Genomic DNA, 43,536 nt, shown 5'->3' with positions numbered 1-43,536 from the left:
CGGGAATAGGGATTGAAGAGCTGCTTGACGCTATAGTTGAGAGAATTCCAGCACCTCAGGGGGACCCTGAGGCTCCAGCCAAAGCTTTGATTTACGACAGCTGGTTTGACAATTATCTTGGGGCCGTGTGTCTTGTAAGAGTATTTGACGGGAGCATCAGGAAAAACCAGGAAGTGCTTGTTATGGGTACTGGTAAAAAGCATAAAGTTTTAGACCTTTACTATCCGCATCCGATTAAAAAGCTAAAAACCGACGAAATCAAAACGGGTGAAATCGGCGTTGTGGTAATGGGACTTAAAAACGTGGCGGATATCAGGGTAGGTGATACGATTACCGATGCCAAAAATCCGGCAAAAGAGCCTGCCGATGAATTTGAAGAGGCCAAAAGCTTCGTGTTTGCAGGGATTTATCCGATTGATACGGATAAATACGACGATTTAAGGGATGCACTTGAAAAACTCAAACTTAACGATGCGTCAATTACGTTTGAGCCTGAAACATCTCAGGCATTAGGATTCGGATTCAGGGTAGGTTTTTTAGGTATGCTTCATATGGAGGTTGTAAAAGAGAGGCTTGAGAGGGAATTTGGAATTGAGCTGATTGCAACCGCTCCGAGCGTTACGTATAAAGTTAAACTGACAGACGGCGAAGAGATAGAAATAAGTAATCCAAGCGAACTTCCCCCTCCTAATAAAATAGATAAAATTTACGAGCCTTATGTTAAAGCCACAATTTTGACCCCTAATGAATTTGTGGGGAATCTGATTCAGTTTTTAAACGAAAAAAGGGGTATTCAGAGCAAAATGGATTATCTAAGCCCTGAGAGGGTGCTTTTAGAATATGAAATACCTCTTAATGAAATAGTTACCGATTTTTATGACAAACTCAAAACTCTTACAAAAGGTTATGCGAGTTTTGATTACGAGCCTATCGGTTACAGGGAAGGCGATCTTGTAAAAATGGATATTAGGGTTGCGGGTGAGCCTGTGGATGCTCTTAGTGTAATCGTTCCAAAAGACAAAGCCGAAAGAAGGGGACGTGAGCTTATCAAGGTGATGAAAGAGTTAATTCCAAGACAGTTGTTTGAAGTAGCGATTCAGGCAAGTATAGGAAATAAAATAATCGCGCGTGAAACGGTAAAAGCTCTCAGAAAAGACGTAACGGCTAAATGTTACGGAGGGGATATAAGCAGGAAAAGAAAACTTCTTGAAAAACAGAAAAAAGGTAAAAAAAGAATGAAAGCCATAGGAAAGGTAAACATTCCTCAAGAAGCGTTTTTGAGCGTTTTAAAGATTGACTGATGTATATTGTTTACATTGCAGCCGCAATTATTACGATTATCGGACTTAAATTTCTTTCCCCTTTTTTAATCTATTTGATTTTATCGCTTTTTTTAACGATGCTGGTTTATCCTTTGGTTACTTTTTTGGAAAAAAGAGGGATTCCTTTAATTGTAGGATATATATTTTCCGCACTGCTTGTTGTTTTGGGATTTGGAATTATGTTTATGGTTATAAATTCTTCTTTAAAAGAGTTTTTGCAAAATGCCTCTTTTTATCAGGAGAAATTTTTAGGGCTTATAGGTGAAATTAACGGGTTTTTAAAAAATTACGGCTTAAAAATAGATTCCGATATCTTAAGCGGCGGTGAAATGATTGTATTGGCAAAAACGTTTTTGGCAAAGGCCGGGAATGTTTTAAAAGGGTTTTTAATCGTATTTATAGGTGTTTCTTTTATGATATTTGAAGCCCGTAATTTTAATAAAAAACTCTCTTTAGTTTTTGCAAACAAACAAATGTTTGAAACGTTTTTTAAAAACACTCAAAAATATTTTATTATAAAAACATTTACTTCTTTTTTAACCGGGTTTTTAGTAACGTTGATGCTTTTATATTTTAAAGTGCCTTATGCATGGCTTTTGGGGATTTTGGCTTTTATTTTCAATTTTATTCCGGTTGTCGGTTCTATTATTGCAGCAATTCCCGGGGTTTTGATCGCATTTGTAACATACGATGTAAGCGTTTTTATTTATGTGAGTATCGGTTATCTTATTATAAACAACGTAGTTTCAAACGTATTAGAACCTAAACTTATGGGTGAAGGGCTGGGACTTTCGCCTGCAGTTGTGTTTTTTTCATTGCTTTTGTGGGGATGGGTTTTTGGTGTTGTAGGAACGTTTTTGGCGGTTCCTTTAACAATGACGCTTAAATTGGCTCTTATGAGCAATGAAAAAACAAAATGGCTTGGTATTTTGCTTTCTAAATAATTTGGAAATTAAGCCCCGCAGGCTGCGGGACCTCCTTTCCAGTATTTTTGCTCTAGTTCTAGGAATTTTTGTTTTTCTTCTTCGCTCATTATTCTTTCATCATATTCAAAATCAAGTCCCATGCTTTTTAAAGGCATTGCGACAGAATTTATAATCTGCTCTCTTATCGGAATATTAGCAAAAGGCCATACAAATGTAGCTTTAACGGTGTTATCTTCAAAATCGATATCCTGTAAAATGCCTAAATTTACCAGGCTTGTGGCGATTGCGGGATGCTGTACGCTTTCGATTGTCTGAATGACTTTAAAAAAATCCATATAATCTCCTTTTATATATTTATAGAATAAGGTAAAGTTTTTATATATTCTTCCATAAATTTCCAATCCGGTTCATTGTTTTTTACAGGAAGTGCAATTTTTTCATTTTTCAATCTTTTAATTCTTACTTGTCTTCCATATCCGTATCTTATCGAAATTTTTCTCAAAAGAGTTGCAATAAAAATCAAATTATATTTGTTTATTAAATTTTTATACTTGTTTTTAGGAATTAAAGAATGAATATTATCATCACTAAAATATTCGTAGCCGTGAAAAAAAACATTTGCCAGCATATCAATGGTGATATTATTTTTAAATAATTTTTTTTCGTTTTTGAATGTTTCATAATCTATAAATTCCGCTATACCGTTATTTAAGGAGGTGGATGTGATAAAAGGTATATTTCCTTTTTTTCTTGAAGTTTTTACTAATCTTTCCCCTTTTTTAAATTCAAAAAATTGTATTAAATCAAAATATTGAAAGTCTTTTTTTAAAGGTATTTTTTTTGTAATTAAACTTTTTGGGGAAATTGATTTGATTTTTTTTAATAAAAACAGATTTCCTACGTAATCGTAAATAAAATTATTAAATTCCTGTTCGCTTATATTAAAATCTATATTTATATAAGCTTCTGCGAGCCATTCATCTTTATGACTTATTTCCTTTTTTATACTGACACCTATTTTTTCATCTTTGTTTCTGTACAAATTTATATATGTGTTTTTTAAAAAGTTCCATTTGTTATAAAAATCAATTCTCCCTTTGTTTTTTACTTTTATAAAGCCGTCGTTTTTAAAATAACCGAAAAATGTTTTATAACCTTTCGGATGAGGCTCTTTTGCTTTTATAACCATTACGCAGGTATTTACGCTGACTTGTGAATTATAAAAAAGTTCATCCGGCATTGAAAATACCGCTTCAAGCGTGTGTTTTTTTAATAATTTTTCTTTTAATAAAAGTTTCTCTTTTTTTTCTTCTATTACACTACTCATAGGAATGATAACAACTCCAATTCCTCCTTTTTCTATCATTTCAAGTCCGTTCAATACAAACTCCAATTCTTCTTTATCGTTTTTTTTATCGGTTTTATACGGAGGATTTAATAATAATGTGTTAGGTTTTAACGGTTTTATTTTTTCTTTAATTTCTTGATTGAAACAACTTCCTTTAAATAATTGACTTCTGCCGTCTCCGTGAATATACATATTTGATGCAAGAATAGTAAAAATGCTGTCTTGATATTCTATACCGATAATTTGTTTTTCTTTAATATGTTGTTCTTTTTCTTTTTCTCCTGCAGCATCAATTATCATTTTTTTCATAGCGCTTATTAAAAATCCGCCGGTTCCTGCACAGATATCTAATACTATACTTTCTTTATTAATATTAGCAATTTCACAAAAAAAATCGGTTATATGAGGAGGTGTTAAAACAATTCCTAATGATTTGTCCGCATTTGCATATCTTAGAAATTCTATGTAAAATTGTCCTAAGGTATCAAAATATTTATATGTTTTTATAAAGGCATTTACATTATTATCTATTTCATTTATTAAATCTTTTAGAATATGTTTTTCTTTAGATAATCGTGTGTGGGTTTTTAAAAATAAAAAAGAGGTTAATATATCATTTAAATACTGATTGTTTTTTATTTTTAATTTGCTTTCTACAGCGTTTAATAAACTCTCAATTAATTTTTTCGGTTCTTCTTCATATTGATAAGAACTGTAAAAAGCTTTGTCGTTTAAAGCTATTAAAATAGCACTTATTAAAAGGGCTCTTTTATTTTCTTCCACTTTATATGAATGTAATTTTGTATTTAATTCTTTAGAGTAAGATAAAAGCTTTTGAAAATCCTGATTGAATTTTCTTTCGTCTTTTTTATAACCTTCTTCATATTCATCAGGGGATAATAATTTATTATCAAAAACTTCGTAAACTTTTGTAGTGTTTTTTAACTGTAAAAAATGGCTGATTTCTAAGTTGTTTTCTTCTTCTCCGCTAACGGCTATTGCTAAAACATCATATTCTTTACTTAAAAATGATGCGTATAAAAGTGCACCGTCAACCGCATATTCCGCATATTTGTCTAAACTTTTACTTTTATGTTTTGTAATATCGGCTTTACATTCTATAACTATTAGAAAATTAGGATTGTTTTTATAAGTTATAATAAATTCGGGATATCCTTTTCCGTTTCCTTTTTTTGAAGCATTTTTTAATAATTTGTCTATTTTTTTATTATCGGATTGTTGTTCTTCCATAATTATATTGTGAAATTTTTGAAAATGTTTTCTTATAATATTTTCGGTTTTTCTTTCATTGGGCATCTAAATGACCTTTTTTGTAAGATTATATCAAAAAATTTTAAATTATCTCTAAACTACTTAATTATCAGATTAAAAGGAGAAAGAGGAAAAATATTATTTGAAAATTTTTCAGAGTTTAATTTCCCTGACTCCGTAGTTTTCAACCACGTAATCGATGTCTTTGTCTCCTCTTCCCGAAAGGTTTACCAGGATGGTGTCGTTCGGTTTTTCTTTTGCGAGCTTCATGGCGTAAGCCACGGCGTGAGCGCTTTCAAGCGCCGGAATTATACCCTCATACTGGCTTAATGCAAAGAATGCGTCGATTGTTTCCTCATCGGTAATTGCGGCTATGTTTAATCTTCCTGTTTCTTTAAGATAGGCCTGTTCAGGTCCCACACCCGGATAATCAAGTCCGCTGGCGATTGAATGAACGGGAGCCGGTTCGCCGTTTTCGTCTTTTAGCATAACGGTATTGAATCCGTGAATAACGCCTTCGTCACCGTACATGAGCGTTGCGGCATGTTCTCCGAGTTTAGTTCCTTTTCCTAAAGGCTCGACCGCATAAAGTTCCACTTCGTCGTCAATAAACCCGCTGAAAATTCCCATGGCGTTGCTTCCGCCGCCTACACACGCCACCACATTATCGGGCAGGAATCCCACCATTTCCATAAACTGCTCTTTTGCTTCAAACCCCACAACGCTTTGAAAATCCCTTACCATCATAGGAAACGGATGAGGTCCCACAACGCTTCCGATTGCGTAAAGTGCGGTGTCTATCTGTTTTACATAGCTTTCAAACGCACTGTCGACGGCTTCTTTTAGTGTTTTAAGCCCGTGAGTGGCCGGAATTACCTCGGCTCCGAGGATTTTCATTCTTACAACGTTCGGATGTTCCTTTTCAATATCCACTTCACCCATATGTATTTCGCACTCAAGTCCGAAATAAGCCGCAGCGGTGGCAAGGGCCACTCCGTGCTGTCCGGCTCCCGTTTCGGCAATAAGTTTCTTTTTGCCCATATATTTCGCAAGCAGGGCTTCAGCCATACAGTGGTTTAGTTTGTGTGCGCCCATGTGGTTTAAATCTTCCCTTTTCAGATATATCTGTGCCCCTCCTAAAGCTTCGGAGAGTCTTTTTGCATGATAAACGGGAGTGGGGCGCCCCTGGTAGTGTTTTCTAATTCTTTTAAGTTCGCTTAAAAAATCGTGCGAACGTCTGAGTTTCATATAAGCTTTTGTAATTCTTTCAAATTCCTCTTTTAAAACGTCCGGAATGTAAGCGCCTCCGAATCTTCCGAAAAAACCTTCACTGTCCGGAAATTTTTGCAAATGTGATTTTTTCATTTTCTCTCCTTTTTTTTTAAATTTTAGCATAACAATTGATATAATAAAGAAAAAAAGGTGAAAAGTGGAGGAATATTTTTTAAATTTTTTAGAGGAAACGGATGAGAATAAAAATGTTTTTATAGGCAGGCGGGAAAAATTAAATGAAATTGAAAAAGCTTTTTATGACGGTGAAAATGTTATAAACGTTTATGGAGTGGGGGGAATAGGCAAAACCACTTTTTTAAGCGAGCTTAAAAATATTTTCGAATCGAAGGGGGTGAACGTTTTTAAATATGATTTAAGCAATTTTATCGGCGTTGAAAAATTTTATGAGGATATTTACGTTAAGCTTTATGAGAAAGGTGTAAAAGCCTATTATTTTTTTATGGTGTTTTATATTTACTGGCAGAAAAAACATCCGAACGAATCTTTCAGCGATTACAGGGAGAATAAAAGCGTCGCCAATAACATTTTGAGTTTCCTTACACAGGATTTGGGAATTATTGTAAACACTTTTTTACCTGTGGATATAACTAATCTAAACAAAGTTTTCAGAAATTTTAAAAATTTTGCCCTGAGGGCAGGTTTGAACAAAGAAGCGCTGGAATTTATCGAAAACCTTCAAAACAAGGAAGCGTACGAAATAGAGCGTTATCTTCCCATTTTTTTAGGAATGGATCTGGAAAGAAACGGTAAAACGGTTTTTTTGTTCGATACGTATGAAAGGCTTTTTGAAAAAAGCGTTACCAAAAACACGGACGCCCAAGACTGGATTAAAAACTTTATTTCATTTGTCGGCAAAGTCGCTTTTATAGTCGTTTCGGGCAGGGAAAGAATCGATTTTCAAAACGAATGCAAATATATACATCTGGAGGATTTAAGCGAAGAGGAAAGTGAAAAACTTGTAAAAAAGCTCGGTGTCAAGGAAGAGGGTATCGTTAAAAAAATAGTGTTCGCCTCAAAGGGGCACCCTTTTTATATTGCCCTTGCCGTTGATATGTATAAAAAAAACAGGGAAAGTTTTGATACCGAAATTATAAAAAAAGAACGGATATTCAACCGGTTTATACAAAGTCTGACCGAAAACGACATTCAAAAGCTTGAAATACTTTCCGTTGCGAGAATTTTTGATGTGGGTATGTTTAAGTACATATACGGAAAGAACTATTCGGATATTATTTTTCGGGAGCTTCTTTCGTTTTCGTTTTTTGCACGCAGCGGAGAATTCTTTTATATGCACGAGCTTATGAGGGAAAGTTTTATTTTGAGAATGTCGCCCGAGAGGAAAAAAGAACTGCACCGGTATATGTTCGAGTATTTTTACCGTAAGGGAAGAGAAAACCTGGACAGGCTGTGTATGAAGGAGGCGGTTTATCATCTGACGGGTTTTGCCGGATTCGATGATGTAAAAAAATGGTATGAAAGCATAAGTGAAGATTTCGAAAGAAAAGGCGAATATGAGTTTTTAATAGATCTTTTTAAGGAAGGCTTTTTAATGTGCGCGGACAATAAAGCCTATTTTTTAATAAAAGAGGCTCTTGTCGGACTGGAAATCAAAAATTACAAAATACTTAATTATGTTATTTCCATGCTCCCTTTTGTAAAGATGGATTCCGAATACTTAGGGGCTTATTATTATCTCAGAAGAAAGCAGGAATATCTTTTTCATAAAAAGCTTCCTTTTAAAAAAAGAAAAGATTTTTTTGACTATCTGAGAAACAAATATAAAAATCTCGAACTTAAGATTAAAGATCCAGATATAAAGACGCTTTTTTTAATAGATAATGCGAAGTTTCATTCGAAATACGAAAACGGGCACCAGTACGCCAAAACGATTCTTTTAAAAGCTTTGAAAATAGTAAAAAGCGAATTTCTGAAAGTAAAAATTCTGGACAATCTTGCAAAAATCGAATTGAAAATGAACAATAACGATAAAGCCCTGGAAATTGCGTTAAACTCCCTTGAAATAAAACGCTCTTTGTTTGAAAACGGCCATATACAGTTTGCAATCAGTTATGAATTGCTTTCCCGTATTTATCAGTATATAGACGCTTCTAAAATGATGGATAACCTTTTGCTTTCCATAAGCGTTTACCGTAAATATTACAATAAATGGCATTCGAAAATAAAAAACCTTTATATACGCTTTGTTTTGGAAGTTGACGAGGACTTCGTGTTGAAAAACGGGCTGGAAACGGATCTGTATTATCTTATGCTTCTTAACAGGTTCGTTCAGAAAAATTTCCCTGCGGACGATATACTTTCCGTTATTGAAAAGTTAAGAAAAGCGAGCGAGGAAAAAAACAGAACGGATACCGAAATTCTTAAACTTTTGATTTCGAATTCGAAAAGCAATCCGGAATATAAAATAATCGCAGAAAATTTAATTGAAACCGTTTTAAGCGAATATGAGAGCGCTTATGAAAAAAGAAACATATATTTCGGTCTTTATCAGGCGTTTGCGAAAATAAAGAATCTTGAAGAAGCTGAGAAATATATTTTGAAGGTGGAGGATATATCCGAAAACTCCCTTGAAGGGCTGTATGTTTCTGCGATTGTAGAAATTATAAGGTTTTATAAATATGAAAAAAAAGATTATCTCAAAACAAAAGCCTATTACGAAAAACTTGTCGGATTTCAAAAAGGTTACAGGAAGGTGATTACGCTTTTAAAATACTGTTCTTTTGTAAAAGAGGAAGATTTGAAACTCGAACTTTTGCAAAAAGCGTATGATGAGGTTAAAAAAGGGGGAGATATTTACCAGATTAATGAAGTTTTGGAAGGTTTTGCCGAATTTTATAAGAAAAAAAATGTAAAAGATAAAAAGATTTTGGATATTTATATTCAGATGGCTGATAATTTCGAAAAAATAGGGGATTATGTAAGGGTTGACAAAGTTTACGGTATGATAGCCGAATATTATTATCAAAAAAAAGAATACGCAAAGGTTTTGGAATATTACGACAGCCAAATCGAAATCAGAAAACGTTTTAACGACGTTAATAAACTTGTCAAAGGGTACAGGTTTAAGGCGGATTTGTATCTTGAATCGGGAAATGATGAAAATGCAGTGAAATATTATGAAAAGGCCTTGGAACTCGTGGAAGAAACCGAAGTCGAAGTTTTTACGAACATAAGTCTCATACTCGTGAAGCTTTATAAAAAATTGGGACTGGAAGAAAAAGCGGCTTCTCTTTTGGAGGAGAGAATTAAAAGGGCTGAAAGTTACGGGGATGAAAAATATATGTTTTTTGCTTATGAGCTCAAACTTCAAAACGAGTTTAAAAAAGAACCGTTAAAAACTCTTGGTCTTTTTAAGACTTATCTTAACTCTTTAAACTTATTCAGATATAAAAAAGATCTTATAATAAAATATTTGAAGGATATAGGAAAAATCGATGAAAATTATGCGAATGATCTGATGTTTTTTCTTTATGAAAATTTTTTGTTATCAAGGGATTTTAACAGAGCTGAAAAAAGTTTTTATAACCTTAAAAAATATTTTAAAAAGTATCCGGCTGAAAAATACAGAACGAATTTTAAAAATATTGCAAAAAAATTTCTTAACGCTTCTAAATATGAAACAACAATTCGTCTTATAAGAGATTATCAAAAAATATTTAACGAAAGTTTTTTGGATGATCCTCTGTTTTGCGAACTACCAAAGAATAAAATTTACGCGATTTTTTACGAGCTTAAAAAGGCTTCGATGTTTGACGAAGCGTTAAGAGCAGGCAAAATTATATACGAATTTTTTAATGAAAACGGAAATAAAAAAGACTTAAAATCCATAGAGCTGTTTTATAAGGAACACGGACTGAATGTTACGGGAAAAGAAAAAGAGTTAAAAAAATTATTTAAGATTTAGATATTCTTTAATTTTTTCAACTTTGTCGAGTTTTTCCCATGAAAACTCTTCCCTGCCGAAATGTCCGTATGCGGCCGTGTTTTTGTAAATAGGTCTTAATAAATCAAGTGAATCGATAATGCCTTTAGGTGTAAGGTTGAATATCTTTCTTACCGCTTCTTCTATTTTTCTCTCATCCACTTTGGCAGTTCCGTGAGAATCGACATAAATGCTTACGGGTTCGACCACGCCGATGGCGTATGCAATTTGAACGGTTATTTTATCCGCCGCACCGGCCGCTACGAGGTTTTTGGCCACCCATCTTGCCGCATAAGCTCCGCTTCTGTCAACTTTAGTGGGGTCTTTCCCGCTGAACGCCCCTCCGCCGTGAGGAGCGGCGCCGCCGTACGTGTCAACTATGATTTTTCTTCCCGTAAGCCCGGCATCTCCCTGGGGTCCGCCGATGACGAATTTACCTGTTGGGTTTATGAAATATTCCACGTTTTTACTGAGCATATTCGCCGGAATTACTTTTTTGATAACTTCTTCAATTACCGCTTCTTTGATTTCCGAATAGTTTATATCAGGCTCATGCTGTGTTGAAACCACCACTTTTTCAACGCTTACAGGCTTTCCGTCAACGTATTTTACGCTCACCTGCGCTTTTCCGTCGGGTCTGAGCCACGGAATGATGGCTTCTTTTCTTGCTACAGATAGTCTTTTGGTGAGTTTGTGCGCAAGCATAATGGGAAGAGGCATAAGCTCGGGCGTTTCCGTGCATGCGTATCCGAACATCATACCCTGATCCCCGGCACCTATTTCCTCTCCTCTTTCTACACCCTGTCTGATATCGGGGCTTTGTTCTCCTATTCCGTTTAGCACTCCGGCGGTTCTGTAATCAAATCCGTATCTTGCGTCCGTGTATCCGATTTCCCTTACCACTTCTCTTGCAATTTCCTGCATAGGGGCGTAAGTGGTTGTTTTAAGTTCACCCGCAATTACACAAAATCCGTTGCTGAGAAGTGTTTCACACGCCACTTTTGCGTTTTTGTCCCTTTCTATAATGTAATCAAGTATTGCATCACTGATCTGGTCCGCCATTTTGTCGGGATGGCCTTCTGTTACCGATTCACTTGAAAAAAGATATTCCCTCATAATAAAATCTCCTTGAGAATTTTTAATTAGAAGTATAGCATATTAATGGAAAATGGAAAATGGAGAATGGAGAGTAAGAAAAATTTTTATGTTTTAATCCTCAATTCTTCACTTTCAATTCAAGTAAGCATTCTTTAGATGCTTTTCTTATGAAATTTAAAACTTCAGGAGATGTGGGATTGTCAGAAAAAAACTGATATGTAAAACGCTGTGTGATTTTATTATATACACATTCGCAGTATTCATATTTATGAATTTGGAGATTTGAATTTTCCATACAAGAATGAATAAATCGGAATTTAAAATTTACAGGATAATAAAAAGAAAAAGCAAAAATGGGTAAAAAAAGCAAAAGCTTCATTTTTTAAGTTTAGCTCTTACTTCTTTTGCAGCTTTTACCATATTTTCAAGGCTTGGTTTAACTTCTTCCCATTTTCTTGTTTTAAGACCGCAGTCAGGGTTAACCCATACTTTTTCAGCCGGTAAAACTTCAAGAATAGCTTCGATCTGTTCCACCATCTCTTGAGTGCTTGGAATTCTCGGGCTGTGGATATCGTAAACACCAGGTCCGATTTCACCTTTGTATCCTCTTTCTTTAAAGATTTTAAGTAGGCTGTTGTCGCTTCTTGCGTTTTCGATTGAGATAACGTCAGCGTCCATATCTTCAATAGCGTCCATAATATCGCTGAATTCCGAATAACACATGTGAGTGTGGATCTGAGTTTCAGGTTTTACGCTGCTTGTTGTAATTCTGAAGCTCGTAATCGCCCAGTCTTCATATTCAGCTCTTTTTTCAGCTCTTAAAGGATAACCTTCCCTTAGTGCCGCTTCGTCAACCTGAATAACTTTGATTCCGGCGGCTTCCAAAGCTTCAACTTCGTCTCTTATAGCGATTGCCATTTGGTAAGCGGTTGTTCTTCTGCTTTGGTCATCCCTGACAAATGACCAGTTAAGCATTGTAACGGGACCGGTCAGCATTCCTTTCATAGGTCTGTCTGTGAGGCTTTGAGCGTATGTGATCCATTCAACCGTCATATCTTTAGGTCTGCTGACATCTCCGAAAATCAAAGGTGGTTTAACACATCTGCTGCCGTAACTCTGAACCCATCCGTTTTGAGAAAACGCAACACCTTTAAGCTGTTCGCCGAAGTATTCGACCATGTCGTTTCTTTCGAACTCACCGTGAACAAGTACGTCGATATCGATTGCTTCTTGATATTCAACAAGTTCTTTAATCATTGCTTTTATTTGAGTTTTGTATTCTTCTTCAGAAATTACGCCGTTTTTATAGTCTCTTCTAAGTTTTCTTAGTTCAGGTGTTTGAGGGAAACTTCCGATTGTTGTTGTAGGAAGAATAGGGTATTTAAGGTTTTCATGCTGAAGTTTGATTCTTTCTTCAAACGGAACGCTTCTGTGTTTGTCTTTGTCAGTTAGGTTGCTGACTCTGTCTTTAACAACAGGATCGTGGATTTTGTCACTTGTTTTTCTTGTGGCGATTGCTATTTTGTTGCCTTCAAGAACTTCTTTTTCGTATTCACTAAGCTCTTCACCTCTGAACAGTTTTTCTATTACTCTTATTTCGTCAAGTTTTTCAAGAGCGTATGAAATCCAGGATTTGATGTCTTCATCCATTTTTGTTTCGTATTTAAGAGTGTAAGGTACGTGTAATAATGAACAGCTGCTTCCTACCATGATTTTATCAGCGTCGTAAGTTTCAGCGATGCCTTTTAGGAATTCTACTGATTTTTCGATGTCGTTAACCCATACGTTTCTTCCGTTTACGATTCCGATACCTACGATTTTACCCGCTTCGGCAAGCGCTTTGATACTGTTTTCGCTTCCCGCTACGAAATCTAAAAACATACCTTTGATAGGAGTAGTCGCAAGTACTTCGTTTGCTTCGTTTGAATGTTCGAAATATGTGGCTACGAAAACATCTGCAAGATTTCCGATTCTGTCGTAAACTTTTTTAAGAATTTCAAGGTCTTTTTCACTCGGATTGGTTACGAAATAAGGTTCGTCAAACTGGATTGTGTTTACACCGAGTTCTTTGATTTGAGCGATTAAGTCTTCGTAAACCGGAATCAGTTTTTCAATAATTTCTTCCTCGCTTCCGTTTACGATTTTAGAAAGTTTTACGAACGTAATAGGTCCTACGAAATTAACTTTTGCATTTATTCCGAGTTCTTTTGCTTCGGCAAGTTCGATTTTTATTTTATCGATGCTCGCTTTAAAGTCCATATCAATATCAAGCTCTGGAACGATGTAATGGTAGTTTGTATTGAACCATTTTGTCATTTCCATGGCTTTATGGTTCGCATCACCCCTTGCGATTGCGAAATATCTGTCCATGCAGTTGTCGATGTCTTTGTATCTTTCAGGGATGGCGTTGAGCATTGTCATAGCATCGATCATATTGTCGTAAAAACTGAAATCGTTTACGCTTATTAAATCGATGCCTGCGTTTTTCTGATAAGTCCAGTGTCTTTTTCTTAGTTCACTTGCGGTTTTTTGCAGCTCTTCTTGAGTGGATTTTCCGGCCCAGTAAGCTTCAAGCGCCTTTTTAAGTTCTCTTTGTTCGCCGATTCTCGGGAACCCGATAACGTAAGTTGCCATTAGTGTCCTTTTTTAAGCGGAATTATATCATATTAATGTAAAATGGAAAATGTTACAATGTAAAATTGATGATTATGAATAAAAACGAAAATTAAAATTTTTTAATTTTACATTTTTATTCAACCTGTTTAAAAGCTCCGTTTATTATTCTGTAAAGTTTTGTGTTATAGTTGATTTGATTGTTAAAAATGTAAATGTTAAAATCGCTCATATAAAATTCATCTTCTTCGTTTTGTCTGTTGTAGGCCTTGTTTGCAAGGATGCAGGCCGCATAGTTTATCCAGTTGTATCTTATGTCCGAATTTAAAATATTCGCATACTCGTTAATAACGGGAGGCGTGTGGATGATGGAGTTGGCTATAAGAAGTTTTTCCACATCCGCCGGCTGAGTCAATATAATCATTAACGGATCATATCCTATTTGCGAAATAAAATTCAGTTTAGTGTCTATTTCCTGCTGGGTTATTTTAGAAAGTACCTGGGCCGTTTTGCCCGCGCTGGTGTTGAACATTACAAAGGAGTTGTTAAGGTCCTCGTAATTAATATCCGGAAATTTGTATATGTTTTCGATAAATGTCGAGTTAATTTCGTAATTTAACAGTTTTTCCGAAATAATGGTGTTATCCGTTATTATGTCCGTTTTATCGTCAATAAAGGAAGTCAGTTTTTGAATCTGATCTTGAAAGTCAATTGAGCCGAAATAGATGTTGGCAGCGGTTAGATTCGTCTCTTTTCTGTTTATCAGGGGCAGATAAAACGTTTTGTTATAATCTTGCAGTTTATATATATCGTTAGGATCGGTTGTAAAATATATTATATCATCGGCTTTGATTTTTGAAATGTTGTATTCGATGCCGTATAGACTGATTTGATAATCAATTCCCTTTTGTGCGTAATAAGCGTTTAAAGAGTTCATAATCGAAGGGATGAATTTAAAAAATTTTCTTTTGTCTATCATTACGGCGATAACCGATTTTGAATTTATGGAAACGTAGGTGTCGTTAAAATCCTCTTCGACAATGCCCGGAAGCGGTATTTGAACGTTGATGTTTTGTGTGCCGTTTGTTTCGTCTTTTCCGGTTTGGACGGCTGTTTTGTTGTTTTCTTCGGTGATTACAGTCTCCTGAGGGGTTGGCGGAATTTCGATTTGCGGTGTCTCAGTACCGTTTAAGGGTTTGTAAATTTCATTGCCGCCGTTTATGCTCTCCGGTAGCTGAAAAGTTAACGTTTCGGCCCAGAGCAGCGCAGCCGTGAGTAAAACAAACATTTTTTTCATAGCATACTCTTTATTAACAGGAAGTCTTTGTAAGCGTCTTTTTTGGCGGAAGGGTTTCTCAAAAGGAAACTCGGGTGAAATGTGGGTATCACTTTTTTCTCCTTAAATTCGAATATTTGGCCTCTTACTCTGGATATGGGTATATCCGTGTTCATCAGATACATAAAAGCCGTTTTACCTAAGCATACCAGAATTTCAGGTTTAATTATATCAATTTGTTTTAAAAGGTAGGGTTTGCACGTTTCGGCTTCTTCGATAGTGGGTACCCTGTTGTTCGGAGGTCTGCATTTTACGATATTGGCTATATAAACGTCTTCTCTTGTGAGTTCCAGTACGTTTAGAATGATTTTCGTAAGTAGTTTTCCGGCCCTTCCTACAAAAGGCCTTCCGGTTTTATCCTCTTCGGCTCCAGGGCCTTCGCCTATAAACATCAGTTTTGCGTCGGGACTGCCTTCACCGAAAACCACATGTGTTCTTGTTTTGCTTAAATCGCAAAGCGTGCAGTTTAAGCATATTTTTTTCAGTTCGTCGAGTTCTTTTGGCATTTGTATATCTTTTTCCTCCGAATGAAAGCCTTCGAAATATTCTTCCCCCGCTTCTTTAAGAGTGTAAAGGTGTTTGAGTTTCATTAATTTTTTCATTTCCGTCTCTTTTTATTATAGTATAGGTCGGGTAAGCTATTTTGATGTCTTCTTCTTTACTGAAAGCCTCTATAATTTCGGCTGAAACGTTGCTTCTTAAATTAAGCGTCGCATAGTTGTTCAGATACCAGCAGCTTATTCTTATTCCGTTTTCTTCTATGAATGTATAAATTCTCGGTTCTACGTTTGCGTTTTTTATTTGATAGGCCGATTTCAGTTTTTGAAGCCTTCTTTTGGTAATGTCGGTGTAACCTTTTGAATATTTGCTCGCAATCTCCTTTGCGAGATACACCGCTTTTTTATAATTGGAGTCGAACGTGATGGTAACGTCTATACCGTCCCACACCGTCGACATTCCGTGGTGGGTGTAGTTGAACACCGGGTTTGTGAATATGACGTTGTTTGGAATAAACACGATTCTTCCCGCCCTTCTGTTGTAAAGGTATGTGGTTAGCGTTACGTCTTCGTAAAGAACTATTCTTGTCATCGTTATGTCGATAACATCCCCCACAATTTTTACCTGGCCGTTTTGAAGGTATATTTTTATTCTGTCTCCGACTTTGAAATTTCCGCTTGTCATTATCACAAACCAGCCGAAAATATTCATAAACCAGTCTTTCATGGCAATTGCGATACCGGCGGATGCAAAACCCACTATCGTAATCAGGTAGGTTGCGTTGTTTATATAAAAAAATGAAATTATTATCAGAATCACCGTGGCGTTTATGAAATTCAGGATTTTGTTTGTAAGGTAAAAAGACTCCTCTTTTATATATTTTCTTACGGCAAGTTTGATAAGGGTGAATATTAAAATACTTATGGCGATGGAAATAATCAAAGAAATCAGTTTGTTTATCTCTTTGTTTATCTCTTTTTTAACTTTTTGTTTGTATATTTTCGATTCCGCTTCAAGGGTTTTCAGTTTTGTTTTGTATATGTTGTTAATCATTATGAAATCTTCTATTGCCTGTTTCAGTTCAGGCTGTTTGATATTAAGTTTTTTATTCGTTTCTTCAAGCTCCTGAAGCATTTTTAGCGTTTTTGTAAAATTTTCGTATGTTTTGAAGTTTTCGTTTATTACGTTGTCAATCTCTTTTTCATAGTTAAGGGCGCTGAATATCTGAAACGGGTTGTTTACTTCAGGGGGTTTGGGCAGCTCTTTTATTTTTATGAGCGTTGTGAAAATGTTTCTGTTTTTGCTTAGAAGTTCGAGTTCCGTTTTTAGTCTTTCGAGTTTGTCCTTGTATTTTTTCGGATTCCGCCCCGCGAGTTTTTCCAGGGAATATATTTGGTTCTGAAGTTTTTTATAGTTAAGATAAGACTGGTAGTTTATATAAAATTCGTCTTTTTTTAAAAATTCGGCAATATTGTGTGATCTCTGTTTTAAAACGGTTGTGTTCGTTTCGTTTGCGAACAGCGATAAAAAGAAGAGCAAAAAAACCGTTATTCTCATTTAGCGAACTTTTTTAAAACTTTCATAACTGTTTGTTTGTCTATGTTTTCCACAATTTTATATTTTCCGATTTTTTCCGGAATAATGAATTTTATTTTATCGTCAAGTGTTTTTTTATCCGCAAAAAAGTGTTCGTAAAACTCTTTAGCGTCTTTAATTTCGTAATGCGTCGGAAGAGAGTTTTTTTCAAGAAGTTTTTTAATTCTTTCGGCTTCTTCTTTGTTTAAATACCCGAGTTCGTGTGAAAGTTCGTTTGCCATTACCATACCTATCGCAACGGCTTCCCCGTGCAGGTATGTGTTGTAGTCTGTCAGGTTTTCGATTACATGACCGAATGTGTGTCCATAGTTTAAAACGCTTCTTATGCCTTTTTCCTTTTCGTCTTGGTTTACGACGTCGGCTTTGAGTTCCACTGATCTTTTTATGATTTCTTCTGTTGAGAGGGTTTCGTTTTCGAGGTTTTCAAAAAAGTCTTTATCGAACATAACCGCCATTTTAATCACTTCCGCCATTCCCGCGGCAAACTCCCTTTTTGGGAGTGTTGAGAGAAAATGTGTATCTATATACACGGCTTCGGGCTGATAAAACGCACCGATTAGGTTTTTGCCGTATTTATTATTGATTCCGGTTTTTCCTCCTACCGAGCTGTCGACCATTGAAAGCAAAGTAGTTGGCACTTGTATAAAATCTATTCCTCTTAAAAAGATTGAAGCCGCAAAACCGCTCATATCACCGATAACACCGCCTCCGAAAGCGATAATTACACTGTTTCTGTCATATTTCGCATCAAACATCCTCTCAAGCGCGTATGTGATATATTCCATCGTTTTATATTCTTCCCCGTCGGGGAGCGTTATGATTTTAAGCTCTTTTGCCTGTAAGCGGTTAAGCAAATAATTAAGATGATATCCCGCAACTGTCGGGTTTGTGATAACCGCTACTTTTTTATTAAGCGTGATTCGTGGCAGTTTTTGTATCATTATGTCGTATGTTTTATTCGGTGTTTTTATTACAACTTTCATTATTTTCCTTTTCTTTGCCTTATTTTACAGGTATTAAAAACTGGTTGAATTTTTCTAAAAACAGATATGAATATTCCATTTTGGGATTGAATATCTGCCATAATTTGGGCACCGGTTTTTTTGAAAACGGTGTGATTATACACTGGTTGGACTCTTTGTTCAAATAAAAAATAGGGTTTGTTTTTGTTTTTATAATATTTACGTCTTTAAAACTGAATAGTTTTGCGAAATTCATCAAATATTCCGTCAAATCCGTAAGTCTGTTTTCGGGGTCGCCGTCTATAAACGTAAGGGGCTTTTCAAGCTGGAAAGAAAGGTCGAAAATTACGGATGCTATAGGCTTTATTTCCCTGTTTTGAAGAAGCACTTTTATGCCTTTGCATTTTTTTATCGACTCGGTTCCTTTTTTGAACACCGGAAATTTCAATTTAAAAAACAGTGAAGAGTATTTATAGAAAAACTGGTTGTTCGTTATGATAAGACCGATATTAAACGTGGTGACGTCTTTTTTTAAGCAGTTTGAATAGGATTTTTCGTAATAATCGGACATAATTTCTATGTTGTCGAATCTGTAAAGTTTATATATCTGGTTGTTGATGGAAGGGTTTATTATTTTTATTATAAGTTTTTTGTTTTTAAGTTTTCTATGAAGGAAAAGGGCGGACTTTAAAAGGGAGGAAATCTCTTTTTTCTCCATGTTTTTCATATCAAGAAGCAGATATATGTTTTGGCCGTAAGGCTGGGGGAATGCGCCTATGTTTTTTTTAATTTTGTTAAACAGGTCTTTAAGCTCTTCGGGATCTCCTATCAAAAGAAGTTTGTCGTTGGGGAGAATCATTGTGTTTTCGTTTATGAGCCTTAATTCGTTGTTTCTGTAAATGGCCGCAACCCTCGCTTTTTCGTTTTGGAGTTTGTTCGGATGGGAATATACAAAAGGCGAGTGGGGCGGAACCTCCACTTCTAAAATTTCACCTGTTCCGAGCCCAATGTCCCTTGCAAAAAGAGGGACCCCCGGAAGAAGGTCTATTATTTTGTTTGTTAGCAGTTCGGGAATGTTTATTATTTCTATGTTGTTTTGTCGGGGAATGTCGAATTCGAGCCAGAATTTTACAAATAAAACGGGTACTTTTTTGTCTATCGAATTTCTTAAAATATATTCGGCCTCTTTTTTGTTTTTAACAAGTATTATGATTTTGCTTAAATCTTTATGAAGAAGGTTTTTATAAAGTTCGTATGCGTAAAAGTTTATTTTGTAAAAAAAAAGGTTTTCTTTTTCATTGAAACCGTTTTTGATTTCGTCTTCTTCGTATATGATATGAAATTCCCCCAAGTTCAGATAGCTTTCGGATATTTTTTTTATCAGCAGGGTGGTTTCCTGGCATCCGGCGAATATTAAAATTTTATTCAAACGGTTCCTTTTGTTAAAATTTCATAGAATTATATCATACGAATGGAAAATTGAGAATTGAGAATGGAGAATAAAAATATGGAATTTAAAATAGACAAAACCGACGGAAATGCAAGGGCGTGTACCATAAAAACCGCCCATAGCGAGATTAAAACGCCGATATTTATGCCGGTGGGGACAGTCGCGGCGGTTAAAAGCCTTGATGCGGTGGATATGACGGAAATACTTGACGCGCCGATTATTCTCGCAAACACATATCATTTATATCTGCGTCCCGGAGATGAAACGGTTGCAAAACTCGGTGGGCTTCACGCATTCAGCGGTTATAAAAGAAGTTTTCTTACAGACAGCGGCGGATTTCAGGCGTTTAGTTTAGGGGACAATGTGAAATTTACAGATGAAGGGATATGGTTTAAAAGCCATATTGACGGAAGCAGGCATTTTTTTTCACCCGAGAAGGTTATTGACATAGAATACAATCTCGGCAGTGACATTATGATGGTTTTAGACGATTTAATCGCTCTTCCTAATACGAAGGAAAGGATAAAAAAATCGATTGAAAGAACGACAAGGTGGGCTTACAGGAGCCTTGTCCATCACGTGAACAAAGGTAAAAAAAACAATCTGTTCGCCATTGTTCAGGGAGGGACCGATTTTGAATTCAGGCGGATAAGCGCCGAGAGTCTGGTGTCTCTTGAATACAAAGGGCATAGTTTTGACGGGTTTGCCATAGGCGGGCTGAGCGTCGGGGAAGAAAACAGGCTGATGTACGACACCATCGAAGCCACCGCACCGTATTTGCCTGAAAACAAACCGAGATATCTCATGGGTGTCGGAACGCCGGAGGATATTATGGAGGCTGTTGAGAGGGGGGTTGATATGTTTGACTGTGTAATGCCCACGCGTAACGCCAGAAACGGTTATCTTTTCACCTCATTCGGTACCCTCAGGATAAAAAACGCTAAATACAAACTTGACGATTCCCCCGTTGATCCGAACTGCGGCTGCTATACCTGCAGAAATTTCAGCAGGGCTTATTTAAATCATTTATTTAAAGCGAAAGAGCTTACATATTTCAGATTGGCGAGTATTCATAACCTTCATTATTATTTAAATCTGGTAAAAGAGATAAGGGAAGCGATACTTAACGGACGTTTTAAAGATTACAAAAAACGTTTTTACGAACTCAGAACAATAAACTCTTTGGATATATAGGTGTTAAGCTCTTTTACTATTTCCTTTTCCCTTTTCGTAATGTATTTTGAAAGGATATATTCGTCCTGGGTTGAGACTTCGAAATGAATATGGTAACGGTATGTGTTTTCATCCAGTTTGGTTATTGATTTTATTTCCCCCTCGGTTATGATGAAATGAGGTTTTTCAAGATGCAGTATGAATTCGAGCGTTATTATATCCGATATGTGCAAATCCAGTTTTTCCCCTAAAACGCAAAGACCTCTGAGAGAAATGTCGTACAGTTCCGTAATAACTTTTTTAGTCCCTTTTTTGAGGGTGACTTTGATTTTTTCTTTCGGCTGTACCCGTATGAAGTTTCTTTTGGGAGCGGTTCTTTTTACCTTTTCGATATTGTTTAAAAACATAATTTTTTTATGGATGATAAAATGCTGTATGTTGGCTCTGAAACTGTATTTTTTGTCGTTTTCGAGAAGAAAGATTTCTTTTTGGAATTTGGCCGCCACTATCTGGTAGCTGTTTGCCGTTACCTGTATCACCCCCTCTTTTTCGTCTACGGACAATATCTGTGTTTTGTGCGCTATCGGTATGCCTTTGTAAACGGTGAAAAGGTGAAGAGGTTTTTTGGTGTCGTAAATCAGTTTTATCTCTTCCGGAATCGGAGCGGAACTTTCCGCTTCGATATTTATATGAAACTCTATGTATTTTATATAAAAATTAAGAAGCAGAGCCAGGTTTTTGAGTTTAAGTATAGGGTTTTTTTCTTTTATCAGGTATTTGATATAACTGTTGCTCATCATTAAAAACGTTTTGTTCAGTATGTATGAAGAATCTATGTCGTAGTCGTTCAGTTTATAAATTAAAGAAAGTTCCCGGGAAGGATCCACTTTTTCTTTTGTAAAAAAAGGCCGGAGAAAAAGCGTGTCGTAAAATTTGCTTATTTCCTCGTTTTTGGGTTCAAATCTGGAGGAGGAAAGTTTTTTTATGTACTCTTTTATGATTTTTACGCATACTTTTTTATATTTTTTAAAAAACAGTTCGTTTTCTATAAGAAACGATACGAAATTGTTTGAAAAAAATTCTTTCCTGAGATTCATTTACGTCCTATATTTTATCGGTAACTGTTTAAATTCTATACCTTTTTTTACGTTTTTCACATTCCCTTTTTCGTCTATCGTGAAGGTAACCTCTTTTTCGGCCCCCATATGGTCGGTTGATTTTACTTTGAGGATTATTTCATTGTCTTTTATTGTTACTTTTAGCGGAATTTCGTCCATTCCTAAGTCTATGACTTTGGCCCAGAGCGTTTTATTGCCGAAGGTTTTGTAAACTATCAGGACGTCCTCGCTATCTTTTTGTACCGTTCCCACTATCAAAATGCCGTTTTTGTACGGTTTGATATATTTAACGTTATCCATATAAGGGGTTGAAAAATCCAAATTTTTGTTGTTGTCCGAATAAATGACGATATCGGAATTGTTTTCGGGACTGAACCGGGTTACGGCTATATAGGTGTTGCCTTTTATGATTAAAAAATCTTTGGCGAGATCGTATTTTTTTCCGTAATATTTTATGCGCTTTAGGTTTCCGTTTAAGTCATATTCCACTAATGCCACTTTGTCTTTTTTCTGATCATATCCTAAAATGTATATAATGCCGTTTTTTACCTCCGTTTTTACGGGGTCGAGTAAAATAGGGGTCACTTTTTTCCATAACAGGTTGTAATTTTTGTCAAGCTTGTAAATAGCCGCCCCGTTCGGGTCCGGGATTACAAAAATATAACCGTCTTTCGCTTTCATTAAAGCGTTTTCGTTTATTCCGTATTTATCCAAAAGATCAATGCTTTTAAAGCTCATCGGTTTCATTTCTTTTTGCGGGGTGTGGGAGCATCCGGCGAAAAACACTATTCCCGCGCCTGTCAGTAAGATTGCTAAATTTTTTTTCATAATATTTCCTTTATTCATAGTATGTTACGGAGCTTTTTCCGAATTTTCTTGTTTTTATTTTATTATAAAGCCCGAGACTGTCGGGAAAGTCATAATCGCTTTGATGTTCTATTAAAATTTTTTCCACGTTTATTTTAGGAAGCTGTTTTATTAAATGCTGTACTTTGTCGTAAATGTCTTCGTAACCTTCCCTGATTGCAAACGGAGGGTCGAAATAAAAAAACGCTTTGTCTTTGTCTTTTTTTAATTTTTCAATTACGTCCCAGACGGTTTCGAAACTGTCGCCGAGTATTATTTCGCATTTTTCGGGTTCCATCGAATCGATGTTTTTTTTCAGAATTTTCACGGCTTCGGGATCTTTTTCCAAAAAATACGCTTTTTTTGCGCCCCTGCTTATCGCTTCAAGCCCTACACTTCCGACACCGCTGAACATTTCCACCCATGTGGAATCCGGAACTTCCCACTGAAGGGTGTTGAATACGCTTTCTTTTAAAATGTTCTTAGTGCTTCTTGTTGTTTCCTTGTTGCCCATATACAGCTTTTTACCCCTGTATTTTCCGCCTATTATTTTTATGTTACTTTTCTCCATAATGCTCCTTTAAGATCTCTATTATCTCTTTTTTAAATTTTTCAAACATCTTTTCTATTTTATCATCCAGGGAAATTTCTTTTTCAGGCAAAAGTTTTTCAAGCTGGATAAACAGAGAGGTTTTGTTAAAAGGCTTTTTAATGTCTTTGCCGATCAGTATGCCTTCCGTTTCCGGATCGTCCGTTATTACGGTTCCGTCGGGGCTTAAGTTCTCCTTTAAAAAATATTCGAGTGTATACTGTAAAAGAGGCGATTTACATCTGATTGTATAACGCATATACGGCCTTGTTTGAATTTGTTTTAGGAAATTTTATCAAAAAATTAAAATTTTTTATATTTTCGCCGATATATATGCATAGAAAATAAGGGGTTTGGAATGGACGTTTTTAGCAATATAAAAAACGTAACGCAGAAAATACAGGGTCTGGATAATATAAAACAGGATCCGAAAAAAATTCAGGAGGGTATTAAAACGCAGAAAAACGGGGATATGTCCGATTTGGATAAAATGGATACGGAAAAACTGAAAAAAGAGCTCCGAAAATTAACAGAAGAGCTTAATAAAGCTTTAAATCCCCTTAATACAACGTTGAAATTCAAATTTAACGATAAAATAGGGGAATTGACAATTCAGGTTATAGATACCAACGACGAGAGGGTGATAAGGGAATACCCCCCTAAAGAAGCCCTTGAACTGATGGAAAAAATGAGGGAAGTAGTAGGAATGCTATTTGATAAGAAAGGATAAAAAGTGGCTGATATAGGAACATTGTCTTCACTCGGAATCGGCAGCGGTGTACTGAGTTACGACGTTATAGACAAATTAAAACAGGCGGATCAGGACGCTATGGTAAAACCCCTTGAAGACAAACTCGATTTGTTAAAGAAAAAAGAGAGCGCCTTGTCACAGTTTATCACCATAGGCGCCGCCGTAAAAACGGATATTCTGGATTTGGCGGACGGGACCCTTTTTGCAAAAGTAAATACCAGCGTAAACGGAAGCAGTGTGAATGTAACCGCAAACGACGGGGTAAGTCCGCAGACGTTTGATATAAATGTAACGCAGCTTGCCGAAAACGACGTGTTTCAGTCAAAAGGTTACGCTTCAACCGATTCGGTTATAAACGGCAGCGGAAGCGACGTTACGTTTGAAATAGGCGTGGGAGGTGTCGTTACTTCCGTTACTTTAAAAGACGGCGGAACCCTTGAGGATTTAAAAGAAGCCATAAACAACTCCAATGCGGGTGTTACCGCCTCCATAATCGATACCGGAATAGGGGATAGCCCTTATAAACTTGTGTTAAAAGCCGATGAAACGGGGGAAGACAACTATATTCAGTTTAATTATTCAGGAATAGACGATTTGAGTTTAAATGCCGTAAATTACACGTCCGCTTCTTACGCTTCGGAAACCGACAGCGTAAACGACAGCGGAAGCGATCAAACATTTAAAATTACCTTAAACGGGACGGATTATACAATGAACGTAACGGACGGTATGAGTGTGAGTGATTTTATTACGGCTTTGAACGGAGGAAATTTGAAAGATTCGGACGGTAATTCCTTAAAAGTGAATGCGAGTTTCGATTCGGACAGCGGTAAAATCAATTTTGACATTCAGGCGATAGGGGATATAAGCATAGACGATACCGGATTGACAACCGGCTTTAACGACAATACCGATTTTACAAACCCGAACAGGCTTCAAATCGCACAGGATGCCGTATTTACCTATAACGGAGTGGAGGTTCAGCGTTCTTCAAATACGGTGGACGATTTGATAACGGGGGTAAATATAGACCTTGTAAGCGAAGGCGAATCGAGCGTATCAATCTCTTCGAATGTGGACGATATGGTTGAAGCCGTTAAAAAATTTGTTGCGGATTATAACCAGATGATTTCCAATTTGCAGAGTCTTACGGCTTATGATAAAGATACGGGAGATGTCGGTCTTTTTCAGGGGGACAGCGATTTTACAATGCTTTCAAGCAGATTCAGCAACGATATTTTCGGTGTTGTGATGTCTAATAAAACCACGGCTTACGATTTAAACGGAAACGAATATACGGAAAATACCGTGTTTACCGCGGCCGATGTGGGATTCAGTATGGACAGGACAGGGATGATAAGTTTTGACGAAGAAAAATTCAGGGAGGCCTATGATAAAGATCCGGATCTTACAAACAGGCTTTTCGGTAGTATGTTTACAAATCTTAAAACCGATTTTGAAATAAATATAACGGGGGACAATTCCAATTTGAACCTTCTTGACGGTGAAATAAAAGATGAGGAGGACAGATATCAGGACAGAATAGATGCCATGAATAAATATCTTGATACCAGATACGAAATAATGGCGAAACAGTTTGCGGCATACGATGAGATGATTAATAAATTTAATACTCAGAGCCAGACAATCACTATGGCTATTGAGCAGGCGATAAACACAAAAAATTAAAGGTGGAGTAATGACATATAATAAAGCGTTAAACAGTTATAATCAGATAAACATAAATATTGACATGCCCGAAAAACTTATTCTTATGTTGTACGAAGGGGCTTTAAGATTTGCAAATTTTGCTAAAAAAGCCATAAATGAGGGAAATATTGAAGAAAAAGTAAAATATATTATCAAAACTTCCAATATATTTATAGAGCTTTTGAATTCTCTCGATTTTGAAAAAGGGGGCGATGTGGCGTATTATCTTAACGGTCTGTATGCTTATCAGCTCGAACTGCTTGCAAAAGCTAACATTGAAAACGAAACGAAATATATTGATGACGTCATAAGGGTGTTAAAAGGCCTGATAGAGGCGTGGAAAGAAGAAACGGGAATAAATTAAAAAATGGAAAAAAGTTATATAAACCGCTTAAAAATAGCGGTAATAAACAGAGATTTTAAAGCACTTGAGGAAGTTGTAAACACGCAGCCGGAATTTAAAACCGAGGAGGAGGCGAAAGAGATACTCGCCTATATGAAAGAAGCGGCGAATATTCTTCAAAAAGAAAAAAACAGACTCGCAGAAGAGATGAATAAAATAAAACGTATAAAAAAATTCAACACGCTTCAAAATTCAAAAGGGACTTTTTCTTTCAAAGCTTAATTAAACAAGCCTTAACTTTTTCTTAATTATAAATTAAACTTATATTATAAGAAAATTCTTGACAAATTAAATAAAAGTGAATTATAATTCGTTTGATTAATGAGTGAACACTTATTCAAAAGGAGGAAAAATGAAAAAACTACTTGTTTCTTTAGGTTTAGGAGCACTGCTTGCCACAAGCGCATTTGCACTTTCAGGTCCTATGGCTTACGTTTTTAAGGCGGAAGTTAAAGCGAACGCCAAATATGTAAAATACATTACTCCGGCGGAACTTAAAAAATGGATGGACGAAGATAAGGATTTTACCGTTTTGGATGTAAGAGAGCCGTCCGAAACGGCTGCAGGTACCGTTGACTGGATTGAACTTGAAAAAATTCCGAGAGGTCTTGTTGACGTAAAGGCGGCCGTCGGTTATCTTAAACCTGGCAATACATACGTGGTAATCTGTAAAACGGGAGGACGCGCTACATTAGCCGGTGCAAAACTTGTAAAACAGTACGGTTTCAAACATGTATACGTATTAAAAGGCGGTATGGTCGGATGGATGAAAGCCGGATATACCGTGGTAAACAAATTGGGAAGATTCAAAGCGGCTAAATAAGCCGCTTTTTTTAGAAAATAGAATATCTGAAATGAACGAATCCTAAAATATGCTGAATGTCCCTTACAACATTTTCCATTATTTTTGCTTCTTTCGTACCGCTTAACATTCTGATTAAAAGATAATCGTTCATCAGCGATATTTTGACGGTCCCTTTGGAATCTTCATATACGGCTATGCTCAAAGGTATTTTCACCGCCATAAACTTGGTATCGTCGTCACTTAACATTTTGCCCGCATATTTTGTATTGCAGAATTTTATGATTGCAACTTTACCTACGTCGGGACTTCCGTATTTTTTTATCTCCTCTTCCTGGTTTATAACAGTTACGACATGCCAGCCAGGTGTGTTTGAAATTCTGTTTGTAATTAAATTTACCGTTTTTTCAAAAGAATAGGGGCTTATTACCTGTTTAAAAAGCATATTTTGAGCCGAAAACTTAAAAACAGAGGTACCAGAAACATTGCAATTACGGCACCTATAATCAGTCCGCCTAAAAAACTTCTTTTATTCATTTTATTCCTCCTCAGGTATACAGATTTTATGTTGTTTTGCCGCAGTAAATGTTTTATACGCAACAAAAGCGACCGGTACCGTCGTAACGGCTAATAAAAAAAGGGACGCCGTATATGTAAGAGCGTTGTTGTAAGCCGAATCCATAAGTATTGTGACTATACTGAGAGCGGCCATAGGAAACGTATATGCCCACCATGATATAAAAAACTGCAGTTTAACAAAACTTTTAATCATTGTCAGTAGTAAAACGAAAATAAATAGGGCTATAAAATACAAAAACAGACTGTCCGTGTCTATAAGACCGAAAGTTATTCTGAAATAACTGATAAACCCTACGGCAGGGGGTGCTATGAGTATGAAAAAGGTCGGCAGCAGTCTTTTGCCCACAGGATGGTGAAATATCATTCGGTATATAACAATGGTAAACAGTACGAGCCAGAAGAAAATACCTATTGCGTAAAAGAAAATGTTAAGCATTTCGCTTTGGGCGTCCACACCCACCACGGGAATTAACACGTTACCGACAATCGGTATGAACCATGCAGGGTTTATCTGTCCGACTTCGAATTTGTGTTCTATCCAGAAGTTCATTACTTTGTAAGTAAAAAACAGATGCAAAGGCGCACCTATATACCAAAACACAATGGAAACACTCGGGGCGTAATCGTAATACGCTATGGATATCAGAAGAAAACTAATAGAAATTGCCGCCGCAAAAGAGCTTTTCACCGGATGGTTAAATTCCTTTTGTACGGCCGATGGATATTTGATCCATTTAATCATATAAGTGAAAAAGACAATAAAAAAGAGTACCGTGTCCAAAAAGGGCAGTGTTTTGTAAACATATTCGAACGAGCCGATTTTTAGAAAATGCCACGCTTTTGCAAAAGCTATGGTCAAACCCGACAGCCCCATAATTACGGTAAACAGCTATACGGGAAAAATTCCAGATTTCTTTTCATTTTTCAATCCTCCGAATTATGAATTCGGAAGAAGTGTACAACTATAAGATTAAATTATTGTTAATATAAGTTAATTTTATAATAAAAAAGAAAGGGAGAAAGAGGCTATTTTGCCAGTTTTAGCTTTTTATGGTAAGCGTTGTCCATAACGCTGTATCCGGCGTCAAGCCATCCCCATATTCCACCTTTTAACACATAAACGTTTTTAAATCCGAAAAGTTTGACCATTTTTTCACCAACCAATGCGGATCTGCTTCCTTTTTTACATACGACCACAAATACACCGTTTTTTCTGTCATAAGCTTTCGGATTGGCGTGTAGTTTGCTCGCCATAATGAATTCGAATTTTCCTCTCGGCATTACATCGGTATCCACCCAGTCGATTTGCATCGCCGTTACTTCGTTAGGTTCCCTTACATCAAAAATAGTGAAGTCCCTGTCTTCATCGATCCATTTTTTAAGTTCTTGAGGTGTAATTGTTTTTACAAATTTATATGCCGCTTTAACTTCCGCTTTTACCGGTGTCCACGGATTAAAATCTGAGGCGAATGAAGCTGTTGCCAAAGCTACAGAAGCCAAAAAAGCCAGACCTAATTTTTTCATTTTTTCTCCTTGTAATTGTTTAGAGGAGTTATTATAACAGAAAAAATGAACATTTATTCAAAATTTGTTAAATTTTAATTAATTATAATTTTTTTTTATATTAAATTTAAGAGGAAATTAACATACTTTAAAAAAACTGCTTCCGCTTCCTGTAAAAAAACCCATATCCGTATATTTATATAAATCCGGACATATACTTAAAGCGGGCCGGAGCAAATCGTTAAGTTCCGAAGGAGTGTGCGATTTTAAAAGTTCCAAAGAGGTTTTTTTGTCAAAATCGGTGTCTTTCGGATTAAAAAACCTTTCCTTATACGTCTTGTACACATCCGGCGTCGAACATTCTATAGGAGGGGTGAACACTTCTATATCAGGAGTTTTTTCATCGTATTTTTCAACGATATCACCCCTTCCGTAAACATTTGCGCTGTCGTAGTCGTAAATGAAAAAAGGAACGTCGCTTCCTATTTTTTTACCAATTTCGGCGAGCTGTTTTTTTGAAAGGCCGAAACCCCCCATTTCGTTTACCAATTTCAAAAATGCGGCCGCATCGCTGCTTCCCCCTCCAAGGCCCGCCATTTCGGGAATGTTTTTATGTATTTTTATTTCTTTTCCTATAAACCATTTCTTAACGTCCGGATAAGCCCTCGTAAGTTCGATATAGGCGCGGAATACGCTGTTATCCCTGAGCGCGCAGTTTATATCCCCAATAATGTTGAATTTTTCACCTTCCGTTATTTCTATTACGTCGTATAAATTTTTAACTTTCACAAACCTTGATTTTATTAAATGGTAAAAACCGTCGTGATCCACTATTTTTAAAAAAATATTTACTTTCGCATATGCTTTTATTTTCACTTTTCACCTTTGAATATGTTTGATATGTCTTTTAATATGTCGATATCCACTTCTTTTACGGCTTTTTTGTTTTCGGCTGTGATCTGTTCTATCAGTTCGCTTCTTAATATGGTTATGTCCCTCGGTGCGTCAATGCCTATTTTTACCTGGTTTTTATCCACCGAAACCACCGTTATTTCTATGTTGTCGCCGATTTTTATTTTTTCGTTTATCTTCCTTGATATTACAAGCATAACTCAATCCTGTTCAATACGTAAGATACGTTTTTGTCTTCTATTTTTATAATAGCAAAATATTTACCGTATTTTACAAAATATGTGCCGTTTTTTTGAATTTTGAAATCGTCCGCCAAGAGTTTTTTGCCTAAAAACAGGTTTTCACTCTCTTTAAGGTAGAAATTTTCTTCCAAATCCAGATATTCAAGAGGGTTTAAAAACTTTTCGCATTCATAGTGAAACTCGCCTTCATTTATCCTTTCAAGATATGTTAATGCACCGTCAACACCTAATTTCTGGGCTATATCGAATCCGAGACTTCTTATATAGGTGCCTTCACTGACACTTGCTTTAAAAGTAATAAAAGGATGGGAATAGTTAATCAGTTCAATGTCGAATATTTCAATGTCAATCTCTTTTTCTAAATATACGTTTTGAGATATATTATCCTCCATTCTCAATTCTACATTCTCAATTAAGTTGTAGGCTCTTTGCCCGTTTATTCTTTTTGCGCTGTATTTCGGAGGAAGCTGTTTTTGTTTTCCTAAAAAACTTTTTAATGTTTTATTTATATCTTCTTTTGTAAAAGGGGGCAGGTTTTCGGTTTTTTCTATTTTTTCAATGTCAAGGGTAGGGGAATACGCTCCGAGCATAAGGGTTGCAATATAGGTTTTAGGGGTTTTTTTTAAAAATCTGAAAAGTCTGGTGTATTGTCCGCCCGCAATAATCAGACATCCGCATGCGAACGGATCAAGCGTTCCGGAAAACCCCATTTTTTTTATGCCGTACTTTCTTTTAAGAGTGTTTAAAAATTTGTTCGAACTTATGTACATTGGCTTATTAGCAACAAACATAATATTTTTGCAATTCTCAATTCTCAATTCTCAGTTCTCCATTTAATTAAGCTTTTTCCACAAAATCACTCAGAATTTCCCTCACGTTGTGCCCGAAATCAATTTTGAGTTTTGTTTTGTTTCCGGCTTTGTTTATTCCTAAAATTCTTCCGGTTCCGAAAACCTTGTGTTTTACGAGACCTCCTACTTTAAACGCGCCTTTGCTCGGGGCTTCTTTAAGGTTCACTCTTTCCCCTTTTATAAGGGATGCTTCCGTTAAAAAGCGGCTTTTCGACACCCTGCTTCTTTGGCCTCTTATGTATCTGCTTTGAACGTAAGAGAGGGTGAGCTCTTTTTTAGCCCTTGTGATTGCGACGTATGCTAAGCGTCTCTCCTCTTCTATGTCGGCGTCGTTTAAAGGGAAAAATCCTTCTTCAAGCCCTATAACGAAGAGATGTTCGAATTCGAGCCCTTTGCTTGCGTGTATGGTCATTACGTTAATCATTTCGTCCGTAATTTTGTCTTGGTCGCTTTCAAGTGAAAGTTCGTTTAAAAACTCCCTTAAACTAAGATCCTTTCTTTCTCTCATCATTCCGTAAAACTCTTCGACATTTCTTCTTTTATCCTCGTCTTTGTAGCTTGTGCTCAGTTCAATCGTTTTTTCGATGGTTTCGGGCAGCTCTTCAATCGGAAGTGAACTTAAAAACTCAATTGTTTTTTCTAATTCCTTAAGTGTTTTAGCCGCTTTTTTACTCAAAAAGCAAAGATCGCTTTGCCGGATGAATTCGAGAAACGGCGTTTCCCCCTTTTTTTCTTCAAGTTTTAGAAGGGTTGTCTTTCCTATTCCCCGTTTGGGTTTGTTAACGATCCTTTTAAATGAATAGTCGTCGTTCGGATTTACTAAAATTCTTAAATAACTTATCAGATCTTTAATTTCCTCCCTTTCGTAAAACCTCATTCCGCCTACGAGTTTGTATGTTATGCCGTAGCTTCTCAAACCGTCTTCAATAGAGCGGGAAAGGGCGTTTATTCTGTAAAGTATTGCTATTTCTTTTGGGTTGACCCCGCTGTTTATGAGGTTTTTTATTTTTTTTGCAATGGTCTCCGCCTCCGCAACTTCGTTATAGCTTGAGAGCAGTTCTATTTCTTTTCCGTCTCCTAAGACGGATTTGAGTTTTTTGTCGTATCTGTGTTTGTTAAAACTTATAAGTGAATTTGCCGCTTTTAATATCTGGTTTGTCGAGCGGTAGTTCGTTTCGAGTTTTATAACCTCGGCGTTGAATTCTTTTTCGAAATTGAGTATGTTTTTATGGTTTGCGCCCCTGAATCCGTAAATGGACTGGTCGTCGTCTCCTACGACGCAGATATTGTTGTGGGTTTTGCACAGTTTTTTTAATAAAAGCAGCTGGATTTCGTTTGTATCCTGATATTCGTCAACCATTATATATTGGTATTTTTCCGAAATTTCCCTGCACAAATCGTCGTTTTCTTCAAGTATGGTGTATGTCAGAAGCAGCAGGTCGTCGAAATCCACAAGGTTGTTTTCCAAAAGGTATTTTTGGTATTTGTCATATATGTAGGCGAGTTTTTTATAGGTGGTGTCCTTTGCAAGAGAATAAACCTCATCGGCATTTAAAAAAGAGTTTTTGTATTTGCTGATTTCTTTGCTTACGAAAGAAAGGGGCAGATCGTTGGAAATCGATTTTAATATTTTTTTTTGGTCGTCCGCATCGATAATAACGAAAGTGTTTTTTCTGTCCAAAAGATGAATGTACAGTTTCAAAAACATAAGTCCGAATTTATGGAAGGTGGAAAGCAAAGGGGGGTAAGGGATGTTTCCGCGGAGCATTTTAAGCGCCCTTTCTCTCATTTCACCTGCCGCTTTGTTTGTAAACGTCAGTGTCAGCGTGTTTGCCGGATCTATGCCGAGGCTTAAGAGGTAGGTGAGCCTTGTGGTGATTGTTTTCGTTTTTCCGCTTCCCGCTCCCGCTAATATCAAAAGCGCCCCGTCGATATGGGTCGCCGCTTTTTTTTGTTCTTCGTTGAGTTCGTTCAAAAAGTCCATTTTCCCGCTTTTTTATATTTATTATATCAAAAAGTGCGAAAAAATTTAAATCCGTTTTAAAACGGTGTTTAATCGGTCCTTTGTGTAACATAAAAAATAAATATATGAAAAAATTATAAATAATTTGTTTTATTATAATTTTTAGTTATAATTCTTATTATTAAAATTTAAATTACATAAGAGGAGTGAAATGGTAATAAAATACCTTGACAAAATATACACTTTTCTTGTTATAAACAGGGAAAGCAGTTTTTCTAAAGCGAGCAAGGCTCTGGGCATTTCACAGCCGGCCGTAACTCAGCAGATAAGAATACTTGAGGATTTTTTGGGTGTGAGTCTTTTCGAACGTAAAAAAAACGGGGTTATTTTAACGAAAGAAGGGCAGACGTTTTTAATATACGCAAAAGAATTCGAAAAATTTTTAAGCGGTTTTGAAAAGAAATTGGAAGAGTTCAGAAACGCCGATACGCCGTTTTTAATAGGTGCATCTCCCACTGTTGGGAATTATAACCTTCCGGAATGTATCAAATATTTCAAAAGTCTTATTAACCGGGAGATAAACCTTGTTATAAAAAATAACGACGCTCTGTTCGAAGATGTTGAAAAAAAAGCGGTGGATATGGCTTTCGTTACGAAAAAGAAAAACAACGGCCTGAATTATGTGGAATGGATAGAGGACGAACTTGTTGTGTTTTCCAACAAGCCTCTGCCTCCGAGTATCGATCTTGAAGATTTGAAACATTATAAAATGATTTGCCGTGAACCCGATTCTTCGACGAGGGAGTTTATAAAAAAGGCTTTTGAAGAGTTCGAATTCGCATGCGATACTTTAAACGTAATAAGCGTGGTTCACAATTCAACCGCTTTAAAATATACCGTAATGAGCTCGGGCGAACAGGTCGTTTCGATAATTTCCAAGATGGTAATCAAAGACGAACTCAGAGACAAAAAACTGTTTATGGCGAAAATAAAGGGAATGAACCTTAAAAGAAAAACATATATCGTCTATAAGGAAAAAACGAAGGATATTGAGGCGATTTTAAATTTCGTCAGAAATTAGGTTTTTATAAATTTCCTGTTTCTCGGATTTGCTGCAAACGGGTTTTTGGGTTTTTCCTCTTTCGGAAGCGTTCCCGCGGGATTTATAAAAAGAGGCACTTCGTTTTCGGTTATCTGTATTATGTTGGATATGGGGACGGTTACCACGCTTCCTATGTTTTCTTCCCCGAACCCTGCTTCGAACACGAAATTTTCATCCGATATGTGGGCGCTTTGCAGGGTGTAATTGGCAATTGCGAATATTATCACGTCCGTAAAGTGTTTTGTTATGTTTTCGGGCAGTTCGGGGTCGAAACCGATTGCGGGAAGATGGGCGAGTATGGAAAAAGGTTCGTCCCTTTCAAGCAGAAGCGTTAAAATTTCTTTTGCGTGTTTTTCCTTGATGTTTCTAAAAACGGGGAGGTTAATTATCATTTTTGTCCTTTAATTCTTTAAATTCTTTTAACATTTCCTCTATTGCCGCAATACCTTCTTTCCAGAAATTTTCATCTTCGATATTAAGTCCGAACATTTCCAGTTGTTTTTTCGGAGGTATGCTTCCGCCCTGGGATAAAAATTTTATGTATTTTTCCTCGAAATTTTTAAATCCTTTTTTGTAAAGTTTATATAATGTAAGTACTAAAAGCTGTGCGTAGGAATATGCGTAACAATAAAAAGGCGAATGGATAAAGTGGGGAATGTAGCTCCACCATATTTCGTAATTTTTAGTCAGTATTACGCTTTCTTCAAACATTTTTTCGTTTTCTTCCATCCATATCCTGTTGTAGCCTTCCGGTTTTAACTCCTCTTTGTTGTGAACCCTTCTTTCGAAATTGGTAAAAACGATCTGTCTGAAAAGCGTTGCGAATATGTCTTCTAATTTTCCTGCGTAAATTTCTAAAAGCTCGTTTTTACAAAGTGATTTTTTCATTTCTTCAAAAAGAAGCATTTCCGCGAAAATACTTGCGGTTTCCGCCGTCGTAAGAGGGGTGTCCTGGTTTAGGTATCCCACGTTTTTTGAGAGATACTGGTGAACGGCGTGCCCGAGTTCGTGTGCGAGGGTGAAAACGTCCCTTCTTTGTTTGGTGTAGTTGAGTAAAATGTACGGATGCGCATAAGGTGTGGCCGAATGGGAAAACGCCCCGCCTCTTTTTCCGCTTTTAGGGTAAACGTCAATCCATTTTTCGTCAAAGGCTTTTTTTGCTATTTCGTAAAATTTAGGGGAGAAGTTTTTAAAACTGTTCAGTACCATCTCTTTGGCTTCTTCGAACGAAACGGAACCGTTTTTTTCCGTAAGTTTTAAAGGGGCGTATCTGTCGTAATCGAACAGTCTTTCGTAACCTAAAAGCTCTTTTTTTAAAATGTAATACTCTTTGACTATATGCATATTTTCATTAACCGTTTTTATAAGAGCGTCGACACTTTTTCGTGTTACTTTGTTGCTGAGGTGTCTCGGCTCCTCCACGTTTTCATATCCCCTTATTTCAACAAAATCTATTTTCCAGTCTTTTTTTACCTGGTTGTAAATGTATGCGAAGAGGTTTTGATGGGATTTTAACCCCAGTGTAAGCGATACCTGGGCTTTTTTCCTTTCGTTTCTGTCGGTTGAATAAAGTCTGCTTAAAACTTCTTCCTCGCTTAAAAATTTGCCTTTAAAGAAAAATTTAAGAGAGCTTATGTGCTCGTCGAACAGCCTGCTGAACGCACTGCCGCTTGTGAGGTCTTTTTTCATCAGGATTTTTTCTTCTTTTTCGCTGAGTTTGTACGGCGCCTCTTCTTGGAGGTGAATTAAATAATATTTGTAAACCCCGGCGTTATCTATGAATTTCTGCTGTTTGTCTATGGGAAGGTATATAAACTCGAGTTCAAACCATATGAGGTGCTCTTCGGCTTTGTTGGCGATTTCCTGAAATTTCGCAAGCACGACGCCTTTTGATGTGTCGGTTGCAAATTCGAGATAAGCGTATGTGAGGGATCTCCCTATGTTTTCGAGTATTTCTTCGTATTCTTTTAAAATTGAAACGAATTCGTCGCTTCCGAGCGTATAAAGTCTGTTTTTATATTTTTTTTCGAATTCCAGCGCTTTAAATTCGGCCTGTTTTAAAAATTCTTCCGCAGCGTTTAACGAACTGAAAAGCGGTGTTAAATCCCAGGTCATATCAATCCTTTTTAAATATTTGTCAAATCTTTTCGAGGGTTTACAAAATTATATCAAAATCATCTGTTACAAAAAAACCTAAAACGGCGTTAATCAATGCGATTTTTGAAAAACGTCCGAGTTCTTTTGGTGTAATTTCTTTTTCCATCAAAACGCCTTTTCGGATCAGTTCCTCTCTTTTTGTTCCTTTAAGTAAAGGTGTTTTCGGTGTAAACCACTCTTTTCCGTCAAAAAAGGCTAAGTTTGAAATTGTTGTATCCGTTACAAGCCCGTTTTTAGCGATTATTACTTCATCAAACCCCCGGATTTTCAGTGCATTCAGTTTTTGTCTGTCGGCGTATTTGTATGAGTAGTCTATGTTTGAATGAACGATTTTGAATTTTTTAAATTCTCTTTTTTCAATTTCGAAATATTCGACTTTTTCTATATTTTCCGAATAAGTGATTCTAACCCTTTTGTTGGGTTTGAATGTAATATAATTTTTCAGATCAATCGGCTCTGATTTGAAAAAATCGTATCTTGTTTTATTCATTCGCTTGTTGTGAAGATCTAAGTTTTCAATTTTGTCAGTTATTAAAACTGTTTCGATAAACTTCATTTTCTCTCCGTTGATTAAAATTTATACAGTTTTTTTTGATTTTGCTTTTTTAACTTGGTTATAATTATTTCAAATTTTTAAAAGGAGAGCAAATGGAAGTAAAAGAGTTTTTACAGGAATGTAAACAAAAAGAAATAGAATTTGTTGATTTCAGATTTACGGATATTAAAGGTGTATGGCATCACGTTACATATGATATCGACAGCCTTGATGAAGAGGTTTTAAGAAACGGTCTGCCGTTTGACGGTAGTTCAATTCCTGCATGGCAGCCGATTAACGAATCGGATATGATATTAAAACCGGATTTGAAAATAGGAACCCATTTTGTAGATCCGTTTACCGCAGATCCTACTATGGTGGTATTTTGTGATGTTTTCAATACAGACGGAACGCCTTATGAAAAATGTCCGAGAAGCATCGCAAAAAGAGCGCTTGAATATATGAGTGAGCAGGGGATTGCAGATGTTGCGTATTTCGGACCTGAAAATGAATTTTTCGTATTTGACAACGTAATTATCAAAGATGAAATCAATGCTCAGTGTTATGAAGTTGATTCAAGCGAAGGTATCTGGAATGATTATGCGGATTGGGGAGATGAATTAAACATCGGTCACAGACCAAGAACAAAAGGAGGATATTTCCCTGTACCGCCGGTTGATTCTATGATGGATTTAAGAGCCGAAATGGTGAAAGTTTTAAAAGAAGTGGGACTTGAAACGTTCGTTGTACACCACGAAGTTGCTCAGGCTCAGGGTGAAATCGGTGTTAAATTCGGAACTTTAATTGAAGCTGCTGATAATGTTCAAAAACTTAAATATGTGGTAAAAATGGTGGCTCACCTAAACGGGAAAACCGCAACATTTATGCCAAAACCTTTATATGGTGACAACGGAAACGGAATGCATACGCACATCTCTTTATGGAAAGACGGAGAAAACTTGTTTTATGGTGACGGATATGCAAATTTAAGCAAAATGGGGCTTAACTTTATAGGAGGTGTTTTAAAACACGCTCAGGCTGTTGCGGCGTTTACCAACGCATCTACTAATTCATATAAAAGACTTATTCCTGGATTTGAGGCTCCTTCAATTCTTACATATTCTGCTAAAAACAGAAGTGCAAGCTGTAGAATTCCTTGGGGGTCCGGTAAAAAATCAGTAAGGGCTGAATTTAGATTTCCTGACAGTTCAGCATGTCCTTACCTTGCATTTACGGCTCTATTAATGGCGGGGCTTGACGGAATTAAAAATGAAATTGACCCTGGTGAGCCGATGGAGATCGATCTATTTGAACTAACTCTTGATGAAATCAGGGAGAAAGGTATCAAACAGATGCCTCATACTCTAAGAGAAGCTGTTGAAGCAATGCTTAAAGACAAAGAGCTTTTCAAACAGGGTAATGTAATGAGTGAAGAATTTATTCAAACATATCAGCATTACAAATTCGAAACAGAAATCTGGCCGTGGGAAGGAAGACCGCATCCTTACGAATTCGTAACAACTTTTTCTTGTTAATTCCTCTTTCTTCCCCTTTTTTGATATAATAAGTTCTCTTAAAAGGGGATAATATGAAAATATTGATTATCGAGGACAACCTTTTATACAGGAAACTGCTTGAAAAAAATATAAACAAATATCTTTTTTTCGCCACGTGTAAAAGCGTGACCTCTTTTAACGAAATGATTAACCTGTCCGATTTGGAAAATTATGATCTTTATCTGTGTGATTATATCCTCCCTGACGCTTTCAAAGGGGAACAAATAGATTTTCTTTTAAAATTCACTTCCGATATTATCGTTATGACTCAGTTTGAAAAAGAGTTTATCAGATATCATCACAGAGATAAAATTATCGATTTTATAGTAAAAGACGATTATCATACCATAGATTATCTTATACGTTTTGTAAAAAGACTTTACAGAAACAGAAAAATTAACCTTCTTATGCTTGATGAAAAAAGCGAGCTTTTATATATAAAAAAGAACATACTTACGAAAATCAACCTGAACGTGTTTGAAGCCACCGATGCAAAAACGGCACTTAAGATTCTGGAGGATATAAAAATAGACATAGTAATTACGGATTTGGACATATCCGGGTTTAACGGGCAGGATTTTATCATATCGGTGAGGGAGAAATATAATATGGCCGAACTGCCGGTGATAGTGCTTTCTTCGGAAACGGTTACGAACAGATTTTTAAAAACCCTTAAGCTCGGAGCCAACGACTTTTTGAAAAAACCTTTTTTAAAAGAAGAGCTGATACTTCGGGTAAATAACCTGCTTGAAATATACGAAAGTGTTAAAAGAGTTAAAAAGCAGGTAAAAATGGATCCGCTTACGGGCTCTTACAACAGAATGTTTTTAGAAGATAATCTCGAAAACGTTTTCAATCTTACGGAATATAAAAGCATAGCCATGCTCGATATAGATTTTTTTAAAAAAATAAACGATACATACGGTCACCAGACGGGTGATGAGATATTAAAACATTTTGTAAAAACAATAAAAAACACCATTAGAAAATCCGACTATGTTATCAGATACGGCGGTGAGGAGTTTCTGCTTTATATGCCAGACACTACAAAGGAAGAGGCTATGATAGTGCTTTACAAAATCAAAAAAAACCTTCTGCCGTACAAAAATATATATTATACCTTTTCCGCCGGTATAGCCAATGAAGGTGAAACGCTTGCCGAAATGGTCAAAAAAGCCGATGAAAGGCTGTACAGGGCTAAAAAATCCGGAAGAAACAAAATAGTGGTTAAATAGGAATGTACACTTTTTTTACCATCTCTTCGTATTCGTAAAAAACTTCGCTGTCAATAGTGATTCCTCCTCCGCTTTTATAAATGTAAAAAGGGGAGTTTGAAACGGAAGGCTTCGGTTTTTCTATATATCTTATTATAACCGCGCTCTCAAGGAATGTTTTTTCATCCGTTATGCCGAATACGCCCGTATAAAAGCCTCTTTCATAGTTTTCCGCTTTTTTTATGGTTTCGACCGTTTTTTTCTTGGGTGTGCCTGTAACGGATCCGGCGGGCAGCATTTTTTTTATAAGCTCCGTCCAGTTGTATTGCCAGTTTTTAGGAAGGGTTGCTTCAATTTCGCTGCTTACCTGCAAAAGCTCTTTTTCTCCGGCTTTTATTTTATCTATAAAACGGAATCTGTTTACTTTTACGTTTTTTGCGATTATGCCGAGATCGTTTCTTAAAAGGTCGACTACCATCGTGTGTTCGGCGCGCTCTTTTATATCCGAGAGGATTTTTTCTTTTGCGTCGGGGACGGAGGCGTCTATCGTTCCTTTCATAGGGTATGTGTAAATACGGTTGTTTTTTATTCTGACGAACCTTTCGGGGGAGAAACAGACGAATTTGTCTTTAAAATATAGTTTAAAAGGCGCTTTTGAAGATTTAAAAATGTCGATTAATGTACAGTCTGTCATAATTTCCGTAGGAAAGGTGAGATTTAAAAGATATGTGTTTCCTTTTTTTATCTCTTCCGTTACAAAATCGAAGGCTTTTTTGTATCTCTCAAACGAGACGGGCGTTTTTTTTGTAATTTTGCATTTTTTTTGGGATGTGAAATTATGGTTTTTATGCCCGGGAAATGAAAAATATACATTTTCTAATTTGTCTGCATCTTCAATATAGGCGTTTGAGTTGAAATCGATTAAGAAAAATTTCAATTTCGTGTTATTTTTCATTTTTCCTCAAAAGATATTTTAATATTGCCATTCTTACCGCCACGCCGTTTCTGACCTGTTCGAGCACAAGGCATCTTTCATCCTCCATTACGGCGTCGTCTAAGTCTATATTGCGGTGTACGGGCCCCGGGTGCATAATTAAAATATTTTTATCCCCTATTATTTTTTTTGTAACTTTGAAATTTTCGGCGTAGTCTTCTAAAGATGAAAATGTCGGGTTTTTATGTCTTTCTGTCTGTGTTCTTAAACTTATGAGAGCATCGGCGAAATCAACCGCCTCTTTCAGGCTGTGTGTTGTCGGTATGTGGGTTTTGGGCAGAAACTGCGGGGGGCCTACGAGGAGCACTTTCGCTCCGAATCTTGTAAACAGTTCTATATCGCTGTTGGCGACTCTGGAATTTCTGATATCTCCCACAATGGCGATTTTTTTGCCCTTTAAATTTCCCCATTTTCGCATTAACGTAAAAAGGTCGAGCAGCCCCTGGGTGGGGTGCTGGTGAGCGCCGTCTCCGGCGTTGATAATGGAACATTTTACGTATTTTGAAAGAATTTCGGGAACTCCCGCACGGTTGTGTCTTACAACTATGGCATCCGGAGCCATTGCGTCGAGATTGGCGGCGGTGTCGAAAAGGGTTTCCCCTTTGGATGTGGAACTTCTTGCTACGTCAAGGTTTATTACGTCGGCTCCTAATCTTTTTGCGGCTATTTCGAAACTGCTTCTCGTCCGTGTCGAATTTTCAAAAAAAATGTTTATAACAAGCTTTCCGTTTAAATCGTCTCTTTTTTTAAAATCGAGAAAATCACGGGCGTCTGAGAATATTCGTAATATTTCCTCCCTGCTTAAATCCTTCGTATGGGTTAAATGTTTTGACATTTAATTCCTTTTTTGTATAATTTTACTATATTTCAAAAAAAAAGGAGAAAAAATGGGATTCGGAACAATTTTAGCGGCTTCATTCATTACCACGTTTGCATTCATAGGACTGGTATATTACTTTATGATGAACGCGGGAGCGGAAGCTTAATTTTTAAGCTTTAAATACACTCGAAGGGGCGGGGGGTAGCCTTCGACCGTTTTTGTCAAATCCTCGCTCAGGAAACTGTCGAGACTTTCGCCTTTAATCCATTCCGTTTTACGCTGTTCTTTTAAATCGGTGTATTTTTGCCCTATATATTCTACATCTTTAAATTTAGCTTTTTCTATCCAGTTGTAAAGGGCTTTTAAAGTGGGAACGAAATAAACGTTTTTCATTTTTTGATATCTCAGCGGACAGAGGGCAGTTTCCCCTTCGCCTTCGATAATAAGCGTGTCGAGAATAATTTCACCGCCGGGATTGAGCCCCTTTTTCAGCTCTTTTAGCATTGTAATAGGATCAGGCCTGTGATATAGCACCCCGAGACAGAAAATCGTGTCGAATTTTTCGGGATAGTGGGGTATGTGCTCCACGCCGAGGAGTTTATATTTTATACCGCTTTTTACAAAGCCGTTTATGAATTCGAATTGTAAATTGAAAAGTGCGCTCGGATCGAATCCCGTTATGTTTTTCGGGTTCATCTCAAGCATTCTGAACATATAATAGCCGTTGTTACATCCGACGTCGAGCACGTTTTTGTTTTCTAAATTTATAAACGGTTTGATTATGTTCCATTTTATATAGCTTCTCCATTCGCTGTCTATAAACAGATTGTTGATTTTAAAAGGTCCTTTTCTCCATGGTTTTAACATTTTTGCAATTTCTTCGATTTCATCGAGTTTTTCTTTATTGCCTTCGATTGATATTTCTATGATATCGTCCAGTTTTACGTTTTTAACGTCCGATTTTTCATTTTTAATTTTCCAGCGTTTTATTTTTTCGTATATCGGTTTTATGTTTTTCCATCCGAACCATTTTTCCCTCTCTTTAAGTATATCGTTTATATTCATAACACGCCTTTGTTATTTTATTCGCAGTCGAGACAGACTGCGGGGAGTTCCTGTTTTTTCTGTTTTTTTGAATCGAAATTATACACGTTGTTTTCACATTTTTCGTGGTATACGCCGTAATAATCGTAATATTCTTTGCAGTCGGGATAGTATTTTAAAGAAATTCCCTCTTTATTGACGCAGCCCGTGAAAAAAATTGGTATTATAATGAAGAATGTGAAATTTTTCATTCGAGGCCTTTTTGTTAATTATAGCAAAAGGTTTGGGATCGGATAAAGAGAAAATGTAAAAAAGGCGGGAAATGAAAGAAATCATGGAAATTTTTAAAAATATCGCAAAGATCCCCCATTGCAGCGGGGATACGGAAAAACTTAGGGAGTTTATAATCGGTTGGATTAAAAGCAGCGGTTACACGTACGAAACGGACGGCGCAGGAAACATACTCGCTTATAAAAAAAGTCCCGTTTTGGCGCTTCAAAGCCATTACGATATGGTTTGCGTAGGCAGGGCGCCAGATATAGAGATTGTTGAAAAAAACGGCTGGCTGATGGCCGAAAACTCGTCTTTGGGCGCCGACAACGGTATAGGGGTCGCCGTGATGCTTTATATGATGAAAAAATACGACAATTTGGAATTTTTGTTTACCAACGACGAAGAAATAGGCCTTGTAGGGGCTTTTAACCTTGAGCTTGATATAAAGAGCAAATATCTTTTAAACCTTGACAGCGAGGATGAAAATATTTACATCGGATGTGCCGGAGGGGTGGACGTAAAAGTCAGATACCCTGTGGAATATGAAAAATTTACGGGATTTTGTGCCGATATGAAAATTGAAAACCTTCCCGGCGGTCACAGCGGTGTAGATATTGATAAAGCTATACCGAATGCAATTGTCGAAATGGTCCACAGGGTAAAAAATATTTGTTCCCTAAAAGGAGGGGAAAGGAGAAATTCAATTCCTGCTAATGCATATGCAAAAGTCAATTTTGCAAGCAAA

Annotated in this window: 41 protein-coding genes; 13 read left to right on the top strand and 28 right to left on the bottom strand. The window is 36.5% G+C overall.

Translation table 11 applies throughout. The annotated features are described in order from the left end of the window. Both lepA and ACXJIE_RS03015 read left to right on the top strand, forming a co-directional pair. Nucleotides 1–1,301 (top strand): translation elongation factor 4 (gene lepA / locus ACXJIE_RS03020; RefSeq protein WP_456479499.1); only part of this gene is annotated, 1,301 nt, incomplete at its 5' end. Beyond that, the gene (locus tag ACXJIE_RS03015; protein ID WP_456479498.1) at nucleotides 1,301–2,266 is read left to right on the top strand and encodes an AI-2E family transporter; all 966 of its coding nucleotides are present in this window, start codon (nucleotides 1,301–1,303) and stop codon (nucleotides 2,264–2,266) included. The genes lepA and ACXJIE_RS03015, both read left to right, overlap by 1 nt. 8 nt (nucleotides 2,267–2,274) lie before the next feature. On the opposite strand, the gene ACXJIE_RS03010 is transcribed toward ACXJIE_RS03015, so the two are convergent. The 3 genes from ACXJIE_RS03010 to trpB all read right to left on the bottom strand — a co-directional run bounded on the left by ACXJIE_RS03010 (nucleotide 2,275) and on the right by trpB (nucleotide 6,233). Then, the gene (locus ACXJIE_RS03010) at nucleotides 2,275–2,583 is read right to left on the bottom strand and encodes an iron-sulfur cluster assembly protein (protein ID WP_456479497.1); all 309 of its coding nucleotides are present in this window, start codon (nucleotides 2,581–2,583) and stop codon (nucleotides 2,275–2,277) included. Nucleotides 2,584–2,594: 11 nt separating this feature from the next. Next, the gene (locus tag ACXJIE_RS03005) at nucleotides 2,595–4,913 is read right to left on the bottom strand and encodes an N-6 DNA methylase (RefSeq protein WP_456479496.1); all 2,319 of its coding nucleotides are present in this window, start codon (nucleotides 4,911–4,913) and stop codon (nucleotides 2,595–2,597) included. Between the two features lie 108 nt (nucleotides 4,914–5,021). Further along, on the bottom strand, nucleotides 5,022–6,233 hold the full coding sequence (gene trpB / locus ACXJIE_RS03000; protein ID WP_456479495.1) for a tryptophan synthase subunit beta: 1,212 nt from the start codon (nucleotides 6,231–6,233) through the stop codon (nucleotides 5,022–5,024). Nucleotides 6,234–6,297: 64 nt separating this feature from the next. Here trpB and ACXJIE_RS02995 point away from each other — a divergent pair, with 64 nt between their 5' ends. After that, nucleotides 6,298–10,083 (top strand): hypothetical protein, encoded by a 3,786-nt coding sequence (locus ACXJIE_RS02995; protein WP_456479494.1) that lies wholly within the window; start codon nucleotides 6,298–6,300, stop codon nucleotides 10,081–10,083. Here ACXJIE_RS02995 and metK read toward each other — a convergent pair. From metK to ACXJIE_RS02960, 7 genes are all read right to left on the bottom strand, one after another. Continuing rightward, nucleotides 10,069–11,220, bottom strand: coding sequence for a methionine adenosyltransferase (gene metK / locus ACXJIE_RS02990; protein ID WP_456479502.1), 1,152 nt, complete (start codon nucleotides 11,218–11,220; stop codon nucleotides 10,069–10,071). The two genes, ACXJIE_RS02995 and metK, sit on opposite strands and share 15 nt — an antisense overlap. Before the next feature lie 354 nt (nucleotides 11,221–11,574). Continuing rightward, nucleotides 11,575–13,833, bottom strand: coding sequence for a 5-methyltetrahydropteroyltriglutamate--homocysteine S-methyltransferase (gene metE / locus ACXJIE_RS02985; protein ID WP_456479493.1), 2,259 nt, complete (start codon nucleotides 13,831–13,833; stop codon nucleotides 11,575–11,577). Between the two features lie 115 nt (nucleotides 13,834–13,948). Beyond that, nucleotides 13,949–15,109: a hypothetical protein gene (locus ACXJIE_RS02980; protein WP_456479492.1), complete on the bottom strand. Its 1,161-nt coding sequence runs from the start codon at nucleotides 15,107–15,109 to the stop codon at nucleotides 13,949–13,951. Continuing rightward, nucleotides 15,106–15,750: a uracil-DNA glycosylase gene (locus ACXJIE_RS02975; RefSeq protein ID WP_456479491.1), complete on the bottom strand. Its 645-nt coding sequence runs from the start codon at nucleotides 15,748–15,750 to the stop codon at nucleotides 15,106–15,108. The genes ACXJIE_RS02980 and ACXJIE_RS02975 overlap by 4 nt, the downstream gene beginning before the upstream one ends. Further along, nucleotides 15,710–17,203 (bottom strand): mechanosensitive ion channel family protein, encoded by a 1,494-nt coding sequence (locus ACXJIE_RS02970; RefSeq protein ID WP_456479490.1) that lies wholly within the window; start codon nucleotides 17,201–17,203, stop codon nucleotides 15,710–15,712. Before ACXJIE_RS02970 ends, ACXJIE_RS02975 begins: the two co-directional genes overlap by 41 nt. Beyond that, nucleotides 17,200–18,225 carry a 3-dehydroquinate synthase gene (aroB, locus tag ACXJIE_RS02965; RefSeq protein WP_456479489.1) on the bottom strand — a complete coding sequence of 342 codons (1,026 nt, stop codon included), beginning with the start codon at nucleotides 18,223–18,225 and terminating at the stop codon, nucleotides 17,200–17,202. Before aroB ends, ACXJIE_RS02970 begins: the two co-directional genes overlap by 4 nt. A 19-nt stretch (nucleotides 18,226–18,244) precedes the next feature. Next, a complete protein-coding gene (locus tag ACXJIE_RS02960) occupies nucleotides 18,245–19,633 on the bottom strand; it encodes a COG3400 family protein (protein ID WP_456479488.1) in 1,389 nt (462 codons plus the stop codon). A 78-nt stretch (nucleotides 19,634–19,711) separates the two neighbouring features. Between ACXJIE_RS02960 and tgt the strand changes: the two genes are divergently transcribed. Next, nucleotides 19,712–20,848 carry a tRNA guanosine(34) transglycosylase Tgt gene (gene tgt / locus ACXJIE_RS02955; RefSeq protein WP_456479501.1) on the top strand — a complete coding sequence of 379 codons (1,137 nt, stop codon included), beginning with the start codon at nucleotides 19,712–19,714 and terminating at the stop codon, nucleotides 20,846–20,848. Here tgt and ACXJIE_RS02950 read toward each other — a convergent pair. The 4 genes from ACXJIE_RS02950 to ACXJIE_RS02935 are packed head-to-tail and all read right to left on the bottom strand — an operon-like array spanning nucleotide 20,812 to nucleotide 23,639. Beyond that, a complete protein-coding gene (locus ACXJIE_RS02950; protein ID WP_456479487.1) occupies nucleotides 20,812–21,924 on the bottom strand; it encodes a PilZ domain-containing protein in 1,113 nt (370 codons plus the stop codon). The genes tgt and ACXJIE_RS02950 overlap by 37 nt on opposite strands. Continuing rightward, entirely contained in the window at nucleotides 21,925–22,773 is an 849-nt protein-coding gene (locus ACXJIE_RS02945) for a hypothetical protein (RefSeq protein ID WP_456479486.1), read from the bottom strand. Nucleotides 22,774–22,783: 10 nt separating this feature from the next. Beyond that, the gene (gene rsmD, locus ACXJIE_RS02940) at nucleotides 22,784–23,362 is read right to left on the bottom strand and encodes a 16S rRNA (guanine(966)-N(2))-methyltransferase RsmD (RefSeq protein ID WP_456479485.1); all 579 of its coding nucleotides are present in this window, start codon (nucleotides 23,360–23,362) and stop codon (nucleotides 22,784–22,786) included. After that, on the bottom strand, nucleotides 23,349–23,639 hold the full coding sequence (locus ACXJIE_RS02935; protein WP_456479484.1) for a hypothetical protein: 291 nt from the start codon (nucleotides 23,637–23,639) through the stop codon (nucleotides 23,349–23,351). Before ACXJIE_RS02935 ends, rsmD begins: the two co-directional genes overlap by 14 nt. Before the next feature lie 99 nt (nucleotides 23,640–23,738). Between ACXJIE_RS02935 and ACXJIE_RS02930 the strand changes: the two genes are divergently transcribed. The 5 genes from ACXJIE_RS02930 to ACXJIE_RS02910 all read left to right on the top strand — a co-directional run bounded on the left by ACXJIE_RS02930 (nucleotide 23,739) and on the right by ACXJIE_RS02910 (nucleotide 27,067). Next, nucleotides 23,739–24,110: a flagellar protein FlaG gene (locus tag ACXJIE_RS02930; RefSeq protein ID WP_456479483.1), complete on the top strand. Its 372-nt coding sequence runs from the start codon at nucleotides 23,739–23,741 to the stop codon at nucleotides 24,108–24,110. Between the two features lie 3 nt (nucleotides 24,111–24,113). Next, the gene (gene fliD / locus ACXJIE_RS02925; protein ID WP_456479482.1) at nucleotides 24,114–25,820 is read left to right on the top strand and encodes a flagellar filament capping protein FliD; all 1,707 of its coding nucleotides are present in this window, start codon (nucleotides 24,114–24,116) and stop codon (nucleotides 25,818–25,820) included. A 10-nt stretch (nucleotides 25,821–25,830) separates the two neighbouring features. Beyond that, nucleotides 25,831–26,205 (top strand): flagellar export chaperone FliS, encoded by a 375-nt coding sequence (fliS, locus tag ACXJIE_RS02920; protein ID WP_456479481.1) that lies wholly within the window; start codon nucleotides 25,831–25,833, stop codon nucleotides 26,203–26,205. Nucleotides 26,206–26,208: 3 nt separating this feature from the next. After that, on the top strand, nucleotides 26,209–26,466 hold the full coding sequence (locus tag ACXJIE_RS02915) for a hypothetical protein (protein ID WP_456479480.1): 258 nt from the start codon (nucleotides 26,209–26,211) through the stop codon (nucleotides 26,464–26,466). A 130-nt stretch (nucleotides 26,467–26,596) separates the two neighbouring features. Then, nucleotides 26,597–27,067 (top strand): rhodanese-like domain-containing protein, encoded by a 471-nt coding sequence (locus ACXJIE_RS02910; RefSeq protein ID WP_456479479.1) that lies wholly within the window; start codon nucleotides 26,597–26,599, stop codon nucleotides 27,065–27,067. A 10-nt stretch (nucleotides 27,068–27,077) separates the two neighbouring features. Here the strand turns inward: ACXJIE_RS02910 and ACXJIE_RS02905 are convergent, their stop codons facing one another. From ACXJIE_RS02905 to ACXJIE_RS02875, 7 genes are all read right to left on the bottom strand, one after another. After that, the gene (locus tag ACXJIE_RS02905) at nucleotides 27,078–27,491 is read right to left on the bottom strand and encodes a DUF302 domain-containing protein (protein WP_456479478.1); all 414 of its coding nucleotides are present in this window, start codon (nucleotides 27,489–27,491) and stop codon (nucleotides 27,078–27,080) included. A 93-nt stretch (nucleotides 27,492–27,584) separates the two neighbouring features. Beyond that, nucleotides 27,585–28,484 (bottom strand): SLAC1 anion channel family protein, encoded by a 900-nt coding sequence (locus ACXJIE_RS02900; RefSeq protein WP_456479477.1) that lies wholly within the window; start codon nucleotides 28,482–28,484, stop codon nucleotides 27,585–27,587. 167 nt (nucleotides 28,485–28,651) lie between these two features. Then, nucleotides 28,652–29,149, bottom strand: coding sequence for a rhodanese-like domain-containing protein (locus ACXJIE_RS02895; protein WP_456479476.1), 498 nt, complete (start codon nucleotides 29,147–29,149; stop codon nucleotides 28,652–28,654). Nucleotides 29,150–29,266: 117 nt separating this feature from the next. Then, complete coding sequence (locus ACXJIE_RS02890; protein ID WP_456479475.1) at nucleotides 29,267–30,004, bottom strand: 4-(cytidine 5'-diphospho)-2-C-methyl-D-erythritol kinase; 738 nt, start codon at nucleotides 30,002–30,004, stop codon at nucleotides 29,267–29,269. Continuing rightward, nucleotides 30,001–30,237, bottom strand: a complete 237-nt coding sequence (gene csrA / locus ACXJIE_RS02885; RefSeq protein ID WP_456479474.1) for a carbon storage regulator CsrA — start codon at nucleotides 30,235–30,237, stop codon at nucleotides 30,001–30,003. The genes ACXJIE_RS02890 and csrA overlap by 4 nt, the downstream gene beginning before the upstream one ends. Continuing rightward, nucleotides 30,228–31,073, bottom strand: coding sequence for a pseudouridine synthase family protein (locus tag ACXJIE_RS02880; RefSeq protein WP_456479500.1), 846 nt, complete (start codon nucleotides 31,071–31,073; stop codon nucleotides 30,228–30,230). Before ACXJIE_RS02880 ends, csrA begins: the two co-directional genes overlap by 10 nt. Nucleotides 31,074–31,119: 46 nt before the next feature. Beyond that, the gene (locus tag ACXJIE_RS02875) at nucleotides 31,120–33,117 is read right to left on the bottom strand and encodes an ATP-dependent helicase (RefSeq protein WP_456479473.1); all 1,998 of its coding nucleotides are present in this window, start codon (nucleotides 33,115–33,117) and stop codon (nucleotides 31,120–31,122) included. Nucleotides 33,118–33,307: 190 nt separating this feature from the next. Here ACXJIE_RS02875 and ACXJIE_RS02870 point away from each other — a divergent pair, with 190 nt between their 5' ends. Next, entirely contained in the window at nucleotides 33,308–34,177 is an 870-nt protein-coding gene (locus ACXJIE_RS02870; protein ID WP_456479472.1) for a LysR family transcriptional regulator, read from the top strand. Here the strand turns inward: ACXJIE_RS02870 and ACXJIE_RS02865 are convergent. From ACXJIE_RS02865 to ACXJIE_RS02855, 3 genes are read right to left on the bottom strand one after another with little or no spacing between them, the layout of a single operon-like run. Continuing rightward, a complete protein-coding gene (locus ACXJIE_RS02865) occupies nucleotides 34,174–34,590 on the bottom strand; it encodes a hypothetical protein (protein ID WP_456479471.1) in 417 nt (138 codons plus the stop codon). The two genes, ACXJIE_RS02870 and ACXJIE_RS02865, sit on opposite strands and share 4 nt — an antisense overlap. Further along, nucleotides 34,580–36,313 carry a M3 family oligoendopeptidase gene (locus tag ACXJIE_RS02860; protein ID WP_456479470.1) on the bottom strand — a complete coding sequence of 578 codons (1,734 nt, stop codon included), beginning with the start codon at nucleotides 36,311–36,313 and terminating at the stop codon, nucleotides 34,580–34,582. The genes ACXJIE_RS02865 and ACXJIE_RS02860 overlap by 11 nt, the downstream gene beginning before the upstream one ends. Nucleotides 36,314–36,353: 40 nt before the next feature. Continuing rightward, entirely contained in the window at nucleotides 36,354–36,911 is a 558-nt protein-coding gene (locus ACXJIE_RS02855; protein ID WP_456479469.1) for an aminotransferase class IV, read from the bottom strand. Between the two features lie 92 nt (nucleotides 36,912–37,003). On the opposite strand from ACXJIE_RS02855, the gene glnA reads away from it, so the two are divergent. Next, entirely contained in the window at nucleotides 37,004–38,425 is a 1,422-nt protein-coding gene (glnA, locus tag ACXJIE_RS02850) for a type I glutamate--ammonia ligase (protein ID WP_456479468.1), read from the top strand. Between the two features lie 53 nt (nucleotides 38,426–38,478). Beyond that, entirely contained in the window at nucleotides 38,479–39,681 is a 1,203-nt protein-coding gene (locus ACXJIE_RS02845) for a GGDEF domain-containing response regulator (RefSeq protein ID WP_456479467.1), read from the top strand. On the opposite strand, the gene ACXJIE_RS02840 is transcribed toward ACXJIE_RS02845, so the two are convergent. The 4 genes from ACXJIE_RS02840 to ACXJIE_RS02825 all read right to left on the bottom strand — a co-directional run bounded on the left by ACXJIE_RS02840 (nucleotide 39,674) and on the right by ACXJIE_RS02825 (nucleotide 42,769). Beyond that, on the bottom strand, nucleotides 39,674–40,615 hold the full coding sequence (locus ACXJIE_RS02840) for an aminodeoxychorismate synthase component I (protein WP_456479466.1): 942 nt from the start codon (nucleotides 40,613–40,615) through the stop codon (nucleotides 39,674–39,676). The two genes, ACXJIE_RS02845 and ACXJIE_RS02840, sit on opposite strands and share 8 nt — an antisense overlap. Further along, entirely contained in the window at nucleotides 40,605–41,489 is an 885-nt protein-coding gene (locus tag ACXJIE_RS02835) for an aspartate carbamoyltransferase catalytic subunit (RefSeq protein ID WP_456479465.1), read from the bottom strand. Before ACXJIE_RS02835 ends, ACXJIE_RS02840 begins: the two co-directional genes overlap by 11 nt. A 147-nt stretch (nucleotides 41,490–41,636) precedes the next feature. Next, nucleotides 41,637–42,539, bottom strand: a complete 903-nt coding sequence (gene cmoB / locus ACXJIE_RS02830) for a tRNA 5-methoxyuridine(34)/uridine 5-oxyacetic acid(34) synthase CmoB (RefSeq protein ID WP_456479464.1) — start codon at nucleotides 42,537–42,539, stop codon at nucleotides 41,637–41,639. Between the two features lie 17 nt (nucleotides 42,540–42,556). After that, on the bottom strand, nucleotides 42,557–42,769 hold the full coding sequence (locus tag ACXJIE_RS02825; protein WP_456479463.1) for a hypothetical protein: 213 nt from the start codon (nucleotides 42,767–42,769) through the stop codon (nucleotides 42,557–42,559). Between the two features lie 71 nt (nucleotides 42,770–42,840). On the opposite strand from ACXJIE_RS02825, the gene ACXJIE_RS02820 reads away from it, so the two are divergent. Then, a partial coding sequence (locus ACXJIE_RS02820; protein ID WP_456479462.1) for a M28 family peptidase occupies nucleotides 42,841–43,536 on the top strand: 696 nt, incomplete at its 3' end.

Source organism: Nautilia sp., assembly GCF_053994455.1.
The sequence above is the reverse complement of the archived record's forward strand: the minus strand, read 5'-3'. Positions and strand labels throughout refer to the sequence as shown.

Coding starts and splice junctions, on each gene's coding strand:
- glnA (WP_456479468.1), top strand. CDS start 37,004: ATGGAAGTAAAAGAGTTTTTACAGGAATGTAAACAAAAAGAAATAGAA.
- ACXJIE_RS02910 (WP_456479479.1), top strand. CDS start 26,597: ATGAAAAAACTACTTGTTTCTTTAGGTTTAGGAGCACTGCTTGCCACA.
- rsmD (WP_456479485.1), bottom strand. CDS start 23,362: ATGGAGAAAAGTAACATAAAAATAATAGGCGGAAAATACAGGGGTAAA.
- ACXJIE_RS02930 (WP_456479483.1), top strand. CDS start 23,739: ATGGACGTTTTTAGCAATATAAAAAACGTAACGCAGAAAATACAGGGT.
- ACXJIE_RS03015 (WP_456479498.1), top strand. CDS start 1,301: ATGTATATTGTTTACATTGCAGCCGCAATTATTACGATTATCGGACTT.
- ACXJIE_RS02865 (WP_456479471.1), bottom strand. CDS start 34,590: ATGATAATTAACCTCCCCGTTTTTAGAAACATCAAGGAAAAACACGCA.
- ACXJIE_RS03005 (WP_456479496.1), bottom strand. CDS start 4,913: ATGCCCAATGAAAGAAAAACCGAAAATATTATAAGAAAACATTTTCAA.
- trpB (WP_456479495.1), bottom strand. CDS start 6,233: ATGAAAAAATCACATTTGCAAAAATTTCCGGACAGTGAAGGTTTTTTC.
- ACXJIE_RS02950 (WP_456479487.1), bottom strand. CDS start 21,924: ATGAATCTCAGGAAAGAATTTTTTTCAAACAATTTCGTATCGTTTCTT.
- ACXJIE_RS02860 (WP_456479470.1), bottom strand. CDS start 36,313: ATGACCTGGGATTTAACACCGCTTTTCAGTTCGTTAAACGCTGCGGAA.
- ACXJIE_RS02835 (WP_456479465.1), bottom strand. CDS start 41,489: ATGTCAAAACATTTAACCCATACGAAGGATTTAAGCAGGGAGGAAATA.
- metE (WP_456479493.1), bottom strand. CDS start 13,833: ATGGCAACTTACGTTATCGGGTTCCCGAGAATCGGCGAACAAAGAGAA.
- aroB (WP_456479489.1), bottom strand. CDS start 18,225: ATGAAAGTTGTAATAAAAACACCGAATAAAACATACGACATAATGATA.
- ACXJIE_RS02825 (WP_456479463.1), bottom strand. CDS start 42,769: ATGAAAAATTTCACATTCTTCATTATAATACCAATTTTTTTCACGGGC.
- ACXJIE_RS02895 (WP_456479476.1), bottom strand. CDS start 29,149: ATGAAAAAATTAGGTCTGGCTTTTTTGGCTTCTGTAGCTTTGGCAACA.
- ACXJIE_RS02880 (WP_456479500.1), bottom strand. CDS start 31,073: ATGTTTGTTGCTAATAAGCCAATGTACATAAGTTCGAACAAATTTTTA.
- ACXJIE_RS02875 (WP_456479473.1), bottom strand. CDS start 33,117: ATGGACTTTTTGAACGAACTCAACGAAGAACAAAAAAAAGCGGCGACC.
- csrA (WP_456479474.1), bottom strand. CDS start 30,237: ATGCTTGTAATATCAAGGAAGATAAACGAAAAAATAAAAATCGGCGAC.
- fliS (WP_456479481.1), top strand. CDS start 25,831: ATGACATATAATAAAGCGTTAAACAGTTATAATCAGATAAACATAAAT.
- ACXJIE_RS02845 (WP_456479467.1), top strand. CDS start 38,479: ATGAAAATATTGATTATCGAGGACAACCTTTTATACAGGAAACTGCTT.
- ACXJIE_RS02905 (WP_456479478.1), bottom strand. CDS start 27,491: ATGCTTTTTAAACAGGTAATAAGCCCCTATTCTTTTGAAAAAACGGTA.
- ACXJIE_RS02855 (WP_456479469.1), bottom strand. CDS start 36,911: ATGAAGTTTATCGAAACAGTTTTAATAACTGACAAAATTGAAAACTTA.
- ACXJIE_RS02915 (WP_456479480.1), top strand. CDS start 26,209: ATGGAAAAAAGTTATATAAACCGCTTAAAAATAGCGGTAATAAACAGA.
- ACXJIE_RS02970 (WP_456479490.1), bottom strand. CDS start 17,203: ATGAGAATAACGGTTTTTTTGCTCTTCTTTTTATCGCTGTTCGCAAAC.
- ACXJIE_RS02935 (WP_456479484.1), bottom strand. CDS start 23,639: ATGCGTTATACAATCAGATGTAAATCGCCTCTTTTACAGTATACACTC.
- ACXJIE_RS02870 (WP_456479472.1), top strand. CDS start 33,308: ATGGTAATAAAATACCTTGACAAAATATACACTTTTCTTGTTATAAAC.
- cmoB (WP_456479464.1), bottom strand. CDS start 42,539: ATGAATATAAACGATATACTTAAAGAGAGGGAAAAATGGTTCGGATGG.
- ACXJIE_RS02945 (WP_456479486.1), bottom strand. CDS start 22,773: ATGAAAAAAAATTTAGCAATCTTACTGACAGGCGCGGGAATAGTGTTT.
- ACXJIE_RS03010 (WP_456479497.1), bottom strand. CDS start 2,583: ATGGATTTTTTTAAAGTCATTCAGACAATCGAAAGCGTACAGCATCCC.
- ACXJIE_RS02980 (WP_456479492.1), bottom strand. CDS start 15,109: ATGAAAAAAATGTTTGTTTTACTCACGGCTGCGCTGCTCTGGGCCGAA.
- ACXJIE_RS02975 (WP_456479491.1), bottom strand. CDS start 15,750: ATGAAAAAATTAATGAAACTCAAACACCTTTACACTCTTAAAGAAGCG.
- ACXJIE_RS02840 (WP_456479466.1), bottom strand. CDS start 40,615: ATGAAAAATAACACGAAATTGAAATTTTTCTTAATCGATTTCAACTCA.
- tgt (WP_456479501.1), top strand. CDS start 19,712: ATGGAATTTAAAATAGACAAAACCGACGGAAATGCAAGGGCGTGTACC.